Source organism: Microbacterium sp. 70-16 (genome assembly GCF_001898315.1).
Lineage (GTDB): Bacteria > Actinomycetota > Actinomycetes > Actinomycetales > Microbacteriaceae > Microbacterium.
Map to the genome: position 1 here is coordinate 564,442 of NZ_MKTQ01000014.1, position 52,861 is coordinate 617,302.

General features: G+C 70.0%; 48 protein-coding genes and 1 pseudogene (1 of these 49 cut by a window edge). 11 read left to right on the forward strand and 38 right to left on the reverse strand.

Going from position 1 to position 52,861, the window contains the following annotated elements; all coding sequences use genetic code 11:
* Nucleotides 1-109, forward strand: the 3' portion of a protein-coding gene (locus tag BGO46_RS07660; RefSeq protein ID WP_292676142.1) for a GNAT family N-acetyltransferase. Its footprint begins 455 nt before the window's first position; the window shows 109 of its 564 coding nt (coding positions 456-564); its start codon lies beyond the left edge, outside the window; its stop codon occupies nt 107-109.
* Here the strand turns inward: BGO46_RS07660 and mnmA are convergent.
* Together mnmA and BGO46_RS07670 are read right to left on the reverse strand one after the other, a co-directional pair.
* Nucleotides 87-1,181 carry a tRNA 2-thiouridine(34) synthase MnmA gene (gene mnmA, locus BGO46_RS07665; RefSeq protein ID WP_292676139.1) on the reverse strand — a complete coding sequence of 365 codons (1,095 nt, stop codon included), beginning with the start codon at nt 1,179-1,181 and terminating at the stop codon, nt 87-89. The two genes, BGO46_RS07660 and mnmA, sit on opposite strands and share 23 nt — an antisense overlap.
* Before the next feature lie 9 nt (nt 1,182-1,190).
* Nucleotides 1,191-2,423: a cysteine desulfurase family protein gene (locus BGO46_RS07670; RefSeq protein ID WP_292897328.1), complete on the reverse strand. Its 1,233-nt coding sequence runs from the start codon at nt 2,421-2,423 to the stop codon at nt 1,191-1,193.
* A gap of 28 nt (nt 2,424-2,451) precedes the next feature.
* Between BGO46_RS07670 and glgX the strand changes: the two genes are divergently transcribed.
* The 3 genes from glgX (at nt 2,452) to glgB (ending at nt 8,818) form a co-directional block, all read left to right on the forward strand.
* Nucleotides 2,452-4,527 carry a glycogen debranching protein GlgX gene (gene glgX / locus BGO46_RS07675; protein WP_292676137.1) on the forward strand — a complete coding sequence of 692 codons (2,076 nt, stop codon included), beginning with the start codon at nt 2,452-2,454 and terminating at the stop codon, nt 4,525-4,527.
* Between the two features lie 131 nt (nt 4,528-4,658).
* A complete protein-coding gene (locus tag BGO46_RS07680) occupies nt 4,659-6,683 on the forward strand; it encodes an alpha-1,4-glucan--maltose-1-phosphate maltosyltransferase (RefSeq protein ID WP_292676496.1) in 2,025 nt (674 codons plus the stop codon).
* Entirely contained in the window at nt 6,680-8,818 is a 2,139-nt protein-coding gene (gene glgB / locus BGO46_RS07685; protein ID WP_292676134.1) for a 1,4-alpha-glucan branching protein GlgB, read from the forward strand. The genes BGO46_RS07680 and glgB overlap by 4 nt, the downstream gene beginning before the upstream one ends.
* 11 nt (nt 8,819-8,829) lie before the next feature.
* Here the strand turns inward: glgB and BGO46_RS07690 are convergent, their stop codons facing one another.
* Both BGO46_RS07690 and BGO46_RS07695 read right to left on the reverse strand, forming a co-directional pair.
* Nucleotides 8,830-9,774, reverse strand: a complete 945-nt coding sequence (locus BGO46_RS07690) for a tetratricopeptide repeat protein (protein ID WP_292676131.1) — start codon at nt 9,772-9,774, stop codon at nt 8,830-8,832.
* Complete coding sequence (locus BGO46_RS07695) at nt 9,774-11,645, reverse strand: glycosyl transferase (protein WP_292676127.1); 1,872 nt, start codon at nt 11,643-11,645, stop codon at nt 9,774-9,776. Before BGO46_RS07695 ends, BGO46_RS07690 begins: the two co-directional genes overlap by 1 nt.
* A 175-nt stretch (nt 11,646-11,820) precedes the next feature.
* Between BGO46_RS07695 and BGO46_RS07700 the strand changes: the two genes are divergently transcribed.
* Complete coding sequence (locus BGO46_RS07700; protein WP_292676124.1) at nt 11,821-12,900, forward strand: AI-2E family transporter; 1,080 nt, start codon at nt 11,821-11,823, stop codon at nt 12,898-12,900.
* A gap of 49 nt (nt 12,901-12,949) precedes the next feature.
* On the opposite strand, the gene BGO46_RS07705 is transcribed toward BGO46_RS07700, so the two are convergent.
* From BGO46_RS07705 to rpsB, 9 genes are all read right to left on the reverse strand, one after another.
* Nucleotides 12,950-13,657 carry an alpha/beta hydrolase gene (locus tag BGO46_RS07705; protein ID WP_292676121.1) on the reverse strand — a complete coding sequence of 236 codons (708 nt, stop codon included), beginning with the start codon at nt 13,655-13,657 and terminating at the stop codon, nt 12,950-12,952.
* A 1-nt stretch (nt 13,658) separates the two neighbouring features.
* Complete coding sequence (locus tag BGO46_RS07710; RefSeq protein ID WP_292676118.1) at nt 13,659-13,940, reverse strand: hypothetical protein; 282 nt, start codon at nt 13,938-13,940, stop codon at nt 13,659-13,661.
* Nucleotides 13,941-13,944: 4 nt separating this feature from the next.
* Entirely contained in the window at nt 13,945-14,658 is a 714-nt protein-coding gene (locus tag BGO46_RS07715; RefSeq protein ID WP_292676115.1) for a lytic transglycosylase domain-containing protein, read from the reverse strand.
* A gap of 58 nt (nt 14,659-14,716) precedes the next feature.
* Nucleotides 14,717-15,283, reverse strand: a complete 567-nt coding sequence (locus BGO46_RS07720; RefSeq protein WP_292676112.1) for a DivIVA domain-containing protein — start codon at nt 15,281-15,283, stop codon at nt 14,717-14,719.
* Complete coding sequence (locus BGO46_RS07725; protein ID WP_292676109.1) at nt 15,280-16,335, reverse strand: phosphatidate cytidylyltransferase; 1,056 nt, start codon at nt 16,333-16,335, stop codon at nt 15,280-15,282. The genes BGO46_RS07720 and BGO46_RS07725 overlap by 4 nt, the downstream gene beginning before the upstream one ends.
* A gap of 4 nt (nt 16,336-16,339) precedes the next feature.
* Nucleotides 16,340-16,894 carry a ribosome recycling factor gene (frr, locus tag BGO46_RS07730; protein WP_292676494.1) on the reverse strand — a complete coding sequence of 185 codons (555 nt, stop codon included), beginning with the start codon at nt 16,892-16,894 and terminating at the stop codon, nt 16,340-16,342.
* Between the two features lie 52 nt (nt 16,895-16,946).
* Nucleotides 16,947-17,666, reverse strand: coding sequence for a UMP kinase (gene pyrH / locus BGO46_RS07735; RefSeq protein ID WP_292676107.1), 720 nt, complete (start codon nt 17,664-17,666; stop codon nt 16,947-16,949).
* Nucleotides 17,667-17,753: 87 nt separating this feature from the next.
* Nucleotides 17,754-18,581 carry a translation elongation factor Ts gene (gene tsf, locus BGO46_RS07740; protein WP_292676104.1) on the reverse strand — a complete coding sequence of 276 codons (828 nt, stop codon included), beginning with the start codon at nt 18,579-18,581 and terminating at the stop codon, nt 17,754-17,756.
* Nucleotides 18,582-18,685: 104 nt separating this feature from the next.
* A complete protein-coding gene (gene rpsB / locus BGO46_RS07745; protein ID WP_292676102.1) occupies nt 18,686-19,600 on the reverse strand; it encodes a 30S ribosomal protein S2 in 915 nt (304 codons plus the stop codon).
* Between the two features lie 340 nt (nt 19,601-19,940).
* On the opposite strand from rpsB, the gene BGO46_RS07750 reads away from it, so the two are divergent.
* Nucleotides 19,941-20,501, forward strand: a complete 561-nt coding sequence (locus BGO46_RS07750; RefSeq protein ID WP_292676100.1) for a M23 family metallopeptidase — start codon at nt 19,941-19,943, stop codon at nt 20,499-20,501.
* Nucleotides 20,502-20,694: 193 nt separating this feature from the next.
* On the opposite strand, the gene BGO46_RS07755 is transcribed toward BGO46_RS07750, so the two are convergent.
* The 9 genes from BGO46_RS07755 to BGO46_RS07795 form a co-directional block, all read right to left on the reverse strand.
* Nucleotides 20,695-21,594 carry a tyrosine-type recombinase/integrase gene (locus tag BGO46_RS07755; RefSeq protein ID WP_292676098.1) on the reverse strand — a complete coding sequence of 300 codons (900 nt, stop codon included), beginning with the start codon at nt 21,592-21,594 and terminating at the stop codon, nt 20,695-20,697.
* A gap of 40 nt (nt 21,595-21,634) precedes the next feature.
* Nucleotides 21,635-22,843, reverse strand: a complete 1,209-nt coding sequence (dprA, locus tag BGO46_RS07760) for a DNA-processing protein DprA (RefSeq protein ID WP_292676095.1) — start codon at nt 22,841-22,843, stop codon at nt 21,635-21,637.
* Complete coding sequence (locus tag BGO46_RS07765) at nt 22,840-24,387, reverse strand: YifB family Mg chelatase-like AAA ATPase (protein ID WP_292676093.1); 1,548 nt, start codon at nt 24,385-24,387, stop codon at nt 22,840-22,842. Before BGO46_RS07765 ends, dprA begins: the two co-directional genes overlap by 4 nt.
* Entirely contained in the window at nt 24,384-24,746 is a 363-nt protein-coding gene (locus tag BGO46_RS07770) for a YraN family protein (protein ID WP_292676090.1), read from the reverse strand. Before BGO46_RS07770 ends, BGO46_RS07765 begins: the two co-directional genes overlap by 4 nt.
* Before the next feature lie 102 nt (nt 24,747-24,848).
* Nucleotides 24,849-25,172 (reverse strand): DUF2469 family protein, encoded by a 324-nt coding sequence (locus BGO46_RS07775; RefSeq protein ID WP_292676087.1) that lies wholly within the window; start codon nt 25,170-25,172, stop codon nt 24,849-24,851.
* 84 nt (nt 25,173-25,256) lie between these two features.
* A complete protein-coding gene (locus BGO46_RS07780; protein ID WP_292676084.1) occupies nt 25,257-25,916 on the reverse strand; it encodes a ribonuclease HII in 660 nt (219 codons plus the stop codon).
* The gene (gene lepB / locus BGO46_RS07785) at nt 25,913-26,695 is read right to left on the reverse strand and encodes a signal peptidase I (protein WP_292676082.1); all 783 of its coding nucleotides are present in this window, start codon (nt 26,693-26,695) and stop codon (nt 25,913-25,915) included. Before lepB ends, BGO46_RS07780 begins: the two co-directional genes overlap by 4 nt.
* Nucleotides 26,696-26,864: 169 nt before the next feature.
* Complete coding sequence (gene rplS / locus BGO46_RS07790; RefSeq protein ID WP_292676079.1) at nt 26,865-27,212, reverse strand: 50S ribosomal protein L19; 348 nt, start codon at nt 27,210-27,212, stop codon at nt 26,865-26,867.
* A 175-nt stretch (nt 27,213-27,387) separates the two neighbouring features.
* Nucleotides 27,388-27,891 (reverse strand): MFS transporter permease, encoded by a 504-nt coding sequence (locus BGO46_RS07795; RefSeq protein WP_292676076.1) that lies wholly within the window; start codon nt 27,889-27,891, stop codon nt 27,388-27,390.
* A gap of 52 nt (nt 27,892-27,943) precedes the next feature.
* Here BGO46_RS07795 and map point away from each other — a divergent pair, with 52 nt between their 5' ends.
* Nucleotides 27,944-28,726, forward strand: coding sequence for a type I methionyl aminopeptidase (gene map / locus BGO46_RS07800; protein ID WP_292676074.1), 783 nt, complete (start codon nt 27,944-27,946; stop codon nt 28,724-28,726).
* 5 nt (nt 28,727-28,731) lie between these two features.
* Here the strand turns inward: map and trmD are convergent, their stop codons facing one another.
* Nucleotides 28,732-29,421 carry a tRNA (guanosine(37)-N1)-methyltransferase TrmD gene (gene trmD / locus BGO46_RS07805; RefSeq protein ID WP_292676072.1) on the reverse strand — a complete coding sequence of 230 codons (690 nt, stop codon included), beginning with the start codon at nt 29,419-29,421 and terminating at the stop codon, nt 28,732-28,734.
* A gap of 165 nt (nt 29,422-29,586) precedes the next feature.
* Here trmD and BGO46_RS07810 point away from each other — a divergent pair, with 165 nt between their 5' ends.
* A complete protein-coding gene (locus tag BGO46_RS07810; protein WP_292676070.1) occupies nt 29,587-30,984 on the forward strand; it encodes an MFS transporter in 1,398 nt (465 codons plus the stop codon).
* A 171-nt stretch (nt 30,985-31,155) separates the two neighbouring features.
* On the opposite strand, the gene BGO46_RS07815 is transcribed toward BGO46_RS07810, so the two are convergent.
* The 4 genes from BGO46_RS07815 to rpsP all read right to left on the reverse strand — a co-directional run bounded on the left by BGO46_RS07815 (nt 31,156) and on the right by rpsP (nt 36,686).
* The gene (locus BGO46_RS07815; protein ID WP_292676067.1) at nt 31,156-35,316 is read right to left on the reverse strand and encodes a bifunctional nitrate reductase/sulfite reductase flavoprotein subunit alpha; all 4,161 of its coding nucleotides are present in this window, start codon (nt 35,314-35,316) and stop codon (nt 31,156-31,158) included.
* Nucleotides 35,317-35,412: 96 nt separating this feature from the next.
* On the reverse strand, nt 35,413-36,015 hold the full coding sequence (rimM, locus tag BGO46_RS07820; RefSeq protein ID WP_292676064.1) for a ribosome maturation factor RimM: 603 nt from the start codon (nt 36,013-36,015) through the stop codon (nt 35,413-35,415).
* 1 nt (nt 36,016) lies between these two features.
* Nucleotides 36,017-36,247 (reverse strand): RNA-binding protein, encoded by a 231-nt coding sequence (locus BGO46_RS07825; protein WP_292676061.1) that lies wholly within the window; start codon nt 36,245-36,247, stop codon nt 36,017-36,019.
* 4 nt (nt 36,248-36,251) lie between these two features.
* The gene (gene rpsP / locus BGO46_RS07830; RefSeq protein WP_292676059.1) at nt 36,252-36,686 is read right to left on the reverse strand and encodes a 30S ribosomal protein S16; all 435 of its coding nucleotides are present in this window, start codon (nt 36,684-36,686) and stop codon (nt 36,252-36,254) included.
* 198 nt (nt 36,687-36,884) lie between these two features.
* On the opposite strand from rpsP, the gene BGO46_RS07835 reads away from it, so the two are divergent.
* Nucleotides 36,885-38,048, forward strand: a complete 1,164-nt coding sequence (locus BGO46_RS07835; RefSeq protein ID WP_292676057.1) for a glutamate--cysteine ligase — start codon at nt 36,885-36,887, stop codon at nt 38,046-38,048.
* A gap of 13 nt (nt 38,049-38,061) precedes the next feature.
* Here the strand turns inward: BGO46_RS07835 and whiA are convergent, their stop codons facing one another.
* The 5 genes from whiA to BGO46_RS07860 all read right to left on the reverse strand — a co-directional run bounded on the left by whiA (nt 38,062) and on the right by BGO46_RS07860 (nt 45,341).
* Nucleotides 38,062-39,039 (reverse strand): DNA-binding protein WhiA, encoded by a 978-nt coding sequence (whiA, locus tag BGO46_RS07840; RefSeq protein ID WP_292676055.1) that lies wholly within the window; start codon nt 39,037-39,039, stop codon nt 38,062-38,064.
* A 40-nt stretch (nt 39,040-39,079) separates the two neighbouring features.
* The gene (gene rapZ / locus BGO46_RS07845) at nt 39,080-39,955 is read right to left on the reverse strand and encodes an RNase adapter RapZ (RefSeq protein WP_292676054.1); all 876 of its coding nucleotides are present in this window, start codon (nt 39,953-39,955) and stop codon (nt 39,080-39,082) included.
* A 42-nt stretch (nt 39,956-39,997) separates the two neighbouring features.
* A complete protein-coding gene (uvrC, locus tag BGO46_RS07850; protein ID WP_292676052.1) occupies nt 39,998-41,941 on the reverse strand; it encodes an excinuclease ABC subunit UvrC in 1,944 nt (647 codons plus the stop codon).
* Between the two features lies 1 nt (nt 41,942).
* Nucleotides 41,943-44,825, reverse strand: coding sequence for an excinuclease ABC subunit UvrA (uvrA, locus tag BGO46_RS07855; protein WP_292897325.1), 2,883 nt, complete (start codon nt 44,823-44,825; stop codon nt 41,943-41,945).
* 78 nt (nt 44,826-44,903) lie between these two features.
* Nucleotides 44,904-45,341: a MarR family transcriptional regulator gene (locus tag BGO46_RS07860; protein ID WP_292676050.1), complete on the reverse strand. Its 438-nt coding sequence runs from the start codon at nt 45,339-45,341 to the stop codon at nt 44,904-44,906.
* Nucleotides 45,342-45,379: 38 nt separating this feature from the next.
* Here BGO46_RS07860 and BGO46_RS07865 point away from each other — a divergent pair, with 38 nt between their 5' ends.
* Complete coding sequence (locus tag BGO46_RS07865) at nt 45,380-45,616, forward strand: hypothetical protein (RefSeq protein ID WP_292676048.1); 237 nt, start codon at nt 45,380-45,382, stop codon at nt 45,614-45,616.
* A 71-nt stretch (nt 45,617-45,687) separates the two neighbouring features.
* Here the strand turns inward: BGO46_RS07865 and BGO46_RS07870 are convergent, their stop codons facing one another.
* Together BGO46_RS07870 and uvrB are read right to left on the reverse strand one after the other, a co-directional pair.
* Nucleotides 45,688-45,882, reverse strand: a complete 195-nt coding sequence (locus tag BGO46_RS07870; RefSeq protein ID WP_292676046.1) for a VOC family protein — start codon at nt 45,880-45,882, stop codon at nt 45,688-45,690.
* A 226-nt stretch (nt 45,883-46,108) separates the two neighbouring features.
* Entirely contained in the window at nt 46,109-48,190 is a 2,082-nt protein-coding gene (uvrB, locus tag BGO46_RS07875; protein ID WP_292676044.1) for an excinuclease ABC subunit UvrB, read from the reverse strand.
* Nucleotides 48,191-48,270: 80 nt separating this feature from the next.
* Here uvrB and BGO46_RS07880 point away from each other — a divergent pair, with 80 nt between their 5' ends.
* Nucleotides 48,271-48,873 carry a DUF4126 domain-containing protein gene (locus tag BGO46_RS07880; protein ID WP_292676042.1) on the forward strand — a complete coding sequence of 201 codons (603 nt, stop codon included), beginning with the start codon at nt 48,271-48,273 and terminating at the stop codon, nt 48,871-48,873.
* Here the strand turns inward: BGO46_RS07880 and coaE are convergent, their stop codons facing one another.
* From coaE to rpsA, 4 genes and pseudogenes are all read right to left on the reverse strand, one after another.
* The gene (gene coaE, locus BGO46_RS07885) at nt 48,874-49,491 is read right to left on the reverse strand and encodes a dephospho-CoA kinase (protein WP_292676040.1); all 618 of its coding nucleotides are present in this window, start codon (nt 49,489-49,491) and stop codon (nt 48,874-48,876) included.
* A 13-nt stretch (nt 49,492-49,504) separates the two neighbouring features.
* Nucleotides 49,505-50,677 carry a diguanylate cyclase gene (locus BGO46_RS07890; protein WP_292676038.1) on the reverse strand — a complete coding sequence of 391 codons (1,173 nt, stop codon included), beginning with the start codon at nt 50,675-50,677 and terminating at the stop codon, nt 49,505-49,507.
* The gene (locus BGO46_RS07895) at nt 50,674-52,338 is read right to left on the reverse strand and encodes a HAMP domain-containing sensor histidine kinase (RefSeq protein WP_292676035.1); all 1,665 of its coding nucleotides are present in this window, start codon (nt 52,336-52,338) and stop codon (nt 50,674-50,676) included. The genes BGO46_RS07890 and BGO46_RS07895 overlap by 4 nt, the downstream gene beginning before the upstream one ends.
* 122 nt (nt 52,339-52,460) lie before the next feature.
* Nucleotides 52,461-52,861 (reverse strand): annotated as a pseudogene (gene rpsA / locus BGO46_RS07900) (30S ribosomal protein S1); the annotation flags it as partial.

The following is a 52,861-nucleotide window of genomic DNA, read 5'->3' on the forward strand; positions in this document are numbered from 1 at the left end:
CGTCGGCACGGTCGATCTCTTCGAGCAGCACGGCTTCACCAGAGCCGCACCGACGACGGGGCACTCCGGTCACCGCGAGCGGTGGATCATGCGACGGGAACTGCGCTGACCGTCCGGTCGATCGTGAACTGGCCGATCACGCGGGTGCCGTCGTAGAGCACGGCCGTCTGCCCCGGCGCGACGCCATCGAACGGGGCATCCGGTGTCACGGTGAGTCCGTCCGGGGTCCACTGCGCGACCGCCGGCACGGGCTCGGCGTGCGCACGGATCTGCACGTGGCAGTCGAACTCGGTCGACGACGGTGCCCGCCCCGCCCAGGTCAGTCGGGCGCCGGCGATCTGCGCCGTCGCGAGCGCCTCCTTCGGGCCCACCACAACGGTGTTGGAGACGGGACGCACCTCGAGCACGAAGCGCGGCTTGCCGTCGGGGGCGGGAACCCCGAGCGACAGTCCGCGGCGCTGCCCCACGGTGTAGGCGTGCGCGCCCTCGTGGCTGCCGACGACCGCGCCCGAGCGGTCGATGATCTCGCCCTGCGTGGCGCCGACCTTCTCGGCGAGCCAGCCGCGCGTGTCGCCGTCGGGGATGAAGCAGATGTCGTGGCTGTCGGGCTTCTGCGCGACCGTCAGGCCGCGCGCGGCGGCCTCGGCACGCACGATCGCCTTCGACGGCGTCGATCCCAGCGGGAAGTACGTGTGCGCGAGCTGCTCGGCCGTCAGCACGCCCAGGACGTACGACTGGTCCTTCGCCTCATCGCTCGCGCGGTGCAGTTCGCGACCCTCCGGCCCCTCGACGAGCGTCGCATAGTGGCCCGTGCAGACGGCGTCGAAGCCGAGTTCGAGTGCGCGCTCGAGCAGCGCCGCGAACTTGATCTTCTCGTTGCAGCGCATGCAGGGGTTCGGCGTGCGGCCGGCCTGATACTCCGACACGAAGTCGGCGATGACGTCGTCGCGGAACCGCTCGGAGAAGTCCCAGACGTAGAACGGGATGCCGAGCAGGTCGGCCGCCCGGCGCGCGTCGAGGGCATCCTCGATCGTGCAGCAGCCGCGGCTGCCGGTGCGGAGCGTCCCGCCGGCGCGAGACAGCGCGAGGTGCACGCCGACGACGTCGTGCCCCGCCTCGACGGCCCGTGCGGCCGCGACGGCGGAATCGACGCCGCCGCTCATCGCCGCAAGGATCCGCATGGTTCCAGTCTACGGACGCGTTGCTGTGCGGGATCCGGATGCCCGGGCGTAGGCATCCGGCAGCGCCGCGAGCACGGCGTCGACGTCCGCCTCCGTCGACGTGCGGCCGAGCGTGAACCGCAGCACCGACCGCGCGGCGCGCTCGTCGAAGCCCAGGGCCATCACGACGTGCGAAGGCTCGGCGATGCCCGCCTGACACGCGGATCCGGTCGAGACCGAGATGCCCGCCCGGTCGAGCAGGAACAGCAGCGACTCCCCTGCCGCGCCCGGGAACAGCGCGTGCACGTTGCCCGGCACCCGCTCGACGAGGTCGCCGAGAATCCGCGCGGCGGGCACGGCAGAGCGGATGCCCTCGGCGAGCCGCGCGGTGAGCGCCCCCAGCCGGGTCTGCTCATCGAGCCGTTCGGCCTCGGCTTCAGCGAGCGCAGCGGCGAGCGCCGCCGCCCCCGCGACGTCGGGCGTGCCCGAGCGCAGGCCGCGCTGCTGCCCCCCACCGTGCAGCCCGGGGATGAGCGTCGCATGCCGCGAGACGACGAGCGCGCCGGTGCCGACGGGGGCACCGAACTTGTGTCCCGACAGGCTGAGGGCGACCAGGCCCGTGGGGCCGGTGGCGTCAGCGCGCCAGCCCGAGAACGACACCGGCAGGTGCCCGACGGCGCCGACGGCGTCGAGGTGCAGCGGCACACCGGCGGCGGCGGATGCCGAGGAGAGAGCCGCGGCATCCTGCACCGTGCCCACTTCGTTGTTGACGACGAGCGCCGTCGCCAGCGCCGCGCCCGGCAGCGCCGCCGCGAACGCGCCCGCGTCGATGCGCCCCAGGCCGTCCAGCGGTACGGCGCGGACCTCCGCGCCCTGCGTCGCGAGCCACCCGACCGTGTCGAGCGTCGCGTGGTGCTCACCGTCCGGAAGCACGATCGCAGCGCGCGCATCAGAGCCGTCAGTGCCACCAGGCCGCGCCCACCACAACCCCTTGATGGCGAGGTTGATCGACTCGGTGCCACCGCTCGTGAAGACGACCTCGATGGGCTGGCAGTCCAGAATCGCAGCGATGCGCTCGCGCGATTCCTCCAGCAGCCGGCGCGCCGCCTGCCCGGCGCCGTGCACCGACGAGGCGTTGCCGACCTCCTGCGCGGCGGCGAGCCAGGCATCCCGTGCGACGGGTCGCAGGGGCGTCGTCGCCGCGTGATCCAGATAGACCACGAGCACCTCTCCTCCCCGCATGCAACGTGCTGCAACATGCATGCCACACAGCGTTACTACTGTAGAGCGCATGGCCATTCCGCAGCCGATCGCACCCCCCGCACTCCTCGACCCGGCCTATGACGGATTGGGAGTGACGCTCGGCCCCGACGGCGGCACGTTGCGCGTGTGGTCTGAGAACGCGACGAGCATCGAACTGGTCGTGTGCGACCCCGTCGATCTCGACTGGATCACCGAGGTCGTGCCGCTCGCCCCGGTCGGCGGTGGTGTCTGGCAGGTGACCACCAGCGCCCTCGAGCTCGGCACGCGCTACGCCCTGCGCGTCGACGGCCCGACCGATGCCACCGACACGTTCAACCCCGCGACGCTCCTGATCGACCCGTATTCGAAGGGCCTCGTGCGCGTCCGCCGCGGGCAGTGGCGTTCGGTCGTCACCGACGACAGGTACGACTGGGAGGGCGTCGGGCGCCCCGCGACCCCACTCGACCGCACCGTCATCTACGAAGCCCATGTCAAGGGGCTCACGAAGCGGCATCCCGACATTCCGCCGGCCCTGCACGGCACCTACGCAGGCCTCGGGCACCCGGCGATGATCGAGCACCTCACGTCGCTCGGCGTGACAGCCGTCGAGCTGCTGCCCATCCACGCGTTCGTCACCGAGCCGCGTCTGCTCACGCAAGGCCTCACGAACTACTGGGGCTACAACACGCTCGCCTTCTTCGCCCCGCACGCGCCCTACGCGACAGCCGAGGCGAACGCCGCGGGCCCCGACGCGGTGCTGCGCGAGCTCAAAGACGCCGTCAAGGCGCTGCATGCCGCGGGCATCGAGGTGATCCTCGACGTCGTCTACAACCACACGTCCGAGCTCGAGCTGGGCGGGCCGCGCACGAGCTTCCGCGGAATCGACAACGCCCGCTACTACCGCCAGCACGACGACGGCGCCTACATCGACGTGACCGGCTGCGGCAACGCGGTGAACACGTCGACGGATGCCGCGGCGCGCCTCGTCCTGGACTCGCTGCGCTACTGGGCGCAAGAGGTGCAGATCGACGGGTTCCGGTTCGACCTGGCTGCCACGCTCGGTCGCGACGCCACGCACGAGTTCCAGCCCGATCACCCGCTGCTCGAGGCGATCGTGTCAGACCCGGCCCTCGCGGGCCTGAAAATGATCGCCGAGCCGTGGGACGTCGGCATCGGCGGCTGGCAGACCGGCAGCTTCGGCGTCGGCTGGAGTGAATGGAACGACCGCTATCGCGATCGGGTGCGCAACTTCTGGCTCAGTGACGTCGACTACATGCGTCGGGCGGGCGTGCCGCCCGTCGGCGTCGGCGGTTTCGCGACGCGACTGGCCGGCTCGTCCAACACCTTCAGCACCGAGCGCGGCCCGCTCGCGAGCATCAACTTCGTGACCGCGCACGACGGTTTCACCCTGCGCGACCTCGTCTCGTACGACGTCAAGCACAACCTGGGCAACGGCGAGCAGGGGCGCGACGGCACCGACACGAACCGCTCGTTCAACCACGGCGCCGAGGGGAAGACCACCGACCTGGGCATCCTCGCCACTCGGCGCAAGGCGATGCGCAACCTGTTCGGAACGCTGCTGCTGTCGGCCGGCGTACCGATGATCACCGCCGGCGACGAGTTCGCCCGCACGCAGCGCGGCAACAACAACGCCTACTGTCACGACTCTCCCCTCACCTGGATCGACTGGCGGCACGCGCCGTGGCAGGACGACCTGCACGCGCACGTGCAGCGGCTCACGCAGCTGCGGCGCGAGAACCCGGCCCTGCGGCCGCGGAGGTTCGCGGATGCCGTGCGCACGGTACCGAGCGCGTCGGTCATCGACTGGTACGACGAGCACGGCGAGACGATGTCGATCGATCGGTGGACCGACTCGGGCCACCGGACGCTGCAGTACGTCGCGCAGTCCACGCCACAGGAGGAAGCCCCCAACCGCATCCTGCTGGTCGTGCACGGCAACGAGCGTCCGATCGATGTGACCCTGCCCCGCATTCCGGGCGTCACCGCCTACCGGTCGCTGTGGTCGAGCGTCCCCGATCGGCCGAGCACCGACGAGCCTGTCTTCGCGCCGGGCGACGTCGTCTCACTGCCGGGCACGGCGCTGCATCTGTTCCGCGTGGAGTGAGCCGCGCGCCGACGCTGTCTTCGCACCGCCGACGGCGGTAGGTTCGAGACGTGGCCACGAAGACGCGTACCGCTTCCCCCGACCCAGCAACCGCTGCCGCCGTCACGCTGCGCAGCCTGACGCAGATCCCGTTGCGGCCGGCGGACGCATGGCAGCCCGACGCCGACACGCGCACGGGGCGCATCCCACTCGCCCTGCCGCGCCCGATCGCCCCCGATGCGCGGTTTCGCCCGTCGGCGTTCTCGGGTGAGGCGCTGCCGTTCCAGGTGACCGCATTCCGCGAGGGTCATGACCTCATCGGCGTGCACGTGAGGCTGTTCTCGCCATCCGGTGTCGAGTCGCTGCACCGTCTCGAACCCCTGCGCGACGGCTTCGACCGCTGGCGCACGCTCATCGCCCCCGGCGAGCAGGGAGTGTGGCGCTTCCGCTTCGAAGGGTTCGCCGACGACTTCGCGACGTGGGAGCACGCGGCCGACCTGAAGATCGCGGCCGGCGTCGACGCGCCGCTCATGCGCGAGATGGGCGCCCTGCTGCTCGACCGCGCGCGCAAGCAGAAAGACCGGGATGCCGCGCAGCGGCGCACGCTGACCGCGGCATCCGCAGCCCTGCGCGACCCACAGACGAGCGACGACGACGCCCTGCTGATCGTCCGCGACGAGACCATCGCGACGTACTTCCGCGACCGCCCGCTGCAGTCGCTGCTCACGATCGGCGACGAGCACGAACTGCTCGTCGAGCGGGAACGGGCCGGCGTCGGCGCCTGGTACGAGTTCTTCCCCCGTTCGGAAGGAGCCAAGCGGCTCAAGGACGGCACGATCAAGAGCGGTACGTTCCGCACCGCGACCAAGCGCCTGCCCGCCGTCGCCGCGATGGGCTTCGACGTCCTGTACCTGCCGCCCATCCACCCGATCGGCGAAGTGAACCGCAAGGGCCCCAACAACACGCTGACGACCGGCCCCGGCGACCCCGGATCGCCCTGGGCGATCGGCTCGGCGGCGGGCGGTCACGACACCGTGCACCCTGACCTGGGCTCTCTCGCCGACTTCCGCGCGTTCGTGCGCGCTGCCCGCAGTGAGGGGCTCGAGGTCGCGCTCGACCTCGCCCTGCAGGCGGCGCCCGACCACCCGTGGGTCGCCGCGCACCCGGAGTGGTTCACGACACTGCCGGACGGCTCGATCGCCTACGCCGAGAACCCGCCGAAGAAGTATCAGGACATCTACCCGATCAACTTCGACAACGACCCCGAAGGCATCCGCGCCGAAGTCCTCCGTGTCGTCCGGCACTGGATCGCGCAGGGCGTCAAGATCTTCCGCGTCGACAACCCGCACACCAAGCCGCTGCAGTTCTGGGAATGGCTGATCGCCACCGTCACGGGCGAGCACCCCGACGTCGTGTTCCTCGCCGAGGCGTTCACACGGCCCGCTCCGCTGCTGGGTCTCGCGCAGGTCGGATTCCAGCAGAGCTACTCGTACTTCACGTGGCGCAACACCAAGGCAGAGCTCGAGGAGTTCCTGACCTGGATCTCCGACGAGACGGCCGACATCATGCGGCCGAACCTGTTCGTCAACACTCCCGACATCCTCACCGAGTACCTGCAGTACGGCGGTCGCCCGGCCTACAAGATCCGCGCGGCGCTCGCCGCGACCGCGGGCGCGTCCTACGGCGTGTACGCGGGGTACGAGCTGATCGAGAACGTCGCCCGGCCCGGGTCGGAAGAGAACATCGACAACGAGAAGTACGAGTACAAGCTGCGGGACTGGGCGGCGGCGGATGCCGCGGGCACGACCCTCGCCCCTTATCTGACCCGCCTCAATGAGATCCGCCGCGCCCACCCGGCCCTGCGCCAGTTGCGCGGACTGACACTGCACTGGAGCGACGACGACGCGATCCTCGTGTTCAGCAAGCACATCCCGGGTGCACTGACCGCGTCGGGTGAGCCCGACACGATCCTCGTCGTGGCCAACGTCGATCCGCATTCGACGCGGCAGACGACTGTCCACCTCGACTCGACCGTGTGGGGCGTCCCGCGCGGCGACGACTACGAGGTCGAGGATCTGATCACCGGCGCCACCTGGACCTGGAACCAGGATGCGTTCGTGCGCCTCGATGCCTTCTACGAACCCGTCCACATCCTCCACGTCAAGGAGTCACGATGAGCAGCGTTTCCGACGAGGTCCTGGATGCCGTCGCGGCGGGGTCGTACTACGCGCCGCACGACATCCTGGGGCCCCACCAGCAGCAGGACGGCTCGTGGGTCATCCGCGCGCGACGCCCCATGGCACAGACGGTGACCGCGGTCGCGGACGACGGTGTCGAGATCCCCCTTCAGCACGTCCGCAGCGGTGTGTGGGAGGGCGCGGCGGCCACGCGGCCGAACGCGTACGAGCTCGTCGCGACCTACGACGGAGCGCCCGACTTCCGCGTCGACGACCCGTACCGTCATCTGCCGACGCTCGGTGATGTCGACCAGTACCTCATCGGCGAAGGCCGCCACGAGCAGCTGTGGGACGCCCTCGGCGCGCACGTGCGCCACTACCCGGGCGTCAGCGGCGTGTCGTTCTCGGTATGGGCACCGCACGCGCAGGCGGTGCGTGTCACCGGTGACTTCAATTCGTGGGACGGCGCGTCGCACGCGATGCGCAGCCTCGGCTCGGTCGGCGTGTGGGAGCTTTTCGTGCCGGGCCTTGCCGCCGGCACGACGTACAAGTACGAGATCCTCACGCCGCACGGAGGGTGGATCCTCAAGGCAGACCCGATGGCGCAATGGGCCGAGGTGCCGCCGGCGACGGCATCCGTCGTCACCGAGAGCGCCTACGAGTGGGCCGACGACGAGTGGATGACGGCGCGCGCGCAGCGCTCCCCCGCCGACCAGCCGATGTCGACGTATGAGTTGCACCTCGGATCGTGGCGCCCCGGGCTCGGCTACCGCGACGCGGCCGACCAGCTCGTCGACTACCTCACCGAGGTCGGCTACACGCACGTCGAGTTCCTGCCGCTCGCCGAGCACCCCTTCGGCGGGTCGTGGGGCTACCAGGTGTCGGGGTACTACGCCCCCACGAGCCGCTTCGGCACGCCCGACGACCTGCGCTACCTCATCGATCGCCTGCACCAGGCCGGTTTCGGCGTGATCATGGACTGGGTGCCCGGACACTTCCCGAAGGATGCCTTCGCCCTGGCCCGCTTCGACGGCGAGGCCCTCTATGAGCACCCCGACCCGCGCCGCGGCGAGCACAAGGACTGGGGCACGCTCATCTTCGACTACGGCCGCAACGAGGTGCGCAACTTCCTCGTCGCCAACGCGCTGTACTGGCTCGAGGAGTTCCACGTCGACGGCCTGCGCGTCGACGCCGTCGCCTCGATGCTGTACCTGGACTACTCGCGCAAGGACGGCGAGTGGGAGCCGAACATCTACGGCGGCCGCGAGAACCTCGAGGCGATCCGGTTCCTGCAGGAGGTCACCGCGACGGCCTACAAGCGCTACCCGGGCATCGCGATGATCGCGGAGGAATCGACCAGCTACCCCGGTGTCACGGCGCCGACGGACTTCGGCGGGCTCGGGTTCGGGTTCAAGTGGAACATGGGCTGGATGAACGACTCGCTCGTGTACATGCAGCGTGACCCGATGTACCGGTCACACCACGAGGGTGAGCTGTCGTTCTCGTTCGTGTACGCGTTCAGCGAGCACTTCATCCTGCCGATCAGCCACGACGAGGTCGTGCACGGCAAGGGCAGTCTTTTCAACCGGATGCCGGGCGACCACTGGCAGAAGCTCGCCAACACTCGCGCGTTCCTCGCCTACATGTGGGGCCACCCGGGCAAGCAGCTGCTGTTCATGGGTCAGGACTTCGGGCAGCTGTCGGAATGGTCGGAGAACCGGGCGCTGGACTGGTGGATGCTCGACCAGCCGCCGCACCGGCAGCTGCTGGAGTTCGTCGGAGCGCTCAACCGCGTGTACAAGGAGCACGCGCCGCTGTGGTCACGTGACGACGACGGCAACGCCTTCCGGCGACTGGGCGCGCCGTACTGGAACACGAATGTCATCGCGTTCAGCCGGGTCGACCACCACGGCAACACGGTCGTCGTCGTGTGCAACTTCTCCGGCGAGCCGATCCGCGACTATCCGCTCGACCTGCCCGAGGCCGGCGAGTGGGTCGAGCTGCTCAACTCGGATGCGCAGCAGTACGGCGGCTCCGGTGTCGGCAACTTCGGAGCAGTGCACGCTGACGAGAACGGTCGCGCCACGATGGTGCTGCCGCCGCTCGGCGTGCTCTGGCTCGGGCACAGCGCCTGAGCGCTCGCCCGTCAGAACAGCAGCGAAGCGAGGCGTCCGCGAGCGCGCAGGACGCGCGCGTCGCTGTCGCCGACGAGGGCGAACAGCTCGAGCAGGCGCTCGCGCACGGGGGCACGCTCGTCGGACGGAAGCGCGGCGAACAGATCCAGCAGTCGTCCGAACGCGTCGTCGACGTGTCCGCCCGCGAGGTCGAGATCTGCGACCGCGAACTGGGCCGCGACGTCGGTCGGCGCCGCGGCGGCCGCGGCACGGGCCTCCTGCAGGTCAAGATGCTGAACGCGCTCGAGCAGACGCACCTGACCGAGCCCGGCACGGGCCTGCTCGTCACGCGGGTCTTCCGCCAGGGCAGCCTCGTACGCGTTGACGGCGCGCGCGTAGTCGCCCGCCTCGATCGCGTCGAACGCCTCCTGGTGATGCGGCGGCAACACCTCTTCGGCGGTGTCGGATGCCTCGGCATCCGCCGCACCGGTCGGCACGACGCCGGTCACACCTTGCTGCGCCGCCAGCTGCAGCAGCTGCGCGAAGACCTCGCGCACCTGCTGCTCGGGCACCGCGCCGGTGAACAGCGGCACGGGCTGCCCGGCGACGAGAGCGACGACCATCGGGATCGACTGCGCGCGGAAGCCCTGCGCCAACTGCGGGTTGGCGTCGACGTCGACCTTGGCCAGCACGAGACGTCCGCCGAGTTCGGTGACGACCTTCTCGAGAATCGGGCTGAGCTGCTTGCACGGGCCGCACCACTCCGCCCACAGGTCGACGACGACGGGAACCGAGCGCGATAGCTCGAGGACCTGTCCGAACGTGGCGTCGGTCACATCGAACACGAGCGCCGGTGCGCCCGTCGCACCCGTCGCCCCCGACTCGCCGGCGGGCGCGTCTGCGGCGGCCCCGCGTGAACGCAGCGCAGACAGGTCGACGGCGCCGCGCAGGACGGCTCCAGGACGGGCATCGCTCATTATTCGATCACCTTCGCGTCGAGGATGGACGAGGAGTAGCCCAGGAGCGTGATGCGCTCCTTCGAGCTCTGGCTCGGGACGAAGAAGAACAGCTGGTCGGCGTACGTCGTCGTGAAGCCGGTGGACGACTGCGAGACGCCGGTGAGCGTCTGCACGACCGGGTTGTTGTCGAGCTTGATCACGGCCTCGCTGTTCGTCGGTGTGACGGAGTCGCGGTCGTACACGGTGACGACGACGATCGCGCCCGAGTCCAGCGTCGCGAGCGCCACCGGCGCGGCGGTGCCGCCTTCGGCTGAGAATGTGAGCGATCCCGTCTCGGCGCCGGTCTCGTTGAAGGTCGCGAGGCGCGTGGTGCGGTTGTCGTCGAGGCTCTTGATGAACGCGTCGTCGTCGGTGTCGAACAGGCTCGCATACTCGCTGCTGTCGGCGTTGGTGAGCACGTCGGCGTAGGCAGCCGCGAGGGCGTCGGGCGCAAGAGTGAGGAACGGCGAGTCCGGAAGGATCGGAATCGCGCCCACGTAGGGCGGAGCGAGCTTGAGCGTCGTGTCGGAGGTCAGCTGCGCGATGTCGGTGACCTTGTACTCCGACCAGGGATCCTGCTGGGTCACGCTCATCATGACGTCGGCGCCGCCATCGGTACCCGGCGCGACCGCGAAGAACGTGCGCGGCCACTCGTCGTTCGCCTCCGGCAGCACGACCTGCAGCGTTCCGTCCGGGATCGCGGGAAGCGCCGTCTGGTCGGACAGTGAGCCGCGCAGGACGTAGTTGGTCTCGCGGACGGCGAGGGCGGTGCCGTCCAGCCGCGTCGCGGCTGCGGTCGCGTCCATCGCGTCGTCGGCGGCGGCGACCGCCGTGGCGACCCGGCTCACGATGCGTTCGGCCTGCGCCTGCGTCACGACCGGGCTGCCCTGATCTTCGGGCACGACGATCGACGGCGTCGCAGACGGCGTCGGCGACGGCGCAAGATCCGGCCAGGCATCGGCGGAGCACCCGGTGAACAGCAACGCCGAGACGGCGACGGCGGGCACGGCGATGAAAGCGCGCGATCCGCGCGTGCGTCGCGTGAGCTTCTTGGCATCCGGCGTCGCGCTGATGACGCCCTTGTCTTCGCTCTCGATCGCGACGTTGATCGGCTCGGTGGTCGGCACCGGCAGACCCTTCCGGCGCGGCCCGCGCGCTCGGCGCGCGTGGCGCACGCCCAGGATGTACAGCACGATGCCGACGGCCAGCACGATCGCGCCGCCCACGATCAAGGGGCCCGCCCACGGCGTGGAGTTGTGCACCGGCCAGGTGATGCTCAGCGACTGCGGCGCCGGAGCAGACCCGTCGGTCGCGACGAGCAGACTCATCTCGGCCGGCAGCTGCAGAGTCGCGATGAGCACGTCGTCCTGCTGGAACTCGTCGAGCCAGAGGTCGGAGCCGACGGGGCTCAGCGCCGCGGCATCCGCACTCGTCGCGTCATCACCGGTCGTGGCGTCGCCGGTTGTCGTGTCGTCCGTGGTGGTGTCGTCTGTGGTGGCGGCGTCGTCCGTCACGGTGTCATCCGTCACGGTGGCCGCGACAGAGTCGGAGACGATCTGATCGTCAGCCAGCGTCACGTGCGTGTAGTCGGACTTCGCGAGCCACGCCGCCATGTCGGCGGTGCGACCGTAGGCGGCGAAGATCGCGCCGTCCTCCTGCACCCGCAGCGTCTGCGATCCCTCGTGGCTGTTCAGGACGCCGCCATCGATGAGCACATATGGCGCATCGCCGCTGACCTCGATCTGCTGGCTCTCGGTTGTCGGCCCCTCGAAGATCGTGCGCTGGGCGATGCCGGCACCGATCATGAGAGCGGCCAGCACGAAGGCGGCCACAGCCCAGACGAAACGCACGAATCACACCTTCCCGCGCCCCGGTCGGGTCCAGTTGGGTCCAGGGCGCGCACACTCGACGTTCCAGACTAGCGAAGACGACCTGAACGTGGCGTGGGAAGGACCAGCCTGCACGGTTTCGACGTACCGCGTGCGTATCCTGGCAACACTGTTCCGTACACCCGGGAGACCTCGCGTGAAGCTGCACAATCCGTTCCGCACGGCGCTGATCGCCACGCTCGGCGTCGGCGTCGGCATCCTCGTCATCACGAGCATCGAGTCGCTCTCGACGATCCTCCTCTACGTCGGAACGGCGCTGTTCCTCGCGCTCGGCCTCGATCCGCTGGTCTCGTGGCTCGAGCGGCGGGGCCTGCCGCGCTGGGCCGCGCTGCTGATCACGTTCGTCGTGGTGCTCGCCGTCTTCGCCGGGATCATCCTCATCATCGTCCCCGTCTTGGTCGGGCAGATCTCGCAGTTGGTCGTACAGATCCAGAGACTCGTCCAGTCGGCCATCAATCAGGACTGGAACCCCGTCGAAGAAGTCAGCAACTGGCTGCACGAGCAGTTCCCCGCACTCGATGTCGACCAGGTCTTCCAGTACATCGAGAACTGGTACAGCTCGCTCGATCTCGGCCAGGTCGGCAGCGCTGCCGGCACCGCCCTGATCGATATCGGTGCGGGGATCATCGCGGGGTTCACCGGGGCGATCATCGTCCTGATCCTGACGATCTACTTCACGGCATCCACACCCAACCTCAAGACGGCGGTGGCGCAGCTCGTGCCGGCATCCAAGCGAGCCCGGTTCGTCGACCTCTCCGACCAGATCACGGCGTCGGTCGGCTTCTACGTCATGGGGCAGGTGTCGCTCGGCGTCATCAACGGCGTGCTCAGCGCGATCTTCCTCTCGATCATCCAGGCGCCGTTCCCTGCTGTGCTCGCCGTCGTCGCGTTCTTCTTCTCGTTGATCCCGCTGGTGGGAACGCTCACCGGCTCGGCGATCATCATCCTCACGTGCCTGATCCCGGGGCTGGGCTCACCGCTGACGGCGCTCGTGGCCCTCATCTGGTACGCGATCTACATGCAGGTGGAGGCCTACGTGCTCTCGCCGCGCATCATGAACCGCGCCGTGTCGGTGCCCGGCGCCGTCGTCGTCATCGCCGCTCTCGCGGGCGGTTCGCTGCTGGGTCTTCTCGGCGCCCTCGTCGCGATCCCGATCGCGGCGAGCATCCTGATCATCTACCGCCAGGTGATCGTCCCGCAGCAGAACGAGCGTTGACGCGACCCGGATCACTGCCGCGCAGCGGCATTGATGCGGGCCGGGTCCGCTACTCCCACTCGGTCGGCAACGGCAGCGCGTCAGCGTTGACGGCGGCCACGATCTCGGTGAGCACACGCCGGGTCTGGGTCTCGCCCACCCACAGGTGCTTGCCGCCTTCGACGGGGACCAGCGTGGCATCCGGCACCGCAGCGAACCGCTCACGAGCCTCGTCCGGTCGCAGATAGTCGTCGAACTCGGGGATCACGACGACCATGCGGCGGTCATCGCCCGCCCACGCCGCAACCTCTTCGGCGGTGGTGCGGTGCAGCGGCGGCGACAGCAGGATGACACCCTCGATGTCGTGGTCGCGGCCGTACTTGAGCGCGAGTTCGGTGCCGAACGACCAGCCCAGCAGCCAGGGCCTGGGCAGCCCGCGCTCGCGTACGAAATCCATCGCCGCCGCGACGTCGAACGACTCGGAACGACCCCCGTCGAACGCACCGTCGCTCGTGCCGCGCGGTGACGAGGTGCCGCGCGTGTTGAACCGCAGCACAGCGAGGTCGGCGAGGGCGGGCAGACGTCCGGCTGCCTTCCGCAGGATGTGCGAATCCATGAAGCCGCCCGCCGTCGGCAGCGGGTGCAGCGTCACGAGCGTCGCGACCGGCTCGGCATCCAGCGGCAGTGCGAGCTCGCCGACGAGCATCAGACCGTCGAGCGTCTGCAGCTCGATGTCTTCGCGGCGCGCGGGCAGCGTCACAGGTCCACGGATCTCCATCTCAGCCGATCCTCCAGCAAGCGGTGTGCCAATGGCGCCGTGCGGCCAGGTCGGCCGCGTCGCCGAGGACGCCGTCGGCGCGCCACACCACGACGTGTGCGACGCCCGGCGCGACTTCGCGACCGCAGCCCGGGCACGTGTACGACTTCTGCGCTTGCGGGGCGCCCACCGGCTGCACGGTCCAGGTCACGCCGCGGCGTTCTTCGGTGCGCTTCCAGCCGCTCAGCAGGCGGTCGAAGGACTCGTCGTCGGGTGTGGGACGACGGCGGTTCGCGCGGGGCATCGACTCAATACCAGCCCGTGGACTGCGAGTGCCCCCAGGCGCCGCACGGCGTGCCGTAGCGGCCGCCGATGTATCCGAGGCCCCAGGCGATCTGCGTCGCCGGGTTGGTCTCCCAGTCGGCGCCGGCCGATGCCATCTTGCTGCCGGGCAGTGCCTGCGGGATCCCGTAGGCACCGCTGCCCGCGTTGTAGGCGTTGACGCGCCAGCCGGACTCCTTGTTCCACAGCGCGACCAGACACGCGAACTCGTCGTCGCCCCAGCCGCGCTCCTGCACCATGGCGTAGGCGACCGCCTGGGCGGTGCCCGGGTCGGGCGAGACGAACGGCGGCGACCAGGAGGTACTCGTCGATGCTGTGGAGCCGGTGGCAGCCTCGGGCGTCGGTGTCGGCTTGGGCGCCACGTACACGTCGTAGACGATGCCGTCGCGGCCCAGGTCGATCGAGTCGCCGGATGCCGCGAGGAACGACTGCGCATCGGCGATCGTGTCGGCGTACAGCGACACCGGGTCGAGCTCGGTCGCCTCGGCCGGAGTGGTGGCGGCGCTGAGCGGTCCGATGTAGGCAACACCCAGACCTGCGACCGACAACACGGCGAAGAAGCTCAACACTCCGCGGCTGCGCGACCGCCGCGGACGCGGCGTCGAGGGCCGTGAGCCGACCGCGGCGCGACGCGAGAGCTCGCGGTGGTCTCTCCGGGTCAGCTGGGCGTCAGATGTCACAGTGCCCCGAGTCTACCGTGAGGTTCCGAAGCTGTCATCGACCGCGCGCTGTCGAGGTTCACACGACGGCGAGCATGACCTCGACGACGGCATCGAGCACGGCATCCACTTGCGCTTCGCTGTAGCCGCGGCGCTGCATGCGGAACGCGACGCCGCGCACCTGGTCGACGCTGAGCTGCTCGCCGCTCTCGAGGAAGCGTGCGAGCTTGTCGGCCACGAGGTCGACCTCATCGACCCGGTAGCCGAAGCGCAGCACGCCGGCGCGGCGGAATCGGCGTCCCTTGGGCCGGGTCAGGCGATCGAGCACCTCCTGCGCGAGCTGGCGGGACTGGCCGACCCACGCGCGGGCACCCGCCTGGCTGAGCGCTCGCTCGCGCTCGCGTGCCGCGAAGGCATCCTCGATGCGGCCCAGTGCCGCGTCGACCGCGGCGACCTGGTAGCCGCGCTTGACGAGCGGGAAGGCCACGGTGCGCACCGTGTTCGCGTCGATGTCTACCGCGCCGGATGCCTCGAAGGCCGTGCGCGCACGCGCGAGGAACTCATCGACGTCTTCGGGACGGTAGCCGCGCTGACGTCCGGACGTGTGCGGGAAGGGCGCGGCCGGTGCCGCAGTCTGATCGGTCATACGCTCACCAACGGGAAGAAGAGGAAGTACATCGCCAAGGCTGCCGCCGCCGACGGAAGGATCGAATCGAGCCGGTCGAGGACTCCCCCGTGACCGGGCAACCACGAGCTCATGTCCTTGATGCCGAGGTCTCGCTTGATCATCGACTCGCCCAGGTCACCCGCGGTGGCGCTGCCGAGCAGCACGAGGCCGAAGATGGCGCCTGCCCACCACGGGACGTGCAGGACGAACATCCCGTAGAGGATCGCGACGACGGTCGTAGCGACCGCGCCACCCGCGAAGCCCTCCCAGGTCTTGTTCGGGCTGATGCGCGGCGCCATCGGGTGCGATCCGAACGCGAGTCCGCTCGCGTACGCACCGGTGTCTGCCGCGACGACGACGATGATCATGCCGAGCACCCAATACTCGCCCTGGTCCTGACGCAGCAGCACGAGCGTCATCGAGGCCAGGAACGGCACGTAGATCGGGATGAAGCCCGCAACGAGGATGTCCGAGAGCACGTCACCGTAGCGACGTCCGTCGCGTGCGGCCATCTGCCCGAGCATGCGCCAGACGATGACGACGACGACGCACGCGATCGTGACGACCCAGTGCGTCCAGTGCCCCTGGAAGAACGCCACCAGCGCGATGACGGCCCCGACGATCAGCTGCGGGACGATGTCGACGCGTCGCCCGGCGGTCTGCAACGCGCGGGAGAACTCAAACACCCCGAGCAGTGCCACCGGGATCGCGAACAGCAGGAACAGCCATTTCACGAACAGCAGGGTCGCCAGCACGACGGCGCCGATCGCGACGCCGATGAGGATCGCCATCAGCAGATTGCGGCCCGTGCGCTCGTTGATGCGCTCGTTGACCTGCTCGAAGTCCGCGCGCGCCCGATCGATCTGCTGCTCGAACTCGTCGCGTCGGGCCTTCACATGCTCGTGGAACGACGACGGCTCAGGCTGCACAGGCTCGTGCTGCGACGCGGCGTTCTCCGCCGCGCGACGGGCCTCGGCGCGACGCGGGGCCGTCTCGTCGCGGGCAGCGGAATCCCCGGAGGGGTCGGTCATCGCCTCAGACCTCGAGAAGCTCGGCCTCTTTGCGCTTGAGTGCCTCGTCGATCAGGTCGACGTGCGTGCGCGTGATGGTGTCGAGCTCCTTCTCGGCGCGGACCAGCTCGTCCTCGCCGACGTCGCTCTTGAGCGCGTCGAGCTCATCCTTGGACTTGCGGCGGATGCCACGCAGGTGCACCTTGGCATCCTCACCCTTCGTGCGCACGAGCTTGACGTACTCCTTGCGCCGGTCGGCGGTGAGCTCGGGCATCGTGACACGCACGAGGTTGCCGTCGTTGGTGGGGTTCACACCCAGGTTCGGGATGTCGCGGATCGCCTGCTCGATCGCCTTGAGCGCCGACTTGTCGTAAGGCGTCACGACCAGCGTGCGCGCTTCGGGTGCGTTCAGCGACGCGAGCTGCGACAGCGGCGTCGGCGAGCCGTAGTAGTCGACCATCACCCGCTGGAACAGCTGCGGGTTGGCGCGGCCCGTGCGCACCGTCGCGAAGTCGTCCTTCGCAGCCTCGACGGCGCGTTCCATGCGCCCGATCGTTTCGGCCAGGATCTCGGCGATCACGGTCACTCCATTCGTTGTTGCGTACCTACAGATTCTAGTGGCGCGAGCCGGGTCAGACCGTGACCAGCGTGCCGATCGGCTCGCCCAGCAGCGCGCGCGTGACGTTGCCCGCAGGCTCCATGCCGAACACACGCATGTCGATCCCGTTGTCCATGCAGAGGCTGAACGCCGTTGAGTCGACGACCTTGAGTCCGCGGTGCAGTGCGTCCTGGTAGGTGATGCGGTCGATCTTCGTCGCCGCGGCGTCCTTCTTCGGATCGGCCGTGTAGACGCCGTCGACACCGTTTTTGGCGACGAGCACTTCGTCGGCGCCGATCTCCAGCGCGCGCTGCGCGGCGACCGTGTCGGTTGAGAAGTAGGGCAGGCCCGCGCCCGCGCCGAAGATCACGACGCGACCCTTCTCCATGTGGCGCTCGGCGCGGCGAGGGATGTACGGCTCAGCGACCTGCGTCATCGAAATAGCCGACTGCACGCGGGTCGCGGCACCCGCCTGCTCGAGGAAGTCCTGTAGCGCGAGGGCGTTCATGACGGTGCCGAGCATGCCCATATAGTCGGCACGCCCGCGGTCCATGCCGCGCTGGCTCAGCTCGGCACCGCGGAAGAAGTTGCCACCGCCGACCACCACGGCGACCTCGACACGGTCGACCGCCGCGGCGATCTCACGAGCTATCTGGCCCACGATGTCGGGATTGACTCCGAGCTGACCTCCCCCGAACGCTTCTCCAGACAGCTTCAGCAGAACGCGGCGGCGTCCGGTGTTCTCGTCGATCATGGGGTTCCTCTCGTCACGTGCAGATTATCGAAAGCGGGCACGGAAAAGGGGTCCGCATCACCCGGAATGCGGACCCCCTTGACCGATTTACGCGCCGACCTTGAAGCGGGCGAAGTCGGTGAGCGTCAGCCCTGCGTCGCCGGCGACCTTCGCGACGGACAGCTTGTTGTCCTTCGCGTAGTCCTGGTCGAGCAGTGCGACCTGCTTGAAGAACGCGTTCACGCGACCTTCGACGATCTTCGGCAGGGCGGCCTCGGGCTTGCCCTCGTTGCGGGAGATCTCAGTGACGATCTCGCGCTCCTTCTCGACCTCGGCCGCGGGGACCTCGTCGCGGGAGAGGTAGGTGGGGTTCGCGAACGAGATGTGCTGCGCGATCGAGCGAGCCGTCTCTGCGTCCTCACCCGTGTACGCGAGCACCACGCCGACCTGCGGGGGCAGGTCCTTGCTGGTCTTGTGCAGGTAGATCTCGAACTTGTCGCCCGAGAGCGTGCGCACGCGGCGCAGTTCGACCTTCTCGCCGATGATGGCGGCCTCGTCGGAGATGAGCTCGGCGACCGTCTGCGCGCCGGCAGGCGCTGCCAGGGCGGCCTCGACCGAGTCGGCGTCGACGGCGGATGCTGCCTCGATGACCTTCTCGGCGAGCGCGATGAAGCGCTCGTTCTTCGCGACGAAGTCGGTCTCGGTGTTCAGCTCGAGGATCGTGACCTTGCCGTCGTGGGCAACGGCCGTGACCAGGCCCTCGCTCGTCGAGCGGTCAGCGCGCTTGGCGTTGCCCTTCGCGCCCTTCAGGCGAAGGATCTCGACGGCCTTCTCGAGGTCGCCGTCGGCCTCCTCGAGTGCCTTCTTGGTGTCGACCATTCCCGTGCCGAGCTGCTCGCGCAGCGCCTTGATGTCGGCGATCGTGAAGTTTGCCATGGGTGGTGGCTCCTAGTGATGAGTTCTGTGTGTGAGTTCTCGCGGGATGCCGACGCGGGACCGCCGCCTCACGGCGACGGCCCCGCATGCGGCGGGAAGGTGTCTTACTCGGCGGCGGCCGCTGCGGCGTCGCCTTCGGCCTTGGCCTCGGCGGCGGCCTCGTCAGCAGCCGACTCGGTTGCGATGGTCTCGACCTCGGCGACCTCGGTCACGACGGTCTCAGCCTCGGCGGCAGGGGCCTCAGCGGCGGCCTCGGTGACGGGGGCCTCGAGCAGCTCGCGCTCCCAGTCGGCCAGCGGCTCGGCATCCGCCGACTCGTCGGTCGGCTGGTGGCGCTGGATCAGGCCCTCAGCGGCGGCGTCGGCGATGATGCGGGTGAGCAGGCCCACCGAGCGGATCGCGTCGTCGTTGCCGGGGATCGGGTACTGGAACTCGTCGGGGTCGGCGTTCGTGTCGAGGATGCCGATCACGGGGATGCCGAGCTTGCGGGCCTCGTCGATCGCGAGGTGCTCGCGCTTGGCATCGACGACCCACATCGCCGACGGCGTCTTCTGCAGGTTGCGGATACCGCCGAGCGACTTGTGCAGCTTGTCGAGCTCGCGCTTCTTGAGCAGGAGCTCCTTCTTGGTGAAGCCGCTGTCGGCGGGGTTGTCGAAGTCGAGCTCCTCAAGCTCCTTCATGCGCGCGAGACGCTTGCTGACCGTCGAGAAGTTGGTCAGCAGACCGCCCAGCCAGCGCTGGTTGACGAAGGGCTGGCCGACGCGCGTGGCCTGCTCGGCGATGACTTCCTGCGCCTGCTTCTTGGTGCCGACGAAGAGGATCGTGCCGCCGTGGGCGACCGTCTCGCGCACGTACTCGTACGCCTTGTCGATGTAGCCGAGCGACTGCTGCAGGTCGATGATGTGGATGCCGGAGCGCTCGGTGAGGATGAAGCGCTTGACTTTCGGGTTCCAGCGGCGGGTCTGGTGCCCGAAGTGCACGCCGCTGTCGAGCAGCTGGCGAATGGTGACGACGGCCATGGCCGTTCTCCTGTTCTTTCGGTTGTTCGCTCGATCGGATGATCGATGCTCCTGGCGCCCGGCGCACACCCGCCCGCCGCAAGCGGAGGGACCTGTGGGTGTGGATGCCACGCGGGCGGACCTCTCGGTCGGCCCTGCGTTCTGGGCACGCGTAGTCACCCCGACGAGCGGGGTGCGGTCTCCAGTGTAACAGCCGCGCCCCGTCGGCACGCGCGGGGATGCGGGGGCCTTCCGGCGTGGGCGTCGCACCGACTCCTCCACAATTCGGCGATCTCGCGATGCGTCCACAGATGCGCCCTTCCGCGTCCCACGGCACGGCCGTGGCGCGCACAGTGGGGTCATGTTCCTGCGCCGTCGCTTCCGTCCCGTCGTGGCCGCCGCCGCGCTGGCGGTCGCCGCGGCGGTGCTCACGCCGGCCGCGGCTTCTGGCGATGGCATTCGGGGGTCGGCCTCTGGCGATGGCATCCATTCTTCGTCCGCAGTTGCCGGTGTCGGAAGCGCCTGGCAGTGGCCGATCGCGCCGCCGCGCATCGTCGCCCCGTTCGTCGCGCCGGCGCACGAATATGGCCCCGGGCACCGTGGCATCGACCTCGCCGCCCCCGAAGGGTCGGACGTGCACAGTCCGGCCCCCGGAGTCGTCGCATTCGCGGGCTCGGTCGCGGGGCGCGGCGTCATCACGGTCGACCACGGTGACGGCCTGGTCTCGACGTTCGAGCCGGTCGTGCCCGGCCTCGCGATCGGTACCGTCGTCGACGCGGGCGCGGTCGTCGGGACTGTCGCGTCCGGCGGCCACACGCCCGCCGACGCCGTCCACTTCGGCGTGCGCGAGTACGGCGAGTACATCAACCCGATGCTGCTGCTGGGCGGCATCGAGCGCGCCGTGCTGCTGCCGTGCTGTTGAGCGGCCCGCGCGGCGCGGCGCTCATCCGTCCCGAAATGCCGCTACGGGGCATCCCCACCGACAACTTCGGACGGATGAAGGTATGCCCGCGCCTACCCACCCCCGCTCATCCGTCCCGATTTGCCGCCGCGCGGGGATGCCAGCGACAACAACGGACGGATGAAGGATGCCCCGCCGCGCACGCGCGCGCGGGTCACGCCCGCGGGTGGGCGAGACGGTACGCCGCGGCGAGCTTCTCGGCCGAGACGTGCGTGTAGATCTGCGTCGTACCGAGGCTGGCGTGGCCGAGCATCTCCTGCACGGTGCGCAGATCCGCTCCCCCGTCGAGCAGGTGCGTCGCGGCCGAGTGGCGCAGAGCGTGCGGACCCACCGTCTCGCGCCCGACGACGGGCGCGAGCACGCGCGAGACGACGTCGTACGCGGCGCGTGCGCCGAGGCGCCCGCCTCGGGCACCGAGGAACAGCGCCGGCGTCCCCTCGCCGCGCCCGACGAGCACGGGCCGCGCCCGGGTCAGGTAGGCGTCGAGGGCGTGCGCGGCCGGATCGCCGTACGGGACGACCCGCTCCTTCGACCCTTTGCCGAGCACGCGGACGGTGCGCCGGCTGCGATCGAGGTCGTCGAGGTCGGCGCTGCACAGCTCCGCGACGCGCAGCGCCGAGGCGTACAGCAGCTCGAGGATCGCCGCATCCCGCAGTGCGAGCACGTCACCGCTCGTCGCGCGGGCACCTGCGCCGTCCAACACGGCGTCGAGCGCGACCGCCGTCGCGACCTTCGGCAGCGTCCGGCCGCGCTTGGGCGCGACCAGTCGCAGGCTGGGATCAAGCGGCACGAGGCCCTCATCGACCGCCCACGCGAAGAACCCGCGAACGGATGCCGTGCGGCGCGCGATCGTCGACCGGGCGTCACCGCGCTCGGTCGCCCGCCACAACCAGTCGCGCAGCGTCTCGAGATCGATGTCGGCGAGCTCGACCTCGCCGACGGTCGCAGCGAGGTCGCGCAGGTCGGCGGCGTACGCACGCACCGTCGCGGGCGACAGCCTGCGCACGTCGGCCAGGTGCGTGGCATACGCCGCAGCAGCGTCCGACAATCTCATCCCCTCAGCATGCCGCCTCCCGCCGCCACACGACCGTCGATCACCAGAGTGTCGCCGCGCCCGGCGCGCGCTGCACCCAGCCGGTCGCACGCCGCTCGACGACACCATCGAGCTCGAGCAGACCGAGCAGCGCCGCAGCCTCGCCGACGGCGAGGCCCGCCCGACGGGCCACGTCGGCGGTCTCCCGAGCGCTGCGCGCGCTCAGTGCGTCGAGCACGCGCGTGCGATCATCGATGTGATCGCCGACCTGCGCGCTCGAGAAGATCGTCTGCCCCAGACCGATCAGCTCACGCACGTCGTCGAGGCCGGTGATGCACACGGCATCCCCCTCGCGCAGCAGCCGGTGACAGCCCATCGAGGATGCCGAGGTGATCGGCCCCGGCACGACACCCAGCGGCCGCCCGATCGCCTGCGCGTGGTGGGCGGTGTTCAACGCGCCACTGCGCCAGCCTGCCTCGACGATGACCGTCGCGTCGCTGAGTGCGGCGATGAGCCTGTTGCGTGCCAAGAACCGGTGCTTCGTCGGCGTCGTGCCGCACGGTACCTCCGCGATCACCACGCCCGTGCGCGTGATCCGCTCGACAAGATCGACGTTGCCGACGGGGTAGGTCCGGTCGAGGCCGCCGGCCATGATAGCGACGGTCACGCCGCCTGCAGAGAGCGCGGCCGCATGGGCTGCCGCGTCGATGCCGTACGCGGCGCCGGAGTACACCGCGATGCCTGCGGCAGCACCGCCGGCCGCGAGATCTGCCGCGACGAACTCGCCGTACGACGACGATGCCCGTGCGCCGACCACCGCGAAAGCCGGGGTCATGCCACCGAGCAGCGCCACCTCGCCCCGCGCCCACAAGCACACCGGCGCGTACGGGCCGAGGTCGTAGGCGCGCTGCGGCCACGCGTCGTCTCCGGGGATCACGAGCTGCACGCCGGCCCGCCGAGCCGACTCCAGCGCCGGCGGTGCAGCACCGATCCGCGGATGCCAGCGTCCACGCGCCTGCGTGAGCTCGTTCCGCGTGAGGCCCGCCAGCGCGGCTTCATCCCATCCGCCGGAGGTGGCGCACGCCATTTCGAGCGCTCGCACGGCACCGACAGTGTCGATGAGGGCTCCCGCGACGCGGTCGCCCGGTTCGACCAGCGCCGACCACAGCGCCCGCGCGTACGCGTCGACGGGGTCGCCGTCGCCGCGCTCGGCGCCGAGCGGGCCGAGGGCGCGCGCCGCGGCATCCGGTGTCAGTTCGATCCCGTTCATCGGTCGGTCCCCCGCTTCAGATACAGCGCTCGGCCGATGTCCGCGACAGCGAGCCGCTCTCGGCCGGAGAGGTCGGCGTGCGACCACGCCACGCGCAGCACACGGTCGTAGCCGCGCAGCGTGAGCGCGCCGCGCTGCAGCGCGGCATCCAGCGGACGCCGGATGATCGGTTCGGGCGCGAGAGGCCCGTCGCGCAGCCACGCGCCGGACACCTCCGCGTTCGTGCGCCACGGCGTCTGAGCGAGCCGCACGGCCGCGCGGGCCCGGGCTTCCAGCACGCGTGCTCGCGCGTCGACGCTGGTGACCCGCGACGTGTCGTCGGCACGCAACTGCGCCACCGCGACACGCTGCAACGACAACTCGATGTCGATGCGATCGCGCAACGGCCCTGAGAGCTTTCCGAGGTACCGGCGAATCGCGAGCGACGGGCAGCGGCACTCCGCGTGCGGCACGCCGTAGTTGCCGCACGGACACGGGTTGGTCGCGAGCACGAGCTGGAACCGCGCGGGGAAGGTCGCCCGGAACCCGGCCCGGTGGATCTCGATGCTGCCCGACTCGAGCGGCTGCCGCAGCGAGTCCAGTGCGTGGCCCGCGAACTCACCGGCTTCGTCGAGGAACAGGACTCCCCCGCTGGCGCGGGCGATCGCCCCGGGCCGGACCGTCCGGCTGCCGCCGCCGATCAGGGCGGCGACGCTCGCGCTGTGGTGCGGCGCCTCGAAGGGTGCGACGCGGCTCAGCCGCGTGACGGGCAGTCCCGCGAGCGACCGCATCGACGCCGCCTGCACCGCCGCGTCGTCGTCGAGATCGGGCAGGATGCCCGGCAGACGTCGCGCGAGCATGGTCTTGCCAGCCCCTGGTGGGCCGCTCATCAGCACGTGGTGGCCACCGGCGGCGGCGAGGACGAGCGCGTCGACGGCATCCCGCTGCCCGATGACGTCGGCCAAGTCGGGCACGAGCTCGTCGGCGTCGAGCGCGGACCGCCCGGGCGGCGCGGCGACCGGTTCGAGGTCGGCACCCTCGAGTTCGGCCAGCTCGAGCCCGTGTCGGCGGAGGACGTCGCGCAGCGTCACCGCGCCGAACACCTCGACGCCGGGCACGAGCTCGGCCTCCTGCCGGTTGGCCCACGGGACGATCACCCGCTGCATGCCCGCCCGCGCCGCCGCCGCGACGGCGGGCAAGACGCCGGGAACCGGGCGCAGGCGTCCGTCGAGACCGAGCTCGCCGATGTGCACCGTGGACAACAGCGACACGGCATCCATCGGCGCCTCGGTCGCAAGCGCCGCAACAGCCATCGCGACATCGAGGCCTGACCCGTGCTTGGGAAGGTTGGCCGGCGAGAGGTTGACCGTGAGCTTCCGGCGCGGCAGGGGCAGCGCACTGTTCGCGCAGGCGTTGTGCACGCGTTGGTGCGCCTCGCCGACGGCCTTGTCGGCGAGCCCGATGATCGTGAAGCCGGGCGTCTGGTTCGACAGGTCGGCCTCGACCTCGACGAGGTCGCCCTGCAGTCCCGTCAGCACGACGCCCCACGTGCGTGCGACGCTCATCGCAGGTCCTCGAGGTGCTCGAGCACCGCTGTCGCGGGGTCTTCGCCGGTGATGCCGATCAGATCGAGCCGCAGTGTGCGGCGCCGCGCGACCTCGGGGTGCGCGACGGCCCACGCGCAGGCGAGGCGCCACAGCCGGTCGCGCTTGCGCTTGTCGACCGCTTCGAACGGGTGCCCGAACCACTCCGTGCGCCGGGTCTTGACCTCGACCACGACCAGGTGCGGCCCGCGCGCGGCGACGATGTCGAGCTCGCCCGCGGCGGTGCGCCAATTGCGGTCGAGCACCGTATAGCCCTGCGCCTGCAGGTGACGCGCCGCGCGCTCTTCACCGGCGCGCCCGCGGATGTCCTTGTCTGCCATGAATGGCATCGTGCCCGCGCGGCACGCGCCGTGGCGGCCGTTTCCGGCGATCCGTGGACAGTTCGCGAAACTCCTCGATTGTGGAGGAGACGATGCGCCGGCTCAGGAATCCAGCGAGAGCTCCTCCGGCAGCTGGAAGTCGCGCCGCTGCAGCTCTTCGACGTTGACGTCCTTGAAGGTCAGCACCCGCACCGACTTCACGAACCGATCGGCGCGGTAGATGTCCCACACCCACACGTCGGTCATCGTGATCTCGAAGTAGAAGTCGTGCTCGGTGTCGCGCCGCACGACGTTCACGTCGTTGGCGAGATAGAACCGACGCTCGGTCTCGATCACATACTGGAATTGCGAGACGACGTCGCGGTACTCCTTGTAGAGGGCGAGCTCCAACTCACGGTCGTAATCCTCGAAGACTTCGTCATCCATGGTGAGAACAGTCTAGAGCCGGGGCCGACTCGCCGTCGCCGCTGCGGGACACCCCGGAGCCGCCCCGCGTCGCCCGGATCCGCGTCAGAACAGCGTCGGAGCGTCGGCGATGGCCCACGACGCACGGTGGTGCGCACTCAGACCCTGCGCCCGGATGGCGGCGCGGTGCTCGGCACTCGCGTAGCCCTTGTTGCGCGCCCACTGGTAGGCGGGCGCTTCTTCGTGCAGCGACACCATCAGCGTGTCACGGGCGACTTTCGCGATGACGGATGCCGCCGATGCCGAAGCGCAGTCCCGGTCGGCCTTCACGATCGGCTGCACGTGCAGACCCTCGCCGCCCGCGGGTGTGATGTAGTCGTGGTTGCCGTCGAGGATGACGATCGCGTCCTCGACGAGCACACCGCCGCTGCGGAGGTCCGCGATCGCCCGGAGGGCTGCGAGCCCGAGCGCGCGCATGATGCCGACCTCGTCGATCTCGGCCGCGCTCGACCAGCCGACCGCCGACGCACCGACCCACGCCGCCGCCCGCGCCGCGACGTCGGGGCGGCGGTGCTCGGTGACGAGCTTCGAGTCGCGCAGTCCCTCGGGCACGCGGCGACGTGCTGCCGTGGCATCCACCGCGACCGCACCCACCGCGACCGGCCCCGCCAACGCACCGCGTCCGACCTCGTCGCACGCGATGACGAGGGCGTGCTCACGCAGCAGTCGGCGCTCGACCGTCAGCCGCGGTGCGACGACCGTCATCCGTTGCCGTCCGGCACACCTTCGAACACGTCGTGATGGAAGTCGATCGTGCCGAAGCGGCCCAGCGGCCACGTGATCAGGAACGCGCGCCCGACGACGTTCTCGACGGGGACGAAGCCGCCGGAGGGCTGGTCCATGTGATAGCGCGAGTCCTGCGAGTTGTCGCGATTGTCGCCCAGCACCCACAGGGATCCCTCGGGCACCGTGACGTCGTACGGCAGATCGCGCGGCGCGGTCTGCCCCTCGGAGAGATTCAGGTAGGAGGTCTCGTCGATCGGGGTGCCGTTGACGGTGATCTGGCCGAGCGCGTTGCAGCAGACGACGTGGTCGCCGCCGACGCCGATGATGCGCTTGATGAGATGGTCTTCACTGTCGGACGCGGTGATGCCGACGAGCGAGAGCAGCCAGTCGAAGGACTGCACGATCGGCGGCTGCGCCGGGCGCGTCGAGACAGGCAGCCAGCCGCCCGGGTCACGGAAGACGATCACGTCGCCGCGCTCGTAGTCGGAGAAGCGCGGCGTGAGTTCGTCGACGAGGATGCGGTCCTTGACCAGCAGCGTCTGCTCCATCGACCCCGAGGGGATGTAGAACGAACGCACCAGGAAGGTCTTGATGACGAAGGAGATCAGGATCGCGACGGCGACGATCACCAGGATGTCGCGCACGAGTGGCCAGATGCTGCGGCTGCGGCGGGCACGGGGCCGCAGCACCGGCTGGCCGTTCGGGCCGGGTTGCCCAGGTTGCCCGAGTCCGGCATCCGTCAGGTTCTCGGAGGTCATTCGCGTCTCTCTGGCTCGGCGCACCACGAATCGGTCCGCGCCCCCTCCAAGGTTCGCACATCCCGCGCCCGGTCCCGACATCCGTGGTGCGTCGACCGACGCAAAAGCCCCGGACGACGCGAGGCCGGTCCGGGGCTTGAGCACGCAGGCAGCGAGCCTGCGGAACGCGTCAGTTGTCGCGCTTCTCCTTGATCTTGGCCTTCTTGCCACGGAGTTCGCGCAGGTAGTAGAGCTTCGCGCGGCGCACGTCACCACGGGTGACGACCTCGATGTGGTCGATCACCGGGCTGTGCACGGGGAAGGTGCGCTCGACGCCCACCTGGAAGCTGATCTTGCGGACCGTGAAGGTCTCGCGCACACCGTCGCCGGAGCGGCCGATGACGACGCCCTGGAACACCTGGATGCGCGAGCGGCTTCCTTCGGTGATGTTCACGTGCACCTTGACGGTGTCACCGGGGGCGAAGGCGGGGATGTCGGAGCGGAGCGAAGCCGCGTCGACGGAGTCGAGGATCTGCATGATCGTCACTTCCTGCGACCGCCACAGGTCGATCGCGAGAGAGATGGTTGAAAAGAGTGGTGTGCGCCCGGGACGCCGACCAGCGGCGTCGTGCTCCCCTGAGGCAGAGCCTGATCAGGGCACAAACAGCTATTCTGCCACGAATGACGCCCGCCGCCAAAACGACGGCAGCGGCTCAGGATGCCTGCTGGTCGCCGCTCTCTCGGACGATGATGACGTCGGCATCCGAACTCTGCGCCTGCGTCTGCGTCTGCGTCTGCGGCGCCGGCACGTAGCCCATGCCGTCGGGCGTGTGCAGCACGATGCCCGCCGGCCGCGCCTCGCGCCACAGCTGCGCGAGCACCGACCACAGCGCCACGACGCCGACGATGACGGTGAGGGCGAACAGCGCCCACCACCACGGGTTGGAGAAGACGCCGAGCGCGACGATCAGCACGTTCCAGCCGCCGATGAGGCCGATGTCGGTCCACGACACGGCGCGTTCTGCGCGAGCCGTGCCACGTGCGCGGACGAGCAGCGTGAGGATGAGCTGGCCCACCATGACGATCGGGGCCGACAGCAGCACCCACAGCAGGGAGAGCGGGTTGGCGCCGAAGATGATCCAACCGACGAACAGCCACAGCGGCAGCACGAATGCAGCCGGAATCAGCCATCGATAGAACCCACTGCGTAGTGCCATGCCCTCGATGCTACGCCGGTCAGCCACAATGGAAGCTGACGAAAGGATCACGATGATCGAGCTGCGCACTCCCGCTGAGATCGAGGCGATGCGGCCCGCGGGGCGCTTCGTGGCGGAGGTGCTGGCGACGCTCCGAGACGACACGAAGGTCGGCACCAACCTGCTGACGATCGACAACCGCGCGCACGAGATGATCCGCCGCGCCGGCGCCGAGTCTTGCTACATCGACTACCACCCCTCGTTCGGCGCGAGCCCGTTCGGCAAGGTCATCTGCACGTCGATCAACGACGCGGTCTTGCATGGACTCCCCCACGACTACACGCTGCGCGACGGCGACCTCGTCTCGCTCGACTTCGCCGTCTCGGTCGACGGCTGGGTCGCCGACTCGGCGGTCTCGTTCGTCGTGGGCACACCGCGCGACGAGGATCTCGCCCTCATCGACACGACCCAGCGCGCACTCGATGCGGCGATCGGCGCGGCCGTGGCGGGTGACCGCATCGGCGACATCTCGCACGCGATCTCGCAGGTCGCCCGCGCCGACGGCTACTCGATCAACACCGACTTCGGCGGACACGGCGTCGGCCGCGTCATGCACGGCGACCCGCACGTGCCCAACGACGGCAAGCCCAACCGTGGCTACCCGCTGCGCTCGGGCCTGGTCGTCGCCCTCGAGCCGTGGTTCCTGCAGACGACCGACGAGCTCGTCACCGACCCCGACGGCTGGACGCTGCGCAGCGTCGACGGCTCGCGCGGCGCGCACGCCGAACACACCGTCGCGATCACGGCCGACGGCCCGATCATCCTCACCGACCGGTCGTTCCTCGGCGTCGACTGAGCGCGTCAGCCCTCGAGCAGGTCGGGACGGCGCTCGCGCGTGCGCTGCACCTGCTGGTCGTGGCGCCACTGCGCGACCTTGCCGTGGTGGCCGCTGAGCAGCACCTCGGGCACGTCGTAGCCGCGCCAGGACGCGGGCTTCGTGTACGACGGGTACTCGAGCAGGCCGTCCTCGTGCGACTCCTCGACGAGGCTCTCGGGGTTGCCGACGACGCCGGGGACGAGCCGGCCGATCGCCTCGATCATGGCCATCGCGGCGACCTCGCCGCCGTTGAGCACGTAGTCGCCGAGGCTAATGAGGCGCACGCGTCCGAGGGTGGCGGCATACGCGAAGACGCGTTCGTCGATGCCCTCGTAGCGGCCGCAGCCGAATACGAGGTGTGACTCGTCCGACAGCTCGCGGGCCGTCGCCTGCGTGAAGACCTCGCCGGCCGGCGACGGGAAGATGAAGACGGGCGGCTCGTCCGCGGCATCCGTGATGCCGTCGAGCACTTCGCCCCACGGCTCGGGCTTCATGACCATGCCCGCTCCCCCGCCGTACGGGGTGTCGTCGACCGTGCGATGGCGGTCGTGGGTCGCGTCACGCAGGTCGTGCACGTGCACATCGAGGATGCCCGCGCCGCGCGCCTTGCCCAGCAGAGACACTTCGAGCACGTCGAAGAACGCCGGGAAGATCGTGACGACGTCGATGCGCATCCCTCGAGTCTAGAGCGCGTGTTTCCAGCGCGTGACGGCGCCCTCACCTGCCGCCTCCCCCGCGCGTGACGGAGGTGTTACCCAGCGCTAACCGCGCGGGCGCGGGCGCCGAAACACCGCGTCCCTAGCGTGTGGGTAACGTCCGAGCCCACCCCAGGAGTCGTCATGACCACGAGCGTCACCCCTGCTGCACCACCGGCCGCACCCGCCCTCACCCATCGCCCGGGCCGCTGGATCGACGGCTGGAACCCCGAGGACAACGCCTTCTGGAACAGCGCGGGTCGCGCGATCGCGCGGCGCAACCTCGGCTGGTCGATCTTCGCCGAGTTCCTCGGCTTCATCATCTGGCAGCTGTGGAGCATCGTCGTCGTGATGCTGCCCGGTGCCGGGTTCACGCTCGAGAGCTCGCAGCTGTTCTGGCTCATCTCGCTGCCGAGCCTCGTCGGCGCGACGCTGCGGTTCCCGTACACGTTCATGGTCGCCCTCGTCGGCGGTCGCAACTGGACGATCATCTCGGCCGCCCTGCTGCTGATCCCCGCCGTGTTGCTGGGCGTCGTCGTCGCCAACCCCGAGACGCCGTTCGGCGTGCTGCTGCTGGTCGCGGCGCTCGCGGGTGTCGGCGGCGGCAACTTCGCGAGCTCGATGGCGAACATCACCTACTTCTTCCCGCAGCGCGAGAAGGGCTGGGCGCTCGGACTGAACGCGGCCGGCGGCAACCTCGGCACGTCGGTCGCGCAGTTCGCCGTGCCGATCGTCGTCACGATCGGCGCCGGCACGACCCTCAACCTGTCGCTCGCCGGCTGGATGTGGATCCCGCTGATCCTGGTGGCGATCTGGGGCGCGTGGCGGTACATGGACAACCTGTCGTCGGCGAAGGCTGACTTCGCCGGCTCTGCCGCGGCGCTGCGCCAGCCCCACCTGTGGCTCATGTCGCTGCTGTACATCGGTACGTTCGGGTCGTTCATCGGCTTCGCGAGCGTGTTCCCGAAGCTCATCGCCGACCAGTTCCCCGAGTACTCGACGTTCCAGGTCGGCCAGGCATCCCTCACGCTCGCCTTCCTCGGTGCGCTCGTCGGCTCGCTCGCACGCCCCTACGGCGGCAAGCTCGCCGACCGTGTCGGCGGTGCCCGCATCACGGTCGCGGCGTTCGCCGTCATGGCACTCGGCGCGCTGACCCTCGTGTGGATCCTGCCGCTGCACAACTTCTGGCTGTACCTGGGGTGCTTCCTCGTGCTGTTCGCCGCGACGGGCGTGGGTAACGGGTCGACGTACCGCATGATTCCGACGATCTTCGCGGCCCGCGCCGTCGCCCACGGCGTGCAGCCCGGCACACCCGAGGCCGCCGCGATGCAGCGCACGTCGGCGGCGTCGCTCGGGATCATCTCGGCGATCGGCGCGTACGGCGGGTTCCTCGTGCCGCAGGTGCTCAACCTGTCGCAGCAGGCGACAGGCGGCTACTCGGCCGCGTTCATCGGCTTCGTCGTCGGCTACGCCGCGCTGCTCGCCCTGACGGTCGCGATGTACCTCGTGCCGCGTGCGTCGCTCGGGCGTCAGCGCATCTGACGCCCGCGGTCATTACGCGCAGCGCCGCTCACCGCAGGGTGGGCGGCGCTGCTGCGTTGCGGTGCGCGCCCGCAACGCGGCAGCATGCGCGGCAACACACGCCCGCGCGACCGCGCGTCGGCACGCCACGCGACCCCACACCGCGCGGCAGCACCCGCGACAACGCGCGAATCAGTACACGTCGCGCGCGTAGCGACCGGATGCCGCAAGCTCGGACCGGTACTCGACCGCCGCGTCTTCGCTCAGCCCGCCGTGGCGGCGGATGATGTCGAGCAGCGTCGCGTCGACGTCGGTCGCCATGCGCGCGGCATCCCCGCACACGTACACGTGGGCGCCGTCGCCGAGCCAGCGCCACAGCTCGGCGCCGTGCTCGATCATGCGGTCCTGCACGTAGATCTTCTGCCGCTGGTCGCGCGAGAACGCGAGGTCGAGCCGCGTGAGCACGCCATCGTCGTGCAGGTCGGTGAGCTCGTCGCGGTAATAGAAGTCGCTCGCCTCGTGCTGCTCGCCGAAGAACAGCCAGTTGCGGCCCGTGTGGCCGTCGGCGCGGCGGTCGTGCAGAAACCCGCGGAAGGGTGCGACGCCCGTGCCGGGGCCGATCATGATCGCGGGAGCCGTGCCGTCTTCGGGCGGGCGGAAGTGCGGTGAGCGCTGCAGGAACACCGGGGCCTCCTGCGCCCGGTCGGCGAGGAACGTCGAGCACAGCCCGCCGCGCTCGCGCCCGCGCTCGGTGCGGAAGCGCACGACCGACACCGTCAGCTGCACTTCACCGGGGTCGGTCTTGGGGCTCGACGAGATCGAGTACTGGCGCGGCTGCAGCCGCCGCAGCACCAAGACCCATTCGTCGGGCTCTGCCCGCATCGGGAACTCGTGCACGACGTCGATCGCCTGCATGCTCCAGAGGAACTGCTCGAGCTTGGTCTTGTTCTCGCGCCGCAGGAGGGTCTCCAGACGCGAATCGCGGCTGCGGTCAGCGACGAGCGCGAGGAACTCCGGCGTGACGCGCGTGATGTCGAGCCGGGTGCGCAGCGCGTCGATGAGGGTGTGCTCCTGCCCGTCGACGTCGACGATCGCGTACGGGGCGGATGCCGTGGCGGTCAGCCACTCGTTCACGAGCGCGTCGGCGTTGACGCACACGACGCCGAGCGCATCGCCCGCGGCGTACGTCGCGCCGGTGCCGCTCAGGTCGAAGCCGAGCTGGCGCACCTCCTTGCTCGAGCCGGTGCCGCTCAGCAGCACGTTGCGCACGAGCGCCGCCCGCACGGGGTTGCTGCGGGTGAACAGCCGGCGCGTCGCCGGCGGGGCGGCGGGGGTGGCGGGGGTGGCGGGAACCGCAGTATCCGTCGCACCCGCACCCGTCGCGAGCAGCCCCGCGACGGTCTCGATCCAGGAGGCGGCGGATGCCTCGAAGTCGGGTTCGCAGTCCACCCGCTCGAGCAGTGCGGTCGCGCCGAGCTGCCCGAGGCGCTCGTCGAGGCTGCGGCCGTGGCCGCAGAAGTCGTCGTAGCTCGAGTCGCCGAGGGCGAGCACGGCGTAGCGCAGGCCCGCGAGGCCCGGCGCGTCGTCGGCGGCCAACTCGTCCCACAGTCCCGATCCGTTGTCGGGCGGTCCGCCGTCACCGAAGGTCGACGTGATCACGAGCAGCTGCTGCGTCGCGGCGAGATCCGCGACGTGGATGCCACACATGTCGGCCGTCCGCACCGGCACGCCGCGCGCCTGCAGCGCCGCCGCGCAGGCCGTCGCGACCTCCTCCGCGTTGCCGGTCTGCGAGGCCCACAGCACGGTCACGGGCACGCCGCCGGAGGCGCCCTCCGCGGCGTCCGCAGCGCCCCCAGGCAGGGAAGGCAACCCAGGCAACGCGGGCAACTCGACCCGTGAGTAGCCGCCGGCCAGCAGCCCTTCGAACCAGGCGCGAGCCTCCGCCCCGAGCGGGGCGGCCGGCGGCAGCGCTGGCGCCGTCCCCGGCGCCGGCGGCGCGGCGGCCAGGGCCGCGAGGAATCCGGCGATGTAGCTCCGCTCGGCGCCGGCGAGCACGGGCACGGCCGTCAGGTCGATTCCGGCGGCTGCCACGACGGCATCCAGCGACACCGCGGCACCCGCCTCGACCGGCGCGGCCACCGGCGCAACCGCCTCGGGCGCGGGGCCCACGCGCCGCACCGCGACGGCGGCGTACTTGAACTCGGGCTGCAGCGACGCGGGGTCGACGGCGTCGCTCGTGACGGCGTTGACGGTGAGGTCGGCCCCGTGCTCGTCGTTCCAGTGGAACGGAGCGAACAGGCCGCCGGGGCGCACGCGGTCGGTGACGACGGCCGACAGCACGACACGCCCGCGGCGTGACGCCACCTCGACCTGGTCGCCGTCGGCGATGCCGTGCGCGGCGGCATCGTCGGGGTGGATCTCGACGAAGGGATCCGGCGTCAGCTTCGCGAGCTTGCCGACCTTGCCGGTCTTGGTCATGGTGTGCCACTGGTGCTGCAGCCGGCCCGTGTTGAGGATCCACGGGTGGTCGTCGTCGGGCAGCTCGGCCGGGTCCAGATGCGGGCGCGCGAGGAACTGCGCGCGGCGCGACGGGGTCGCGAAGGCGAGCCGCGGAGTCACCCCCGAGGCATCCGTGAACAGTGACTGACTGACGCCGTCGTTGACGTAGCGGATCGGATGCCGTTCGGCGTCGTCACCCGGCGGGGCGGGCCACTGCACGGGTCCGCGCCGCAGTCGCTCATAGCTGATGCCGCGCATGTCCCAGCCGGTCTGCGGGTTCCAGAAGCGGCGGATCTCGTCGAAGACCTCTTCGCTCGAGGCGAAGTCGAAGCCGTCGGCGTAGCCCATCGCGCGCGCGATGCGGCAGATGAGCAGCCAGTCCGGCTCGGCCTGCCCCGGCGGTTCGGCGGCGCGGTGCACCAGGTTCACGGTGCGATCGCTGCCGACCGTCACCCCGTCCGATTCGATCCACAGCGTCGCCGGCAGCACCACGTCGGCGTACGCCGCCGTCGCGGTGCTCGCGTAGACATCCTGCACGAGGACGAACTCGGCGGCTTCGAGGCCCGCGATCACCGTGCCGCGATTGGCGACCGTGGCCACCGGATTCGTGCAGATGATCCACGCCGCCTTGATCTGACCGTCCGCCATCGCGCGGAACATGTCGATCGTCCCGGTGCCGCTCTCGGCGCGAATGCTGCCGGACGGCAGCCCCCAGATCTCCTCGACGACCGCGCGATCGTCAGCCGAGAACACGGCCCGCTGCCCGGGCAACCCCGGGCCCATGTATCCCATCTCACGGCCGCCCATCGCGTTGGGCTGCCCCGTGAGCGAGAACGGGCCGCTGCCGGGGCGGCAGATGGCGCCCGTCGCGAGGTGCAGGTTGCAGATCGCGTTCGTGCTCCACGTGCCGTGCGTGGACTGGTTCAGACCCATCGTCCACAGGGTCATCCACTCGCCGGCCTCGCCGATCCACTGGGCCGCCGTGCGGATGTCCGCTTCCGGGATGCCCGTGATCTCGGCGACCCGCGCAGGCGGATAGTCGGCGAGCAGGTCGGCCATCGCGTCCCACCCCTCGGTGTGCTCCGCGATGAAGTCCTCGTCGATGTGACCGCCGGCGACAAGCAGGTGCAGCAGGCCGTTGAGCAGCGCGAGGTCGGTGCCGGGGCGGATCTGCAGGAACAGGTCGGCGCGCTCGGCGGTCGCGGTGCGCCGCGGATCGACGACGATCAGCCGCGCACCCTGCTTGAGCCGGTCGGCCATGCGCAGGAACAGGATCGGGTGGCAGTCGGCCATGTTCGACCCGATGACGAAGAACAGGTCGGATGCCTCGAAGTCCTCGTACGACCCGGGAGGGCCGTCCGCACCGAGCGACTGCTTGTACCCGGTGCCCGCCGAGGCCATGCACAGGCGCGAGTTCGACTCGATGTGCAGCCCGCGCAGGTAGCCCTTGACCAGCTTGTTCGACAGGTACTGCGCCTCGATCGACATCTGACCCGAGACGTACAGCGCGAGGGCATCCGGCCCATGCTCGTCGACGATCGCGCGCAGTCTCGCCCCGGCATCCCGCACGGCGTCGTCGACGTCCGTCGCAATCGGGTCCGCACCCCGCGCGGGGCGCACGAGCGCCGTCTCGGCGCGGCCGGGAGTGCGCATGAGCTCGACGTGGGTCGCACCCTTCGTGCACAGCCGGCCCGCGTTGGTCGGGTGCGCCTTGTCGCCGACGGCGCGCGCGGGGGCGCCGTCGGGCCCGGGCGTGACGACGATGCCGCAGCCGACACCGCAGTACGAGCACACGGTGCGGTGCTCCTGCGGCGGCGCCGCGGGAGCCGCCGAGACCTCACCCGTCGGTGCCACATTCCGATGATGCGCGGCCGAGATTCCGCCGTGCTTCCGAACGTGTTACCCGAAGGTCACATCCTGCTCACACGCGAGGGCAGAGTGGAGTGAGGTTCAGTCTTCCGCGGCGACGTCTGCCGCGGTCTCGTCGTCGGGCTCCGCGGGCAGTTCTTCGAACAGACCCGCGGGCGGCGTGACGATGACGCGTCCGGCGGCGAGATCGACCTCGGGGACGATCGCCTTGACGAACGGCACGAGGATCTCGGCGTCGGCGTCGCCGCCGGAGGGACGCACGATCAGCAGGTCCTGCGCCGGGAAGTGGTCGACGCGCACGACGCGGCCGACGGTCACGCCCTCGCGCACGACATCGAGGCCGACGAGCTGGTGATCGAACCAGGCGTCGTCCTCGGCGGGCGCGGCGTCGTCCTGGTCGATCCAGAGGATCGCGCGCACGAGCGACTCCGCGCCGTCGCGGTCGTCGATGTCCTCGAAGAAGACGACGGGGTGCGTGTTCATCCAGCGGAACTCCCGCACCGTCACGGTCTTGCCGTGCCACGGGGATGCCGCCGGGACCTGCAGCGTGAACACCGCGCCGGGGACGAAACGCCCGTCCGGGTCGTCGGTGTACAGCTCGAGTTTGAGGGCGCCCTTCAGGCCATGGGCCTTGACGAGGCGCCCGACGCGCAGCTGATTGCGCGTCGGTTCTGCCGAGGCCATCTCAGTCGTCCGCGACGTCGACGCGCACGCGGCGGCCGTCGGCGAGCGCGGTCACAAGGGTGCGCAGGGCCTTGGCCGTGCGGCCGCCGCGCCCGATGACCCGACCCCGGTCGTCGGGGTGCACGCGCACCTCGAGGACGTCACCGCGAGGCGACGTGGAGGAACGGATGGTGACATCGTCCGGGTGATCGACGATCCCCTTGACGATGTGCTCGAGCGCGGCGGACAGCAAGGTCTTACTCGGCGTCGGTCTGCTCGGCGTCGGCCGCGGGGGCCTCGACCTCGTCAGCAGCCTCGGCGACGGGCTCTTCGGCCTTCTTCTCGACCTTGGGCTTGATGACCGACTTCTTCGCGGCGTCGACCTGGAACTCGCCCTTGTCTTCGGCGGTCTTCACGGTCGAGACAGCGTTCTTGTCGCCCTTGAACTTGCCCCAGTCGCCCGTGAGCTTGAGCAGCGCGGTGACCTGCTCGGTCGGCTGGGCGCCGACCGACAGCCAGTACTGGGCGCGGTCGGAGTCGATCTTGATGACCGAGGGCTCCTCGGTCGGGTGGTACTGACCGATCTCCTCGATGACGCGACCGTCGCGCTTGGTGCGCGAGTCGGCGACGACGATGCGGTAGTAGGGCGCACGGATCTTACCGAGGCGCTTGAGACGGATCTTGACAGCCACAATTCTCCTGAATGGTGTGATGTGAGGTGATGAACGTCGCCTGGAGCGTGGGGTGCACACCCGGCGGAAGCTCTGCGGTGGACCGTTCGCCGCTGGATAGAGGGTCGAGCGGGTGGTCCAACCGTCCATTTTGCCAGATTGTTGCGGATGCCGCGAACCGGCGACGCCGATTGCGCGGGTGCGTGCCAGACTGACGCCATGACGGTGCCGTTCGCGACCTCCGCCCGCTCGACCGTGGGACTCGAGTGGGAGCTCATGCTCGCCGACCGCGAGAGCGGCGACCTCGTCGGCCGTGCACCCGAGTTCCTGCCCGAACTGGAGGAGCGCACGGCGCTGGAGCGCTACACCGTGACCGGCGAGTTGCTGACGAACACGATCGAGGTCACCAGCGGGATCGGCGACACCGTGGCATCCGCCGTCGATGACATCGCCGATGCGATCGCCGACGTGCGCACGCTCACGAACCCCGCCGCCGTCGAGCTGCTGTGCGCCGGCAGTCACCCGTTCGCGCAGTGGTACGACCAGCAGGTCACCGATAAGACGCGGTACCACACCCTCATCGAGCGGACGCAGTGGTGGGGGCGCAACATGATGATCTGGGGCATCCACGTGCACGTCGGCGTCGACGACGTCGACAAGGTGTTCCCGATCATCGGCGCCCTGTCGACCTACCTCCCCCACCTGCAGGCGCTGTCGGCGTCGAGTCCGTTCTGGGCGGGTGAGCGCACCGGCTACGCGTCGAACCGCGCGCTCGTCTTCCAGCAGCTGCCGACGGCTGGCCTGCCGTGGCCACTCGACGACTGGGCGCAGTACGAGTCGTACCTGCAGGACCTCATCCGCACGGGAGTGATCACCGACGGCACGGAGGTGCGCTGGGACATCCGCCCGGCACCGCGCTGGGGCACGATCGAGGTGCGGGCCTGCGACGGCATGTCGACGCTGCCCGAGCTCGCCGCCGTCGCGGCGCTCGTCCAGGTGCTCGTCGAGCACTTCTCACGCGAGCTCGACGAGGGGCGCACCCTCGAGCGTCTGCAGCCGTGGTTCGTGCGCGAGAACAAGTGGCGCGCGGCACGATACGGGCTGGATGCCCGTGTCATCGTCGACCGCGCCGGTACGCAGCGCCTCGTCACCGAGCACCTGCTCGAGACGATCGAGCAGCTGGCGCCGGTCGCGGCCGATCTGCACTGCGCGCGCGAGTTCGCCGGTCTCGAGCGCATCGTCGCTCAGGGTGCCAGCTACGCGCGGCAGGTCGTGGTGGCCGAGGCCGCCGACGGCGATCTGCGCGAAGTGGTGCACCACCTCATCCGCGAGTTCCGCAACGGCCCGACGCTGCGCGAGCATCTGGCCGACCCGGCCAACTGACCGCCGCGGCCGCTCAGTCCTCGAAGCCCTCCGGCACGGCGGAATCGGTGCCCGGGATGCCTTCGGCGGTGGCCTTCTTGTCGGCCATCGCGAGCAGGCGGCGGATGCGCCCCGCGACGGCATCCTTCGTCAGCGGCGGATCGGCGTGATGGCCGAGCTCGTCGAGACTCGCGTCGCGGTGCGCGAGACGCAGCTCGCCGGCTTCGCGCAGGTGCTCGGGCACCTCGTCGGCGAGGATCTCGAGCGCTCGCTCGACGCGCGCGCATGCCGCGACGGCGGCCTGAGCCGAGCGGCGCAGGTTGGCGTCGTCGAAGTTCACGAGGCGATTGACGCCGGCGCGCACCTCGCGGCGCTGACGCTGCTCTTCCCAGGCTCCCGCCATGCGCACGGCGCCCATCTCGGCAAGCGCCAGACGGATCGCCTCGCCGTCGCGGACGACGACACGCGGCACGCCGCGCACCTCGCGGGCCTTCGCCGCGATGCCCAGGCGGTGCGCCGCGCCGACGAGCGCCATCGCGGCCTCACCCGACGGGCAGGCGATCTCGAGCGCCGCGGAGCGGCCGGGGTCAGACAGGGTGCCGGCGGCGAGGAACGCACCGCGCCAGACGGCGGCGAGGTCGGGGCGCGCGCCCGTCGTGAGCTTGTTCGGCAGCCCGCGCACCGGGCGGCGGCGCTGGTCGAGCAGGCCGGTCTGCCGGGCGAGGGTCTCTCCCCCGTCGATGACGCGCACGGCGAACGAGCCGCCGGCGCGACCACCCGATGCCTGCACACGGTGCAGCTCAGGGCGCACGCCGTAGAGCTCCATGATGTCGCGGGCGACGCGGCGCGCCAGCAGATCCGACTCGAGTTCGGCCTCGACCGCGACGCGGCCGGCGATGGAGTGGAGGCCGCCCGAGAAGCGGAGGATCGCGGTCAACTCCGCCACTCGAGCCGTGGGACGAGGGTCGCGAACGGCGGCCAGCTCGGTCTTCACGTCAGCGGTAGGCGACACAGCAATCCTTCGTGCGGGGGTCGGGGGACAAAGGAACAGCCTACTCGCGTCCGAGGTCGCGGTGCTTCACCCGTACGGCTACACCCGGCACCTCCGCCAGCCGCTGGGCCAGTTCGATCGCGGTGACGACCGAGCGGTGCTTGCCGCCGGTGCACCCGACCGCAACGACGGAATGCCGCTTGTTCTCGCGCTGGTAGCCCTCCAGAACGGGGTGCAACGCGCGCGCATACGCGTCGATGAACTCCAGCGCTCCGGGCTGGGCGAGCACGTACTCGCGCACCTGTTCCTCTTCGCCGGTGTGCCCCTTCAGCTCGGGCACCCAGAACGGGTTCGGCAGGAACCGCATGTCGGCGACCATGTCGACGTCGGTGGGCAGCCCGTACTTGAACCCGAAGCTCATGACGGTGACGGTGTGCCGCGCCGCGCCCTCGTCGGTGAACAGGTCGACCACCCGCGTCGCGAGCTGATGGATGTTCAGCGCGCTCGTGTCGATCAGCATGTCGGCGCTCGCGCGGATGATCGACACCCGCTCGCGCTCCCGCTGGATGCCATCGAGGATCGTCCCGTCACCCTGCAGCGGATGCGGGCGGCGCACCGACTCGAATCTCCGCACGAGCACGTCGTCGGAGGCATCCAGGAACAGGACGCGCAGCTGGCGGCCCGCGCGCAGCGCCGCGGCGATCGTGGGCAGTTCGGTGAACAGGTCGCGGCCACGCACGTCGACGACGGCGGCGATCTTCGGCAGCGCACCGCCGGCAAGCTCCGACAGCTCGAGCAGAGGCCTCAGCATCTGCGGCGGGAGGTTGTCGACGACGTACCAGCCGAGGTCTTCGAGGGCGTTCGCCGCGGTCGTGCGGCCTGCCCCCGACATCCCCGTCACGATCAGGATCTCGCCAGGTGCCTGATCCTCTGCCACGTCTGCTCCCACGCTCGGCCTGCTGTCGCCCGTCCGACCAGCCTATCGATTCGCGAGACGCTGCTCGATCGCGGCCGCCAGCTTCGGTCCGATGCCGGGCAGTTCGGTGATCTCGTCGGCAGTCGCCTTGCTGAGCGCTGTGACCGATCCGAAGTGCTTCAACAGCGCCTTGATGCGGGCTTCGCCCAGGCCCGGCACTTCGCTCAGCACCGTCGTGATGTCGCGTCGGCGCCGCTTGCGCTGGTGCGTGATCGCGAAGCGGTGTGCCTCGTCGCGCAGACGCTGGATCAGGTACAGCGCCTCCGACGTGCGCGGCAGGATGACCGGATAGTCCTCCCCCGGCAGCCAGATCTCTTCGAGTCGCTTCGCGATGCCGCAGAGGGCGATCTCGGTGTGGCCGGCGTCGGCGAGGGCGCGGGCCGCCGCCGCGACCTGCGGAGCACCGCCGTCGACGACGAGCAGCTGCGGGCGGTAGGCGAACCGTGGGCGCTTGCGCTCGGTGACGACCGGCCCCTCGACAGGCTCGGGGGCCAGGGTTCCAGTGGTCACTGAGCTTGTCGAGGGGCCGTCGGGGGCTTCAGAGGCGTCGGGGGCCTCGTCGCGGTCGACGTGGGCGAGGCGGCGTGTGAGCACCTGGTAGAGCGAGTCGGTGTCGTCGGTGGTCTCGGCGACGCTGAACGAGCGGTACTGGTCCTTGCGCGGCAGTCCGTCTTCGAAGACGACCATGGATGCCACGACGTTCGTCCCCGACAGGTGCGACACGTCGTAGCACTCGATCCGCAGCGGTGCCTCGTCAAGCCCCAGGGCGAGCTGCAGATCGGTCAGCGCCTTCGTGCGTGCCGTGTAGTCCGAAGTCCGCCGGGTCTTGTGCAGCATGAGCGCCTGCTGGGCGTTGAGCGTCGCCGTGCGCATCAGATCGGCCTTGCGGCCGCGCTGTGCGACCTGCAGGGTGACGCGCCGGCCACGGCGCTCTTGCAGCCATTGCTCGAGCTCGGCGGCGTCCTCCGGCATCGTCGGGACGAGCACCTGGCGCGGAATCTCGCCCGCCCCCGCCGACCCGTAGGTGCGCTGCAGCACCTGGTCGACGAGCTCTGCGCCCGAGATGTCGAGTTCCTTGTCGATCGTCGTCGCGCGCACCCCGCGCACGCGTCCGCCGCGGATCACAAAGTGCTGCACCGCGGCCGACAGCTCGTCCTCGGCGATGCCGAACAGGTCGGCGTCGGTGTCTTCCGCGAGCACGAGTGAGCTGCGACTGAGGACGGCGTCGATCGACTGCAGCCGGTCGCGGTAGACGGCCGCCGACTCGTAGTCCATGGCGGCGGATGCCTCACGCATCCGCGTCGTCAGTTCGCGTGTGAACCGCGCGTCGCCGCCCGACATGAACGCGACGAAGTCGTCGACGATCGCGCGGTGCTCTTCGACCGTCACCTTCATCGAGCACGGGCCGCCGCAACGGCCGATCTGACCGGGGAAGCACGGGCGGCCGGTGGCCATGGCCTTCTTGTACGAGGCATCCGAACAGGTGCGGATCGGGAAGACCTTGATCATCAGGTCGATCGTGTCGTGCACAGCCCACACTTTGGGGTACGGGCCGAAGTAGCGGGCGCCGGGGATGCGCCGGTTGCGCGTGACGATGACGCGCGGCGCCTCGTCGCCGAGGGTGATCGCCATGTAGGGGTAGGACTTGTCGTCCTTGTACCGCACGTTGAACGGCGGCGAGAACTCCTGGATCCACATGTACTCGAGCTGCAGCGACTCTACGTCGCTGGCGACGACGGTCCACTCCACCGACGTCGCGGTCGTCACCATGCGGCGCGTGCGCTCGTGCAGCGTGTGCAGCGGCGCGAAGTAGTTCGACAGCCGCGCGCGCAAGTTCTTCGCCTTGCCGACGTACAGCACGCGGCCGTCGGCATCGCGGAAGCGGTAGACGCCGGGCTGGGTGGGGATCTCTCCCTGCTTCGGCTTGTAGGGCAGTTGGTTCGCCATCTCAGCCCGCCTTGCGGACAGGCTGGGCCGCGAGCACCTCCGCAAGGAATGCGCCGGTGTGGCTGCCCTCCACCCGCGCGACCTGCTCGGGGGTGCCTGTCGCAACGATCTGGCCGCCGCCGGACCCGCCCTCGGGGCCGAGGTCGATGATCCAGTCGGCCGACTTGATCACGTCGAGGTTGTGCTCGATGACGATGACGGTGTTGCCCTTGTCGACGAGCCCGCCGAGCACCTGCAGCAGACGCGAGACGTCTTCGAAGTGCAGGCCCGTCGTCGGCTCGTCGAGCACGTACACGCTGCGCCCGTTCGAGCGGCGCTGCAGTTCGGTCGCGAGCTTGACGCGCTGCGCCTCGCCGCCGGAGAGGGTCGTCGCGGACTGGCCGAGTCGCACGTAGCCGAGGCCCACGTCGACGAGCGTCTTCAGGTAGCGGTGGATCGCCTGGATCGGCTCGAAGAAGTCAGCCGCCTCGGAGATCGGCATCTCGAGCACCTCGGCGATGTTCTTTCCCTTGTAGTGCACGCTCAGGGTGTCGCGGTTGTACCGCTTGCCGTGGCAGACCTCGCAGTCGACGTACACGTCGGGCAGGAAGTTCATCTCGATCTTGATCGTGCCGTCGCCCGAGCAGGCCTCGCAGCGGCCGCCCTTGACGTTGAAGCTGAACCGGCCCGGCTGGTAGCCGCGCACCTTCGCCTCGCTCGTCTCGCTGAAGAGCGTGCGGATGCGGTCGAACACGCCGGTGTAGGTGGCGGGGTTCGAGCGCGGTGTGCGGCCGATCGGCGCCTGGTCGACGTGCACGACCTTGTCGAGGTTGTCGAGGCCCGTGACGCGCGTGTGCTTTCCGGCGACGCGGCGGGCGCCGTTGAGCTTCGTGGCGAGCACTTCGTACAGGATGCCGTTGACGAGCGACGACTTGCCCGAGCCGCTCACGCCGGTGACCGCCGTGAGCACGCCGAGCGGGAACTCTGCCGTCACGTTGCGCAGATTGTTCTCGCGTGCACCGACGACGGTGACCATGCGCTTCTTGTCGATCTTGCGCCGTGTGCTCGGCGTCTCGATCGTGCGGCGGCCGCTGAGGTAGGCGCCCGTGAGCGACCGCTGCTCATCGAACAGCGACGACAGCGGCCCCGAGTGCACGACCTCACCGCCGTCGACGCCGGCGCGCGGGCCGATGTCGACGATCCAGTCGGCCGCGTGCACGGTCTCTTCGTCGTGCTCGACGACGATCAGGGTGTTGCCGAGGTCTTTCAGATGCACGAGCGTTTCGATGAGGCGCCGGTTGTCGCGCTGGTGCAGGCCGATGGACGGCTCGTCGAGCACGTACAGCACACCGGTCAGCCCCGACCCGATCTGCGTCGCGAGACGGATGCGCTGTGCTTCACCGCCCGACAGCGACCCTGCCGCGCGGCTCAGGCTCAGGTAGTTCAGGCCGACCTGGATGAGGAAGTCGAGGCGCGCGCGGATCTCGCGCAGCACGGCCGCCGCGATCTGGGCCTCGCGGTCGGTGAGCTGCAGCTGCGCGAAGTACTGCTGCGCGTCGCCGAGGCTCAGCCGTGAGGCATCCGCGATGGAATGCCCGTGCACGAGCACGGCGAGCACTTCGGGCTTGAGCCGGTCGCCGTTGCAGGCGGGGCACGGCACTTCGCGCAGGTACTCGGCCCAGCGCTGCCGCTGCGAGTCGCTCTCGGCCTGCGTGTACTGGCGTTCGATGTACGGCACGACGCCCTCGAAGCCCGACGAGTACCGCATCTCGCGGCCGTAGCGATTGCGCCACTTGACGGTGACCTTGTAGTTCTCGCCGCGGAGGACCGCTTCTTTCGCTTCATCGGGCAGCTCGCGCCACGGGGTGTCGAGCGAGAAGTCGAGGTCGTCGGCGAGACCCACGAGCAGCCGCTCGTAGTACTGGTAGAGGCCCTTGCCCTGCGTCGTCCACGGGATGATGACGCCCTCGTTGATCGAGAGCTCTTCGTCGCCGAGCATGAGCTCGACATCGACCGACATGCGGGTGCCCAGGCCCGAGCAGGTGGGGCACGCGCCGAACGGCGCGTTGAACGAGAACGTCCGCGGCTCGATCTCGGTCAGCTGCAGCGGGTGGCCGTTGGGGCACGACAGCTTCTCGCTGAAGCTCTGCCACGCGGCATCCCCCTCTTCGTCGACGAAGTTGACCTGCATGATGCCACCGGCAAGGCCCAGCGCCGTCTCGACCGAGTCGGTCACGCGGCCGAGGATGTCGGGGGCCGCGACGAGGCGGTCGACGACGACCGCGATGTCGTGCTTGTAGCTCTTCTTCAGCGTCGGCGGCTCGGACAGCTGGATCAGGTCACCGTCGACGACGGCGCGGGCGTAGCCCTTGGCCGAGAGCTCTTTGAAGAGGTCGACGAACTCGCCCTTCTTCTGCGTGACGACCGGCGCGACGATCTGGTAGCGGGTGCGCTCGGGCAGCTCCATCAGCTGGTCGGCGATCTGCTGCACGGTCTGACGCTGGATCTGCGCGCCGCACTCGGGACAGTGCGGCACGCCGATGCGTGCCCACAGCAGACGCATGTAGTCGTGGATCTCGGTGATCGTGCCGACGGTCGAACGCGGGTTGCGGTTGGTCGACTTCTGGTCGATCGAAACGGCGGGGCTCAGGCCCTCGATGAAGTCGACGTCGGGGCGGTCGACCTGGCCGAGGAACTGGCGTGCGTACGCGCTCAGCGACTCGACGTAGCGGCGCTGGCCCTCGGCGAAGATCGTGTCGAACGCGAGCGAGGACTTGCCTGATCCGGACAGTCCGGTGAACACGACGAGAGAGTCGCGTGGGATGTCCAGATCAACGTTCTTGAGGTTGTGGACACGGGCTCCGCGGACGCTGAGCTTCGAGTTTGCGACGGGGACGATAGGCACCGGACAAGTCTAGGTCGGGCCTCGGACATGGGTCTCGGGCTTCGCTTCCGGCGGAGCCTCGGGCCGCTCCCCCCGGCGCTACGCGATGCGCCGGCCGGCGAAGGGGGCGAGGCCGTCGCGGACGGCCGCGACCTGCGCGACGGACATCCCGGTGGCCTCCATGACCCGGCCGGGCACGTCGAGCGCCTGCGCGCGCAGCGCGCGGCCCGCGTCTGTGAGCCCGAGTTCGAGCACGCGCTCGTCGCTCGCGCTGCGGGCGCGGGTCACGAGTCCCTGGGCTTCGAGGCGCTTGACGAGCGGCGACAGGGTCGCCGACTCCATCGCGAGCTCGTCGGCGAGCTCGCCGAGCGCGCGCGGCGCGCGCTCCCACAGCGCCAGCATGACGAGGTACTGCGGATGCGTGAGCCCCAGCGGCTCGAGGATCGGCCGATAGATCGCGACCACATTCCGTGCCGCCGTCACGAGGGCGAAGCACAGCTGGTTGTCGAGCTTCAGGAGTTCGTCACGGGCATCCACGCACCCATCCTACCCAATTACTTAGTACGCTAAGGATCATGACGCAGCGAGACGACGACCGACCGCCCCTGCGGGAACGCGTGCGCGAGGCCGGTGGCTGGTACTCCTACCTGAACAGCAGACTGATCCGGTTCGCCGGCCCCGCGTCGGTCGGGCCCTACGACACCGAGCCCGAGCCGGTGCGCACCGAGCGCGCCTGCCCGTTGTGCGGGCATCCGATGTCACAGCACACGTTCGACCGCTCGGGGCCCAAGCCCCTCATGCACTGCCCGTGATCCGCTGCCTCTGATCCACTGTCGAGGATCCACTGCCTCTGATCCACTGCCCGGCAGTCGGCGCCGACCGCTCAGCCGATCGTGATCGAGCCGTCGTCGCCGATCGGCCACCCCGGGTTGACGGCAACCTCCCACGGGTGACCGTCCGGATCGACGAACACGCCGGAGTACCCACCCCATTCGGTCGCAGCTGCGGGCCAGGCGACCCGCGCGCCCGCGGCGAGTGCGTCGGCCAGGATCGCATCGACTTCAGGCTCCGTCCGCACGTTGTGCGCGAGCGTGATCCCGCCCAGCCTCCCCCGTCGGCGACTCCCGAATCTGCGGCCAGGGCCGCACGAGACCACAGCGCGACGACCATGCCGCCCGCCTGGAAGAACGCAACCTTTCCCGCGACGGACGACGGATGCGGCTGCCAGCCGATCGCACGGTAGAACGCGATCGCCCGATCGAGCTCGGCGACCCCGGGAGTGACGAGGCTGACGCGCTGGTCCGTCAGGCGTGCCCGGCCTTCTCCATCGCGCGCAGCTCTTTCTTGAGGTCCTGCACCTCGTCGCGCAGCCGCCCGGCGAGCTCGAACTTCAGTTCTGAGGCCGCCGAGAGCATCTGATTCGTGAGGTCTTCGATCGTCGCCTCGAGCTGCATCGCACCCTCGGCCGCGATGCCCTCGCGGCGCAGCTGCGGCGTGGGCGACTTGCCCTTTCCGGACTTGTTCTTCGCGGTCGCCTTGCCACTCAGCAGCGCCTGCGTGTCGGATGCCTCGCGCGCGAGCGCATCGGTGATGTCGGCGATCTTCTTGCGCAGCGCCTGCGGCTCGATGCCGTGCTCGGTGTTGTACGCGATCTGCTTCTCACGCCGGCGGTCGGTCTCGTCGATCGCGAGGCGCATCGAGTCGGTCATGTTGTCGGCGTACATGTGCACTTCACCCGACACGTTGCGGGCCGCGCGACCGATCGTCTGGATGAGCGAGGTGCCGCTGCGCAGGAACCCCTCCTTGTCGGCGTCGAGGATCGCCACGAGCGACACCTCGGGCAAGTCGAGGCCTTCGCGCAGCAGGTTGATGCCGACGAGCACGTCGTACACACCCTGCCGCAGCTCGGTGAGCAGCTCGACGCGGCGCAGCGTGTCGACGTCGGAGTGCAGGTAGCGCACCCGAACACCGTGCTCGCCGAGGAAGTCGGTGAGCTCCTCGGCCATCTTCTTCGTCAGCGTCGTCACGAGCACGCGCTCGTCGCGCTCGACCCGCACCCGGATCTCTTCGAGCAGGTCGTCGATCTGCCCCTTCGACGGCTTGACGATGATCTGCGGGTCGACCAGGCCCGTCGGGCGGATGATCTGCTCGACGACCCCGTCGGCGATGCCCATCTCGTACCGGCCTGGCGTCGCCGACAGGTAGACGGTCTGGCCGACGCGCTGCTTGAACTCGTCGAAGCGCAACGGCCGGTTGTCAAGCGCGCTCGGCAGCCGGAAGCCGTGGTCGACGAGGGTGCGCTTGCGCGAGGCATCCCCCTCGTACATCGCACCGATCTGCGGCACCGTGACGTGCGACTCGTCGATGACCATCAGGAAGTCGTCGGGGAAGAAGTCGAGCAGCGTGTGCGGGGCCTCCCCCGGTTCGCGGCCGTCGAGGTGGCGCGAGTAGTTCTCGATGCCCGAGCAGAACCCGAGCTGCTGCAGCATCTCGAGGTCGAACGTCGTGCGCATGCGCAGGCGCTGCGCCTCGAGCAGCTTGCCCTGCCCCTCAAGCTCTTTCAGCCGGTCGGCCAGCTCGGTCTCGATCGTGCCGATCGCGCGCTGCACGGTGTCGGTGCCGGCGACATAGTGGGATGCCGGGAAGATCGGCACGCTCTCGAGCTTCTGCACGATCTCGCCCGTGAGCGGGTGCAGCATGTACAGCGCCTCGATCTCGTCACCGAACAGCTCGATGCGCACGGCGTACTCCTCGTACACCGGGATGATCTCGATCGTGTCGCCGCGGACGCGGAAGTTGCCGCGCGAGAAGTCGACGTCGTTGCGGTTGTACTGCATCGCGATGAACTTGCGGATCAGCGCGTCACGGTCGTAGCGCTCGCCCACCTGCAGCGCGACCATGGCGCGCAGGTACTCTTCCGGCGCACCGAGGCCGTAGATGCACGACACGGTGGAGACCACGACGACGTCGCGGCGGCTGAGCAGCGAGTTCGTCGTGGAGTGCCGCAACCGCTCGACCTCGGCGTTGATCGACGAGTCCTTCTCGATGAAGGTGTCTGTCTGCGGAACGTACGCCTCGGGCTGGTAGTAGTCGTAATAGCTGACGAAGTACTCGACGGCGTTGTTCGGCATGAGCTCACGGAACTCGTTCGCGAGCTGCGCGGCGAGGGTCTTGTTGTGCGCCAGCACGAGCGTCGGCCGCTGCACCTGCTCGATGAGCCACGCGGTCGTCGCGGACTTGCCGGTACCGGTCGCGCCGAGCAGCACGACATCGGTCTCGCCCGCGTTGATGCGGGCCGCCAGGTCGGCGATCGCCTGCGGCTGGTCACCACTGGGCTCGTACTCGCTGATGACCTCGAACGGCCGAACGGATCGCGTGGTCTGCATCTTTCCAGCGTAGGCGTGGGCACCGACATCGGGGCGGCCCCTCGACAGGCTCGGGGGCCAGGGGTGTCTACGCTGGGGGCATGCTGGAGTTCGTCGTCGGATCGAGCCTCGCGGCCTCGGCGGGCCTGAATGCCTGGATGCCGCTGTTCGTGCTCGGCATCCTCGATCGGTTCCTGTCCGGATTCGACCTGCCCGCGGGCTGGGCGTGGCTCTCCAGCGACACGGCGCTGTGGATCGTCGGGGCGCTGCTGGTCGTCGAGATCGTCGCCGACAAGATCCCCGCCGTCGACTCGGTCAACGATGTGATCCAGACCGTGGTGCGCCCGGCCTCGGGCGGCATCGCGTTCGGTGCGGGCGCGAGCGCGCAGGCCGTCACCGATCCGACGCATCTGTTCGAGAACGGTGCGTGGGTGCCGATCGTCGTGGGGATCGTGATCGCGCTGGTCGTGCATGGTGCGAAGGCGACGCTGCGACCTGTCGCCAACGTCGCGACCGCCGGGCTCGCCGCGCCCGCACTGTCGACCGCCGAGGATGCGTCGTCACTCGCCCTAGCCGTGACGGCGATCGTGGTGCCGATCGTCGCGGGCATCCTGCTGATCGCGCTCGTCGTCCTGATCATCGTGCTGCTCGTGCGCCGCCGGCGGCGTCGCGCCGCGGCGAAGGCGTCTGCGGCCGCGCCCTGACTACTGCAGAGCGACGGATGCCTCGGCGCGCAGCCGTTCCCAGAGCGCGTCGGTCTGCGCGAGCGTGTGCTCGATCGTCCCCGACGTGTCGATGACGACATCCGCGACAGCGCGGCGCTGCTCATCGCTGACCTGCGACGCGATGCGCGCCGCCGCCTCGGGCTCGCTGAGCCCGCGCAGTGCGACCAGGCGCTCTGCCCGCAGCGACGCGGGCGCGTCGGCGACGACGATGAGCTGCCACGGGTCGTCGACGCGTGCTTCGACCAGCAGCGGCACGTCATAGACGACCACCGCACCGGGATCTGCGGCGAACGCCTGCGCGAAGCGGCGTGCCGACTCCTCCCGCACGGCGGGATGCACGATCGCGTTGAGGCGCGCGAGGGCATCCGCATCGCCGAACACGCGCGCGCCGAGCGCGGCACGGTCGAGCGCACCGCCCTCGCCGATGACGTCGGCGCCGAAGGCATCCGCGATCGCCTCGAGCACCGCCGACCCCGGCGCCTGCACCTCGCGCACGATCGCATCGGCGTCGACGATCACCGCGCCGTGCTCAGCGAGGCGGCGCGCGATCGTGGACTTGCCCGACGCGATTCCGCCCGTCAGTGCGATCAGAGGCATGCCGATCAGCCTGTCACGACGCCCGTGAGGCGTCGAGCACGACGGACGCTCCCGGCGTGTCGGCGGCCCGCTGCGCCGCGGCGCGCGCACCAGCGAGCAGCCGGTCGACGTCGTACCCGGCATCCTCGGTCACCGCGACGCCGACACTGACGAACGGGAACAGACCGGATGCCGCGCCGGCGAGCTCTTCGGTGCAGCCGCGGTAGATCGTCGCCGCGAGGCGGCGCGCGTCGGCCGCCGTGGCCGCGACAGCACAGACGACGAGCCGCCCGTCGCCGTCTTCGCCGACGATCGACGAGGCGGGCGCGTAGCGGCGGACGGCGAGACGGTACGCGGAGTTGACGTCGTCGGCGGCTTCGGGCCCGAACGCCCCGCGGATCCGGGCGATGCCGTCGATGTCGATGACGACGAGCGCGATGCCCTCCGACCGCCACGATGCACGCTCGACGATGTCGGCGCCGGCGCCGGCGAACGTGCGCGCGAGCAGAATGCCGTCGGCGGCGACCCCGCCCCGCGTGAGCCACGCGTAGCGCTGCCGGGAGGTGCGGTTCGCGCGCAACACCGACGTGACGATGACCGCGACCATCGTGAGCACGACCGTCACGATGTTCGCGGCGGTCGGCCCGAACCACTGCTGGAACACGGCGCTCTCGGGGCCGGCAATGACGAAGACCATCAGCCGGACGGCGTAGAACAGCGCCGCCGCCAGCAACACGGCCGCGAAGGCCCACGAGCTGCGGATCAGTCGCAGCGGCGCGCGCAGGGCCTCCACCGCGGCTGCGATGAACAGCACGACGAGACTCGCCGCCATCACCGGCCACCCGCCCCAGCCGTCCGGCTGCGCCGCGTCGATCAGGGCGGCGGCGAAAGTCGCGACGGCACCGACAGCAACGACGACGGCCGGGGTGCGCAGCGCGCGGTCGCTGAACTGCCGCGACCCCAGCCACACGAACCCCGGCACGAGCACGAACATGACGTTGCCGACGGCGATCGCGAACGTGCCGCCCACTCCGGCCGCCCAGGCCGCGTACGCGAGGGTCGCGGAGAGGCCGCAGAAGTACCCGGTCGCCCAGAGCCGGCCCGGCCCGGTGTCTCGACGGATGACGGTCTCCAGGATGAACGCGATGCTCGCAACCGCCCCCACGAGGGCGGTCATGAACGCTGCCGTGTACTCGTCGAGGGTCATCGGGGCATCCTCGTCTGTGCGCTCGCGGGCAGCTCGATGATGAACGTCGTTCCGGTGCCGGGCTCGGACTCCACGCTCATGCGCCCGTCGTGCGCGGCGATGATGTCGTGGCTGATCGACAGCCCCAGGCCGCTGCCGGCGACGTCTTCCGACGCGCGGAAGAACCGGTCGAAGACGTGCTCCTGATCGGCGGGCGAGATCCCGATGCCGGTGTCGCGCACCTCGATGCGCGTCGTCTCGCCGTCGGTGCTCACCGAGAGGTCGATGGCACCGCCGTCACGGTTGAACTTGATCGCGTTGCTGAGCAGGTTGTCGACAACCTGCCGCAGGCGGCCCGGGTCGGCGAGAGCCGTCGCACTGTCGGCGCCGCTGGTCGTCACCTTGATGACGCGCTCGTCGGCGAGCGGGCTGAGCGCGACCACCGACGCCCGCACGATCTCGACGACATCCGTCTCACGAGGGTGGACGGCCGCTTCGACCGACCGCACCGAACGACGTGAGGCCGAGAGGATGTCCGCGACGATCGCGAGCAGGCGCTCACCGCTGCGGAACGCGTTGTCGACGTAGCGGTGTGCCCGCTCGGGGACGTCCTCTTCATCCAGCGCGAGCTCGAGATAGCCGAGCACCGACGTCAGCGGCGTACGCAGCTCGTGCGACACCGAGGCGACCAGATCGTCGCGTGAGCGCAGCGCTTCGCGTTCAGCGGTCACATCGCGCGCGACGACGACGGCGCCCGAGTCGGCTCCGCGGTGGTCGATGAGCCGGCGCGCCGTGAACGTCAGTGCGGTGCGGCGCCCCTCGGCATCCTCCGACCACACCACGACGTCCTCGAACGACTCACCACGGCGGGCGCGGGCGAGCGGGTGATCCTGTTCGGGCAGCTCAGTGCAGCCATCCTCGGCACGCAGCAGCGTCGTCGCGGAGTCCCCGTGCAAGCCCGGAACGGCGCTGCTGATGCGCCCCGCCGCGTCGTTCTCGTACACGATGTCACCGCCGACCGAGAGCCGCACGACGCCGAAGTCGACGGTGTCGAGCACTTCCGCGACCATCTGCTCCTGCCGCACGGCCGCCGACCGCGCGAAGGCGAGCCGCGCGGCCTGCGCGTCGAGCAGCTCACGCTGCGCAGCGAAGCGGCGCGTCGACGAGTATGCAGCGATGCTGAGCGCGACGACCACGAGCGGCAGCAGCAGCGTCGTGAAGCCCCAGTGCGACGCCGGCCCGAAGCCCACCGTCGCCCAGTACGTCGCCGGGATCGCGATACAGCTGAAGATGAGACCGGCACGGCCGAGTGTGGCCAGCCACATCGCCGGCAGCGCCCACAGCAGGCCGAGGCCGCCCGCCGGGTCCGACACCCGCAGCAGCGCGATCGCCGCGATGTCCGCGATCGGCACGACCGCGATCCACTCGGGGCGCAGCCGCTCCCACGGCACCGACATCGTGGCGATGGCGCACACGATGAGCCCCAACGTGCCGAGGGCGAACAGGCCGGCGTCGGGAAGTGTGCCCAGGCTCAGCCCGATCATGAACAGCAGCACGACGGTGCCGCTGAGCAGCAACTGGCTGCCGGCGGTGACCCGATCGCGCGGGTCGGCGCGCAGGATGCCACGGCGCATCATCCGCCGGGCTCCGCCGGGCGCCTTCTCCGAGACGGCCCGCATCATTGGCAACTCACTCCTCGACGTTAGCGCGCACAGGCATCCACTCGGACCGTGCCATGACCGAAAGCGCGAAACGGGGCCGGGGCCCGAAGGCTCCGACCCCGTTTCGGGTGTTTGTCAGTCGATCAACGACCCGACAGCTTCTCGCGCAGAGCCGCGAGAGCCTCGTCGTCGGCGAGGGTGCCGCCACCGGTGCTCTCCGAGGAGAACGACGATGCTCCGGTCTCGACGGGGGCAGCAGCCTCGGCCTCGAGGGCCTTGGCGACGGCGACCTTGTGCGCCTCCCAGCGAGCCTGGGCTGCAGCGTAGTCCTGCTCCCACTTCTCGCGCTGAGCGTCGAAGCCCTCGAGCCAGGCACCCGACTCGGGGTCGAAGCCCTCGGGGTACTTGTACTCGCCGTTCTCGTCGTACTCGGTCGCCATGCCGTACAGCGCCGGGTCGAACTCGGTGCCGTTGGGGTCGACCGACTCGTTGGCCTGCTTGAGCGACAGCGAGATGCGGCGACGCTCGAGGTCGATGTCGATGA

What these genes read in the sequence shown, in the direction of transcription:
- BGO46_RS07810 (WP_292676070.1), top strand. Translation starts at nt 29,587, where the DNA reads ATGACCACGAGCGTCACCCCTGCTGCACCACCGGCCGCACCCGCCCTC.
- uvrB (WP_292676044.1), bottom strand. Translation starts at nt 48,190, where the DNA reads ATGCAGACCACGCGATCCGTTCGGCCGTTCGAGGTCATCAGCGAGTAC.
- glgX (WP_292676137.1), top strand. Translation starts at nt 2,452, where the DNA reads ATGGCCATTCCGCAGCCGATCGCACCCCCCGCACTCCTCGACCCGGCC.
- BGO46_RS07775 (WP_292676087.1), bottom strand. Translation starts at nt 25,172, where the DNA reads ATGGATGACGAAGTCTTCGAGGATTACGACCGTGAGTTGGAGCTCGCC.
- BGO46_RS07890 (WP_292676038.1), bottom strand. Translation starts at nt 50,677, where the DNA reads ATGACCCTCGACGAGTACACGGCAGCGTTCATGACCGCCCTCGTGGGG.
- BGO46_RS07770 (WP_292676090.1), bottom strand. Translation starts at nt 24,746, where the DNA reads ATGGCAGACAAGGACATCCGCGGGCGCGCCGGTGAAGAGCGCGCGGCG.
- BGO46_RS07765 (WP_292676093.1), bottom strand. Translation starts at nt 24,387, where the DNA reads ATGAGCGTCGCACGCACGTGGGGCGTCGTGCTGACGGGACTGCAGGGC.
- trmD (WP_292676072.1), bottom strand. Translation starts at nt 29,421, where the DNA reads ATGCGCATCGACGTCGTCACGATCTTCCCGGCGTTCTTCGACGTGCTC.
- BGO46_RS07880 (WP_292676042.1), top strand. Translation starts at nt 48,271, where the DNA reads ATGCTGGAGTTCGTCGTCGGATCGAGCCTCGCGGCCTCGGCGGGCCTG.
- BGO46_RS07795 (WP_292676076.1), bottom strand. Translation starts at nt 27,891, where the DNA reads ATGGCACTACGCAGTGGGTTCTATCGATGGCTGATTCCGGCTGCATTC.
- lepB (WP_292676082.1), bottom strand. Translation starts at nt 26,695, where the DNA reads ATGACCTCCGAGAACCTGACGGATGCCGGACTCGGGCAACCTGGGCAA.
- BGO46_RS07865 (WP_292676048.1), top strand. Translation starts at nt 45,380, where the DNA reads ATGACGCAGCGAGACGACGACCGACCGCCCCTGCGGGAACGCGTGCGC.
- BGO46_RS07750 (WP_292676100.1), top strand. Translation starts at nt 19,941, where the DNA reads ATGTTCCTGCGCCGTCGCTTCCGTCCCGTCGTGGCCGCCGCCGCGCTG.
- map (WP_292676074.1), top strand. Translation starts at nt 27,944, where the DNA reads ATGATCGAGCTGCGCACTCCCGCTGAGATCGAGGCGATGCGGCCCGCG.
- BGO46_RS07755 (WP_292676098.1), bottom strand. Translation starts at nt 21,594, where the DNA reads ATGAGATTGTCGGACGCTGCTGCGGCGTATGCCACGCACCTGGCCGAC.
- BGO46_RS07780 (WP_292676084.1), bottom strand. Translation starts at nt 25,916, where the DNA reads ATGACGGTCGTCGCACCGCGGCTGACGGTCGAGCGCCGACTGCTGCGT.
- dprA (WP_292676095.1), bottom strand. Translation starts at nt 22,843, where the DNA reads ATGAACGGGATCGAACTGACACCGGATGCCGCGGCGCGCGCCCTCGGC.
- glgB (WP_292676134.1), top strand. Translation starts at nt 6,680, where the DNA reads ATGAGCAGCGTTTCCGACGAGGTCCTGGATGCCGTCGCGGCGGGGTCG.
- uvrC (WP_292676052.1), bottom strand. Translation starts at nt 41,941, where the DNA reads ATGGCGAACCAACTGCCCTACAAGCCGAAGCAGGGAGAGATCCCCACC.
- pyrH (WP_292676107.1), bottom strand. Translation starts at nt 17,666, where the DNA reads ATGATCGACGAGAACACCGGACGCCGCCGCGTTCTGCTGAAGCTGTCT.
- BGO46_RS07835 (WP_292676057.1), top strand. Translation starts at nt 36,885, where the DNA reads ATGACGGTGCCGTTCGCGACCTCCGCCCGCTCGACCGTGGGACTCGAG.
- coaE (WP_292676040.1), bottom strand. Translation starts at nt 49,491, where the DNA reads ATGCCTCTGATCGCACTGACGGGCGGAATCGCGTCGGGCAAGTCCACG.
- BGO46_RS07670 (WP_292897328.1), bottom strand. Translation starts at nt 2,423, where the DNA reads ATGCATGTTGCAGCACGTTGCATGCGGGGAGGAGAGGTGCTCGTGGTC.
- BGO46_RS07690 (WP_292676131.1), bottom strand. Translation starts at nt 9,774, where the DNA reads ATGAGCGATGCCCGTCCTGGAGCCGTCCTGCGCGGCGCCGTCGACCTG.
- BGO46_RS07895 (WP_292676035.1), bottom strand. Translation starts at nt 52,338, where the DNA reads ATGATGCGGGCCGTCTCGGAGAAGGCGCCCGGCGGAGCCCGGCGGATG.
- rimM (WP_292676064.1), bottom strand. Translation starts at nt 36,015, where the DNA reads ATGGCCTCGGCAGAACCGACGCGCAATCAGCTGCGCGTCGGGCGCCTC.
- BGO46_RS07720 (WP_292676112.1), bottom strand. Translation starts at nt 15,283, where the DNA reads ATGACCGATCAGACTGCGGCACCGGCCGCGCCCTTCCCGCACACGTCC.
- mnmA (WP_292676139.1), bottom strand. Translation starts at nt 1,181, where the DNA reads ATGCGGATCCTTGCGGCGATGAGCGGCGGCGTCGATTCCGCCGTCGCG.
- rpsB (WP_292676102.1), bottom strand. Translation starts at nt 19,600, where the DNA reads ATGGCCGTCGTCACCATTCGCCAGCTGCTCGACAGCGGCGTGCACTTC.
- BGO46_RS07725 (WP_292676109.1), bottom strand. Translation starts at nt 16,335, where the DNA reads ATGACCGACCCCTCCGGGGATTCCGCTGCCCGCGACGAGACGGCCCCG.
- tsf (WP_292676104.1), bottom strand. Translation starts at nt 18,581, where the DNA reads ATGGCAAACTTCACGATCGCCGACATCAAGGCGCTGCGCGAGCAGCTC.
- BGO46_RS07705 (WP_292676121.1), bottom strand. Translation starts at nt 13,657, where the DNA reads ATGGAGATCCGTGGACCTGTGACGCTGCCCGCGCGCCGCGAAGACATC.
- BGO46_RS07710 (WP_292676118.1), bottom strand. Translation starts at nt 13,940, where the DNA reads ATGCCCCGCGCGAACCGCCGTCGTCCCACACCCGACGACGAGTCCTTC.
- rplS (WP_292676079.1), bottom strand. Translation starts at nt 27,212, where the DNA reads ATGCAGATCCTCGACTCCGTCGACGCGGCTTCGCTCCGCTCCGACATC.